This is a genomic window from Nocardia veterana NBRC 100344, from assembly GCF_000308855.1.
GTDB lineage: Bacteria > Actinomycetota > Actinomycetes > Mycobacteriales > Mycobacteriaceae > Nocardia > Nocardia veterana.
The window spans coordinates 1-56689 of sequence record NZ_BAGM01000206.1 but is presented as its reverse complement, the minus strand read 5'-3'; the positions used below and the strand labels follow the sequence as shown (position 1 = coordinate 56689).

General features: G+C 66.1%; 60 protein-coding genes. 42 read left to right on the top strand and 18 right to left on the bottom strand.

Features of this window, described 5'->3' with window-relative positions; all coding sequences use genetic code 11:
• The 5 genes from ON37_RS29100 to ON37_RS32615 form a co-directional block, all read right to left on the bottom strand.
• Complete coding sequence (locus tag ON37_RS29100; protein WP_040724027.1) at positions 1-264, bottom strand: hypothetical protein; 264 nt, start codon at positions 262-264, stop codon at positions 1-3.
• Between the two features lie 404 nt (positions 265-668).
• Complete coding sequence (locus tag ON37_RS29095; RefSeq protein ID WP_040724026.1) at positions 669-1376, bottom strand: hypothetical protein; 708 nt, start codon at positions 1374-1376, stop codon at positions 669-671.
• A 60-nt stretch (positions 1377-1436) separates the two neighbouring features.
• Positions 1437-2219 carry a hypothetical protein gene (locus tag ON37_RS29090; protein WP_157171692.1) on the bottom strand — a complete coding sequence of 261 codons (783 nt, stop codon included), beginning with the start codon at positions 2217-2219 and terminating at the stop codon, positions 1437-1439.
• 229 nt (positions 2220-2448) lie between these two features.
• On the bottom strand, positions 2449-3249 hold the full coding sequence (locus ON37_RS29085) for an SAM-dependent methyltransferase (protein ID WP_040724024.1): 801 nt from the start codon (positions 3247-3249) through the stop codon (positions 2449-2451).
• 45 nt (positions 3250-3294) lie between these two features.
• Positions 3295-4512, bottom strand: coding sequence for a recombinase family protein (locus ON37_RS32615; protein WP_085997416.1), 1218 nt, complete (start codon positions 4510-4512; stop codon positions 3295-3297).
• A gap of 364 nt (positions 4513-4876) precedes the next feature.
• On the opposite strand from ON37_RS32615, the gene ON37_RS33370 reads away from it, so the two are divergent.
• The gene (locus tag ON37_RS33370; RefSeq protein WP_168441323.1) at positions 4877-5413 is read left to right on the top strand and encodes a hypothetical protein; all 537 of its coding nucleotides are present in this window, start codon (positions 4877-4879) and stop codon (positions 5411-5413) included.
• Between the two features lie 39 nt (positions 5414-5452).
• Positions 5453-5701 carry a hypothetical protein gene (locus ON37_RS29070; protein ID WP_040724020.1) on the top strand — a complete coding sequence of 83 codons (249 nt, stop codon included), beginning with the start codon at positions 5453-5455 and terminating at the stop codon, positions 5699-5701.
• Positions 5702-5944: 243 nt separating this feature from the next.
• On the opposite strand, the gene ON37_RS33365 is transcribed toward ON37_RS29070, so the two are convergent.
• Both ON37_RS33365 and ON37_RS33360 read right to left on the bottom strand, forming a co-directional pair.
• Positions 5945-6217, bottom strand: coding sequence for a hypothetical protein (locus tag ON37_RS33365; RefSeq protein WP_157171690.1), 273 nt, complete (start codon positions 6215-6217; stop codon positions 5945-5947).
• Positions 6218-6349: 132 nt separating this feature from the next.
• Positions 6350-6628: a hypothetical protein gene (locus ON37_RS33360; protein WP_157171689.1), complete on the bottom strand. Its 279-nt coding sequence runs from the start codon at positions 6626-6628 to the stop codon at positions 6350-6352.
• Positions 6629-6995: 367 nt separating this feature from the next.
• Between ON37_RS33360 and ON37_RS29065 the strand changes: the two genes are divergently transcribed.
• The 3 genes from ON37_RS29065 (at position 6996) to ON37_RS29055 (ending at position 10942) form a co-directional block, all read left to right on the top strand.
• Positions 6996-7640: an MspA family porin gene (locus ON37_RS29065; RefSeq protein WP_040724019.1), complete on the top strand. Its 645-nt coding sequence runs from the start codon at positions 6996-6998 to the stop codon at positions 7638-7640.
• Between the two features lie 796 nt (positions 7641-8436).
• Positions 8437-9795: a type VII secretion-associated serine protease mycosin gene (gene mycP / locus ON37_RS29060; protein WP_245553563.1), complete on the top strand. Its 1359-nt coding sequence runs from the start codon at positions 8437-8439 to the stop codon at positions 9793-9795.
• A gap of 187 nt (positions 9796-9982) precedes the next feature.
• On the top strand, positions 9983-10942 hold the full coding sequence (locus ON37_RS29055; protein WP_169332996.1) for a hypothetical protein: 960 nt from the start codon (positions 9983-9985) through the stop codon (positions 10940-10942).
• A gap of 76 nt (positions 10943-11018) precedes the next feature.
• On the opposite strand, the gene ON37_RS29050 is transcribed toward ON37_RS29055, so the two are convergent.
• A complete protein-coding gene (locus ON37_RS29050) occupies positions 11019-11399 on the bottom strand; it encodes a single-stranded DNA-binding protein (RefSeq protein ID WP_051032274.1) in 381 nt (126 codons plus the stop codon).
• A 389-nt stretch (positions 11400-11788) separates the two neighbouring features.
• Here ON37_RS29050 and imuA' point away from each other — a divergent pair, with 389 nt between their 5' ends.
• The 3 genes from imuA' to ON37_RS29035 all read left to right on the top strand — a co-directional run bounded on the left by imuA' (position 11789) and on the right by ON37_RS29035 (position 14171).
• On the top strand, positions 11789-12562 hold the full coding sequence (gene imuA', locus ON37_RS29045; RefSeq protein WP_157171688.1) for a DnaE2-dependent mutagenesis accessory factor ImuA': 774 nt from the start codon (positions 11789-11791) through the stop codon (positions 12560-12562).
• Positions 12559-12894 carry a hypothetical protein gene (locus ON37_RS29040; protein ID WP_157171687.1) on the top strand — a complete coding sequence of 112 codons (336 nt, stop codon included), beginning with the start codon at positions 12559-12561 and terminating at the stop codon, positions 12892-12894. The genes imuA' and ON37_RS29040 overlap by 4 nt, the downstream gene beginning before the upstream one ends.
• Positions 12895-12977: 83 nt before the next feature.
• On the top strand, positions 12978-14171 hold the full coding sequence (locus ON37_RS29035; RefSeq protein WP_083893375.1) for a DUF1173 family protein: 1194 nt from the start codon (positions 12978-12980) through the stop codon (positions 14169-14171).
• Between the two features lie 48 nt (positions 14172-14219).
• On the opposite strand, the gene ON37_RS29030 is transcribed toward ON37_RS29035, so the two are convergent.
• On the bottom strand, positions 14220-15458 hold the full coding sequence (locus ON37_RS29030) for a helix-turn-helix transcriptional regulator (protein ID WP_083893374.1): 1239 nt from the start codon (positions 15456-15458) through the stop codon (positions 14220-14222).
• Between the two features lie 365 nt (positions 15459-15823).
• Between ON37_RS29030 and ON37_RS29025 the strand changes: the two genes are divergently transcribed.
• The 5 genes from ON37_RS29025 to ON37_RS29000 all read left to right on the top strand — a co-directional run bounded on the left by ON37_RS29025 (position 15824) and on the right by ON37_RS29000 (position 18819).
• A complete protein-coding gene (locus tag ON37_RS29025; protein ID WP_040724009.1) occupies positions 15824-16012 on the top strand; it encodes a hypothetical protein in 189 nt (62 codons plus the stop codon).
• Positions 16013-16219: 207 nt separating this feature from the next.
• Positions 16220-17173: an NAD-dependent epimerase/dehydratase family protein gene (locus ON37_RS29015; protein WP_040724007.1), complete on the top strand. Its 954-nt coding sequence runs from the start codon at positions 16220-16222 to the stop codon at positions 17171-17173.
• A complete protein-coding gene (locus ON37_RS29010) occupies positions 17170-17457 on the top strand; it encodes a ubiquitin family protein (protein ID WP_040724005.1) in 288 nt (95 codons plus the stop codon). The genes ON37_RS29015 and ON37_RS29010 overlap by 4 nt, the downstream gene beginning before the upstream one ends.
• Before the next feature lie 2 nt (positions 17458-17459).
• Positions 17460-18407: a formylglycine-generating enzyme family protein gene (locus ON37_RS29005; RefSeq protein ID WP_083893373.1), complete on the top strand. Its 948-nt coding sequence runs from the start codon at positions 17460-17462 to the stop codon at positions 18405-18407.
• The gene (locus tag ON37_RS29000; protein ID WP_040724004.1) at positions 18391-18819 is read left to right on the top strand and encodes an NUDIX hydrolase; all 429 of its coding nucleotides are present in this window, start codon (positions 18391-18393) and stop codon (positions 18817-18819) included. The genes ON37_RS29005 and ON37_RS29000 overlap by 17 nt, the downstream gene beginning before the upstream one ends.
• A gap of 364 nt (positions 18820-19183) precedes the next feature.
• Here the strand turns inward: ON37_RS29000 and ON37_RS31380 are convergent, their stop codons facing one another.
• From ON37_RS31380 to ON37_RS33355, 3 genes are all read right to left on the bottom strand, one after another.
• Complete coding sequence (locus ON37_RS31380; RefSeq protein ID WP_051032271.1) at positions 19184-21097, bottom strand: hypothetical protein; 1914 nt, start codon at positions 21095-21097, stop codon at positions 19184-19186.
• 35 nt (positions 21098-21132) lie between these two features.
• Complete coding sequence (locus tag ON37_RS28990) at positions 21133-21612, bottom strand: LysM peptidoglycan-binding domain-containing protein (RefSeq protein ID WP_040724003.1); 480 nt, start codon at positions 21610-21612, stop codon at positions 21133-21135.
• 432 nt (positions 21613-22044) lie between these two features.
• Complete coding sequence (locus tag ON37_RS33355) at positions 22045-22722, bottom strand: ParA family protein (protein ID WP_157171686.1); 678 nt, start codon at positions 22720-22722, stop codon at positions 22045-22047.
• Between the two features lie 436 nt (positions 22723-23158).
• Here ON37_RS33355 and ON37_RS28980 point away from each other — a divergent pair, with 436 nt between their 5' ends.
• From ON37_RS28980 to ON37_RS33350, 3 genes are all read left to right on the top strand, one after another.
• The gene (locus tag ON37_RS28980; protein ID WP_040724001.1) at positions 23159-23695 is read left to right on the top strand and encodes a hypothetical protein; all 537 of its coding nucleotides are present in this window, start codon (positions 23159-23161) and stop codon (positions 23693-23695) included.
• Between the two features lie 182 nt (positions 23696-23877).
• The gene (locus ON37_RS28975) at positions 23878-24582 is read left to right on the top strand and encodes a hypothetical protein (RefSeq protein WP_157171685.1); all 705 of its coding nucleotides are present in this window, start codon (positions 23878-23880) and stop codon (positions 24580-24582) included.
• 474 nt (positions 24583-25056) lie between these two features.
• Complete coding sequence (locus ON37_RS33350; RefSeq protein WP_157171684.1) at positions 25057-25203, top strand: hypothetical protein; 147 nt, start codon at positions 25057-25059, stop codon at positions 25201-25203.
• Positions 25204-25345: 142 nt separating this feature from the next.
• Here the strand turns inward: ON37_RS33350 and ON37_RS33345 are convergent, their stop codons facing one another.
• Positions 25346-26800: a replication protein gene (locus tag ON37_RS33345; protein ID WP_157171683.1), complete on the bottom strand. Its 1455-nt coding sequence runs from the start codon at positions 26798-26800 to the stop codon at positions 25346-25348.
• Positions 26801-27018: 218 nt separating this feature from the next.
• Complete coding sequence (locus ON37_RS28965) at positions 27019-27195, bottom strand: hypothetical protein (protein WP_157126615.1); 177 nt, start codon at positions 27193-27195, stop codon at positions 27019-27021.
• A gap of 345 nt (positions 27196-27540) precedes the next feature.
• Here ON37_RS28965 and ON37_RS28960 point away from each other — a divergent pair, with 345 nt between their 5' ends.
• From ON37_RS28960 to ON37_RS28950, 3 genes are all read left to right on the top strand, one after another.
• Positions 27541-28833, top strand: coding sequence for a sensor domain-containing diguanylate cyclase (locus ON37_RS28960; protein WP_040723996.1), 1293 nt, complete (start codon positions 27541-27543; stop codon positions 28831-28833).
• A gap of 152 nt (positions 28834-28985) precedes the next feature.
• A complete protein-coding gene (locus tag ON37_RS28955; RefSeq protein ID WP_157171682.1) occupies positions 28986-29537 on the top strand; it encodes a hypothetical protein in 552 nt (183 codons plus the stop codon).
• A 167-nt stretch (positions 29538-29704) separates the two neighbouring features.
• Positions 29705-30400 (top strand): class I SAM-dependent methyltransferase, encoded by a 696-nt coding sequence (locus ON37_RS28950; protein ID WP_051032269.1) that lies wholly within the window; start codon positions 29705-29707, stop codon positions 30398-30400.
• 35 nt (positions 30401-30435) lie between these two features.
• On the opposite strand, the gene ON37_RS28945 is transcribed toward ON37_RS28950, so the two are convergent.
• Positions 30436-31386: a hypothetical protein gene (locus ON37_RS28945; RefSeq protein ID WP_157171681.1), complete on the bottom strand. Its 951-nt coding sequence runs from the start codon at positions 31384-31386 to the stop codon at positions 30436-30438.
• A gap of 295 nt (positions 31387-31681) precedes the next feature.
• Positions 31682-32134 (bottom strand): helix-turn-helix domain-containing protein, encoded by a 453-nt coding sequence (locus tag ON37_RS28940; RefSeq protein WP_040724063.1) that lies wholly within the window; start codon positions 32132-32134, stop codon positions 31682-31684.
• Positions 32135-32580: 446 nt separating this feature from the next.
• Between ON37_RS28940 and ON37_RS31370 the strand changes: the two genes are divergently transcribed.
• From ON37_RS31370 to ON37_RS28835, 22 genes are all read left to right on the top strand, one after another.
• Complete coding sequence (locus ON37_RS31370; protein WP_051032268.1) at positions 32581-33855, top strand: hypothetical protein; 1275 nt, start codon at positions 32581-32583, stop codon at positions 33853-33855.
• On the top strand, positions 33852-35435 hold the full coding sequence (locus tag ON37_RS28930; protein WP_051032267.1) for a cutinase family protein: 1584 nt from the start codon (positions 33852-33854) through the stop codon (positions 35433-35435). Before ON37_RS31370 ends, ON37_RS28930 begins: the two co-directional genes overlap by 4 nt.
• Before the next feature lie 92 nt (positions 35436-35527).
• Positions 35528-36367, top strand: a complete 840-nt coding sequence (locus ON37_RS34895) for a DUF8176 domain-containing protein (protein ID WP_479687406.1) — start codon at positions 35528-35530, stop codon at positions 36365-36367.
• 248 nt (positions 36368-36615) lie between these two features.
• Positions 36616-37083, top strand: coding sequence for a hypothetical protein (locus ON37_RS28920; protein ID WP_245553562.1), 468 nt, complete (start codon positions 36616-36618; stop codon positions 37081-37083).
• Positions 37080-37370 (top strand): hypothetical protein, encoded by a 291-nt coding sequence (locus ON37_RS28915; protein ID WP_040723992.1) that lies wholly within the window; start codon positions 37080-37082, stop codon positions 37368-37370. Before ON37_RS28920 ends, ON37_RS28915 begins: the two co-directional genes overlap by 4 nt.
• 10 nt (positions 37371-37380) lie before the next feature.
• Positions 37381-37641: a hypothetical protein gene (locus tag ON37_RS28910; RefSeq protein WP_040723988.1), complete on the top strand. Its 261-nt coding sequence runs from the start codon at positions 37381-37383 to the stop codon at positions 37639-37641.
• A 43-nt stretch (positions 37642-37684) separates the two neighbouring features.
• On the top strand, positions 37685-38308 hold the full coding sequence (locus ON37_RS28905; protein WP_051032265.1) for a DUF8175 domain-containg protein: 624 nt from the start codon (positions 37685-37687) through the stop codon (positions 38306-38308).
• The gene (locus ON37_RS28900; protein WP_051032264.1) at positions 38305-39165 is read left to right on the top strand and encodes a DUF8175 domain-containg protein; all 861 of its coding nucleotides are present in this window, start codon (positions 38305-38307) and stop codon (positions 39163-39165) included. The genes ON37_RS28905 and ON37_RS28900 overlap by 4 nt, the downstream gene beginning before the upstream one ends.
• Positions 39159-40694 (top strand): hypothetical protein, encoded by a 1536-nt coding sequence (locus ON37_RS28895; RefSeq protein ID WP_157171679.1) that lies wholly within the window; start codon positions 39159-39161, stop codon positions 40692-40694. Before ON37_RS28900 ends, ON37_RS28895 begins: the two co-directional genes overlap by 7 nt.
• Entirely contained in the window at positions 40691-42181 is a 1491-nt protein-coding gene (locus ON37_RS28890; RefSeq protein ID WP_040723986.1) for an SCO6880 family protein, read from the top strand. Before ON37_RS28895 ends, ON37_RS28890 begins: the two co-directional genes overlap by 4 nt.
• Positions 42178-43926, top strand: coding sequence for a putative type IV secretion/conjugal transfer ATPase (locus tag ON37_RS28885; RefSeq protein ID WP_245553560.1), 1749 nt, complete (start codon positions 42178-42180; stop codon positions 43924-43926). Before ON37_RS28890 ends, ON37_RS28885 begins: the two co-directional genes overlap by 4 nt.
• Complete coding sequence (locus ON37_RS31365; protein ID WP_051032263.1) at positions 43923-44267, top strand: hypothetical protein; 345 nt, start codon at positions 43923-43925, stop codon at positions 44265-44267. The genes ON37_RS28885 and ON37_RS31365 overlap by 4 nt, the downstream gene beginning before the upstream one ends.
• Positions 44264-45382, top strand: coding sequence for a C40 family peptidase (locus tag ON37_RS28875; protein WP_245553559.1), 1119 nt, complete (start codon positions 44264-44266; stop codon positions 45380-45382). The genes ON37_RS31365 and ON37_RS28875 overlap by 4 nt, the downstream gene beginning before the upstream one ends.
• Positions 45379-45945, top strand: coding sequence for a hypothetical protein (locus ON37_RS28870; RefSeq protein ID WP_040723985.1), 567 nt, complete (start codon positions 45379-45381; stop codon positions 45943-45945). The genes ON37_RS28875 and ON37_RS28870 overlap by 4 nt, the downstream gene beginning before the upstream one ends.
• Positions 45946-45977: 32 nt before the next feature.
• Entirely contained in the window at positions 45978-46457 is a 480-nt protein-coding gene (locus ON37_RS28865) for a hypothetical protein (protein ID WP_157171678.1), read from the top strand.
• Positions 46458-46504: 47 nt separating this feature from the next.
• Entirely contained in the window at positions 46505-47686 is a 1182-nt protein-coding gene (locus ON37_RS28860) for a DNA translocase FtsK (protein WP_085997417.1), read from the top strand.
• A 68-nt stretch (positions 47687-47754) separates the two neighbouring features.
• Complete coding sequence (locus tag ON37_RS28855) at positions 47755-49470, top strand: type IV secretory system conjugative DNA transfer family protein (protein ID WP_051032262.1); 1716 nt, start codon at positions 47755-47757, stop codon at positions 49468-49470.
• Positions 49467-49871 (top strand): DUF4913 domain-containing protein, encoded by a 405-nt coding sequence (locus ON37_RS31360; RefSeq protein WP_051032261.1) that lies wholly within the window; start codon positions 49467-49469, stop codon positions 49869-49871. The genes ON37_RS28855 and ON37_RS31360 overlap by 4 nt, the downstream gene beginning before the upstream one ends.
• Before the next feature lie 113 nt (positions 49872-49984).
• Entirely contained in the window at positions 49985-50524 is a 540-nt protein-coding gene (locus tag ON37_RS28845) for a hypothetical protein (RefSeq protein ID WP_157171677.1), read from the top strand.
• 35 nt (positions 50525-50559) lie between these two features.
• Complete coding sequence (locus tag ON37_RS33335; protein WP_157171676.1) at positions 50560-50850, top strand: hypothetical protein; 291 nt, start codon at positions 50560-50562, stop codon at positions 50848-50850.
• Entirely contained in the window at positions 50831-51169 is a 339-nt protein-coding gene (locus tag ON37_RS28840) for a hypothetical protein (protein WP_040723981.1), read from the top strand. The genes ON37_RS33335 and ON37_RS28840 overlap by 20 nt, the downstream gene beginning before the upstream one ends.
• A 332-nt stretch (positions 51170-51501) precedes the next feature.
• The gene (locus tag ON37_RS28835; RefSeq protein WP_157171675.1) at positions 51502-52749 is read left to right on the top strand and encodes a hypothetical protein; all 1248 of its coding nucleotides are present in this window, start codon (positions 51502-51504) and stop codon (positions 52747-52749) included.
• 17 nt (positions 52750-52766) lie between these two features.
• Here the strand turns inward: ON37_RS28835 and ON37_RS28830 are convergent, their stop codons facing one another.
• On the bottom strand, positions 52767-53726 hold the full coding sequence (locus ON37_RS28830) for an ATP-dependent DNA ligase (protein WP_245553558.1): 960 nt from the start codon (positions 53724-53726) through the stop codon (positions 52767-52769).
• A gap of 217 nt (positions 53727-53943) precedes the next feature.
• Here ON37_RS28830 and ON37_RS28825 point away from each other — a divergent pair, with 217 nt between their 5' ends.
• Positions 53944-54420: a hypothetical protein gene (locus tag ON37_RS28825; RefSeq protein WP_040723978.1), complete on the top strand. Its 477-nt coding sequence runs from the start codon at positions 53944-53946 to the stop codon at positions 54418-54420.
• Between the two features lie 46 nt (positions 54421-54466).
• Here the strand turns inward: ON37_RS28825 and ON37_RS28820 are convergent.
• On the bottom strand, positions 54467-56689 hold a 2223-nt coding region (locus ON37_RS28820; protein WP_040723977.1), incomplete at its 5' end, for a hypothetical protein.

Below are 56689 nucleotides of genomic sequence, written 5' to 3'. Positions count from 1 at the left end.
TCAGCCGAGCAGGGTCTTGGCGATGCCGCATTCGTGGCAGATTCCGTGGTCGCAGTACTCGCATTCGAGGACGGTCTGGGCGTAGCAGCCTTCGCCGCTGTTGCAGATCGGGCAATCCTGGGGAACGGATGGCCAGTCGATGCCGGGGATGACGGCGCGCTCGAGCGTGAGCGGCTGGCCGTAGACGGTGACCGTGGTGGGTTCCCAGCGGCCGTCACCGAAGCGGGCGAGGCTGGCCGGTGCGGGGGCGGGGTTGGTGGTCATGGTGGAGTGTCCTTTCCGTGTTCTGGAATCTGGGCTTGCCCAGATCGCGGCGGGCGGCCGGTGTGCTGGGGTGGGCGGATGTCCATCACGCAGTGACGCGGTAGCGCCCTTGAACATCGGCTGTTCGCTGCGGTATGCCGTCGGCAGATTCCGGGATGCGAGAAGGGCACAGCACGATGCGCCGACTCCGCTCCCGCACCGGCCAGATTCGGGCCTGAAGGTGCTCGGGCGCCGGGAGCCCGCCGGGGCCGTCCACGGCCAGCCGCTCACGCTCGAACGGGAGGGGACCGGCATCGACTGGCCATCCGTTCCCCAGGATTGCCCGGCGGCGGCAGCGGCGAAGCGGCTACGCGCGGCCCGTTCTCGAATGTGTTTGCGGGACTGCGGAATTGCCTGGTGCGCGGCTACTGTCGGCCCATATCGGTGCGGGCGCGGTGGTGCTGGAGGTGGTAGGTCGCCGAGTGTTTGGCGGCGGCCGCGACGACGGCTCGCGGAGCACGGCGAGCCCATCGGTCGATGGCCATCCGTGCCAGTGTGCCCATCGGCAACCGGCGAGGCACAGTGGGCGTGAGCTGCTGGTCAGCGAGCGTGCCGAGCATGAGCTGAGACCGCTCCTCGGCCTGGTACCGGCCTGGAAACCGGCGCCTGGCCGCGGCGCGGGCATCGTCGATGGCGGTGCTGTGGGCGGCGCGGGCATCGATGAGCAGACTCTCGGCCGGACCGGCGTAGAGCTCGGGCAGATAGAAGGTCACGTGCGTGTCGCCGGGGAAGCGGTCGGCGCGGCCGTCACGCTGCGCTGTACGGATCCGGGCCGCGTACTGGGCCACCTCCGTAGGTGTGGGTGGGGCGGCATCGAGTAGATCGATGACCGCGGCTGCGAGGCAGTCCGAACTCGAGGCGGGTGGCCGTCCGTCGTCTGTGAGGTAGGTGCGCCGGCGGGGGCGGTGGAGTTCGCCACGCCACGCGTTGACCGTCTTGGCTTGGCTGGCTGTCAACTTGCCCGTGGAATACTGGCGTGCTCCGCTGATTTCGGCCGTCCTGGCGGCGCCCTGGCCTCCGGGGGTTTCGGCGGCTTTATCGCCGCTCGCGTCCGGATCGGCAGTCGTATCCACGTGGATACGTTACCCAGCGAGGCAGGGGTGTTCGAACGAGATTTGTTGCGCTGCGCCGTTCTACGCCGTTCCCACCACTCGATCGGCACGGATCTCGAAGTCACCGCCGGTGTCTTCCGGCACCACGGTGTAGCCGTCGGGGCCGCCGTGCTCGTCCCACCAGTCGACGCGCAGGACGTAGACGATCCGGTCGTCGTCGAGCTGTACTCGTGTGCCGGGGGCGTAGCCGCCGGCGGTGTGCACCAGGACGGCGTCGAGGGTGTCGCAGGTTCCGTAGTAGGGCAGCCCTTCGGCCCTCGGCCACTCGTCGAAGGTATAGACCGGGGTCAGTGCGCGGTGATACCAGCCGGTGAGGGCGCGGCGGGCTTGCCACCCCGGCCCGGTCTGCGCGTCCAGGGCTTCGACGTGGGCCTGTAGCTGCTGCTGCCACACGCTCGCCGGACTCTGGGCCAGGACGCAGCGCACCGCGCGGTCCAGCGGAGCGAACGCGGCGTCGATGGCATCGAAGTCGGCGGCCGCCACGGCATCGTCGGGCACGGTCGGCGCCAGCTCGGGCCGGGCGGTGAGCACCATGTCGTAGAGCAGGCTCAGCAGCTGGTCGCGGCCGCGCGGGGTGTCGTTGAAGACCAGACGGCCGCGAACAACGCGCCTGCGGAAGCGATTCCACAGGTATATGCCGCGGGTGCCGGGATCGGCAGCCCGGCGGGCGTGCCATTGCGGTGAGCCAGCGAGGACCTGCGGGGCGGCAGTCGAGCGGGCCTCGTGCAGGGCGGTGGTGTATTTCCGGCCGTCCCGGGCGGCGGCGCGGGCCTTCTTGGCGGCGGTGGACTGATGTTTGGGCATGACGTGCTCTTCCTCCGGCCGGTCCCACACCCCGCCGGCGATGTGCACGGCGCGTGGACAGTCCTGAATTTCGCGGGCCCCGAAAGACCTTGGCCGTCGTCGACTCCGCGGTGTGGGCGCGGGTCTGGGCGGGCGGCGTACGCGACTTGCCGACCGCACCACTGTAGCCGCAGGGACCGACAGCTATGTCCCGTGCGAAAAGGTCTGCGCGGGTGGGCGCAGCCCGGAGTTAGCGTTTGCGGCCGACTCCGGCGTAGAAACTCACGCGCTCGTCGGCACCGGCGGTTGCTTTGAGGGTGTCGGTCGGCCAGCGGTGTGGGGGCACGAGTCCAGGCGCGACCAGTTCGAACCCTGTCGCGGTGAAGAATTCGGTGATCTCGTCGCGCGAGCGGACTTGCGGGTCCAGGCCACTTTCACGGTAGATCCGCACCGCTTCGGCAACGGTATCGGGCGCGAAGTCGCCGGTGGCCTGGCTGATCACCAACCAGGATCCGGGCGCCAGGGCCGCAGCGATCGTCTGCAGCGCCTCCAGTGGTCGCCGGGAATCGGGCAGGAAGTGCAGCAGCGCGACCAAGCTGAGTGCGACCGGTTGAGCGAGGTCGAGCGTGGCGCTCAGCTCAGGGGATTGGAGGATGGCCTCGGCGTCGCAGGCGTCGGCGGCCACGAACGCGGTCCGGCCTTCGGGTGTGCCCTGCATGAGAGCGCGGGCGTGGGTGAGGACCAGGGGGTCGTTGTCGACATAAACCACCCGTGCCGCAGGGTCGACGGCCTGAGCGGTCTGGTGCAGATTGGGCTCGGTCGGGATGCCAGTACCGATATCGAGAAACTGGCTTATCCCTTGGCGGGCAAGGTATTCCACGGCGCGGTTCATGAAGTCGCGGTTGGCTCGTGCCATCTCCGGCGCGGTCGGAAACACCTTGAGTACGCGCGCGGCCGCCGCACGGTCGGCCTCGTAGTTGTCGTGGCCGCCCAGATAGAAGTCGTACATGCGAGCACTGTGCGCCTGGTCGGTCCGCAACTCGTCCACCATGACTCCCGACTGCCTTTCACCACCGGTTACACGCTCGATCGAACACTAGTCCTGCCCAATGACTTTCGCTGCGCGCGCGGGTGCTGATGTCATTCCGTGGCGCTCAGCGTGTTCGGAGCAGACCAGTCCGGCGGCGGTGTCGCGCCAGCCTCGGCGTGCGAGCCACCAGTAGACCAGTTCGGGCAGCTGGGCGCCGGGCGCGGCGGCGTCGATAGCGAGCTGCCCGCCGAGAATGGGGCCGTTGTCGCAGTGCGGATCGGCGCAGGTAATCGGGAACCGTTGCGAGGGTTGGCATTCGGTGCAGTGGTGGGCGACGATCATGCCGCCGGGGTTGTCGTCGGAGGGGTCCGGTTCGAGCCAGCTGATCTGCAGATCCTGGTGCTGGGCGAGGCGGCCGCCGCGGTGGCCGGGATCGTGGCCGCAGGACGGGCATGGCGCGGGTTCGTCCCACCGGTTCTCGCGCCGGCGGCCGCGCTGGAGGGCGGCCAGGGCCCGCGCGGCGCGGTTGTCCTCGGTGGGAACGAGCGGGCTGGTCTCGCCGGTGGGCGGGGTCGTGGTTTCGGGACTCGCCAGCGCTGCGGGTGCGATCGCGGCGGCGGCCGCAACGGTCTGCAGTGCGGGGGGATTCGTGTCGGTTCGGGTTTCGGTGGTCGCCGGTGCTGATACGGGGGTGGTGCGTCGGGCGCGGGGGCGTTTTCCGACGGTGCTCTTGTCCAGGTGGCCGTAGAGGGTGGTGCGGCCGACGCCGAAGATCTTGGCGATCTGGTCGAGCGACTTCTCGCCCTCGTCATAGAGCTGCTGGGCGTGGGCGATCTGTTCGGGTGTGAGTTTGGCGGGGCGTCCGCCCTTGCGGCCTCGGGCACGGGCGGCGGCGAGTCCGGCGCGGGTTCCGGTGCTGATGGTGCGGCGGTGCAGGCCGTCGAGCCGGGCCAGCAGGTCGAGCTGGGCGCGGCCCGCGACGGTGGTGGTGTCGATGCCGTCGTCGAGCACGCGCAGATCGGCCCCGGCGGCGGCCAGTCCGGCGCCGAGAGCGACCAGCGGCTGCACGCCGGGCGCGAGCCGGTCCAGCGCGGTGACGGTAACGGTCGTCCCCGCGCCGGCGGAAGCGCGCACACGGTCGAGCGCCGGACGGGGAGCGGTCCGATCTAGGGCGGTCACGGTGTCGACGTGAATATCGGCGGTGTCGACCCCTGCGGCGCGCAGAGCCGCGATCTGCGGGCCCGGATCCTCGTCCGGCGCCACGGACACATACCCGATCAGCATGTGTCGAGTATATGCAACTGACCGTTTTCTGAACATAGATTTCCGACATTGCCCAGGTTTTCGACAGTCGGCGTCTGACCTCCGATAAGTGGGCATTATCGGCTGCTGTAGCGGCGGGCCACGGCGGAGCGGCTGTTGCGTGTCGGACTGTCGAAATTCGCACCGTTTACCGACGTTAGCGCAAATGTATTTACGTCCTTGCATGCCGCGAGGGAGGTAAGTACATTTACCCCTTGTGAACGATGGAGCAAGCGAGCCGGATGGTTGGCTGATCGATGCAATCGCCGGATTACGGTCGTCGGCCCGGAGCGCGCTGCGCCGCCACGCTCATGGTGCGCGGGGACCAGGGCCGTTTCTCGCCGAATTGGGCGCGCTCGAAGCGAAACTGCGGCCAGCCGTCGACGGCATGATGGCCGATTGTGCGGCGCTGGCACTGGCGCATGGTGCCACCTTCGAAGATCTCGGTACGGCGGTAGGGATCACCCGGCAAGCTGCGAGCCATCGGTGGGGCCATCTCCGCGGCGAACGGATTGTGGTGGTGATATCTCGGCGCGACCGTAGTCATCCTGCGCCGGAACATGATTCGCGGGCGCGAGTCGGCGAGGTCGGCGGATCCGGCCAGTACGACGCGGATCGCGGATGGTGGCCGATCGGCGCCGATGTGCGCGCGGCGGCCGCACATGCCGTCATCGCCGTCGACGGCGAGGTCCGCCGGGTCTACGCGATCGACACCGGCGGCTGGGACAGCGACGGACGAAAGTGGCGATTCCGCGCCGTAGACGACCGTCCGCTGCCAGCCCAGGAGATCGACAGACTCCACACCGCAGGTGACTTGCCGTATCGCCTCGGCGACCCTTGCCCGACGAAAGCGGGCGGCGCGTACCGGCCTGAGCGCTTCTGACTACTGAGCGATAATGGTAAGAGGGAGAGGAAGTTACGAATGGACAATCTCGATGCGGCGGCCGCCGTCGCGCTGCTCGTGTCCGCGGGCATCTGGTCCTGGCTCAGTATCCGTGCCGATGAGCTCGCCCGATCCATCGCCGTTGGACTCTTTGGAACTCTCGTCACTGGAGGGATCGCCGCGCTGATGTGGAGCTCAGGTCATACTGCCTACCTGCTGACCGCCAGCGTGATCACGGCAGTCCAGCTGGCCAACCTCGCGATCCTCGGTGTCGCCGCGAGACGTTAGGCCGGACGACTTGCCACGGTGACCGCCAAATGGCCTGCGGCGTAGGAGCACTCGTCGAGCGTGACTTGGGATGACGGGTCTCAGCCGAGTAGCTCCCCGGTCGGAATGCCTGACAGTAGACGAAGGGCGCGCATCTTCTGATGCGCGCCCTTCGTGCCCTTCCACCGGCTCGAGCAAGATCCGGGAGCTGATGATCGGGCCAGATGTCCGTTCAGTTGTTGCCGATGCTGCCCTGAGGATCGCTCAGTAGCCGTCCCCGCCGTTCGGCAGCTGCCCGCTGGAGTCGACATTGTTGGGGTCGTACGGGGTTGTGACGCCAGGCTGGATCGCGGGGGCCGGGACCGAATGTCCTTCCAGGTACGGCGGCCGCTCACCGTAGCCGTCCCAGGCTCCGGATTCCGGGTCCACGCCGGTGTGGACCCCACCTGTAGTGACTGCTGCGTTGGCCGCGCCAGCGCCGAGCGCGGCGATCGCGAGACCGAAAGTAGCTGCTGCTACGGCCTTTTTCAGTGTCATTGGTGCTGCTCCTTCGTGTCCGCGGCGGCGCCGGGTGCGCGCGCCGGCGGCGCGTGGATACGCGCCCTGCTGCCGAGGCCCCGGGCAAGGACAAGATGCAGGGGTGTTGACTGTCCCGCCCGGGAGTCGAAATCAGTTGTTGGGGAAGGGGATACTGCCCTGCGGGTCTACAGTCGGGTTCGTCACGCCGGGCTGGACCGGAGTCGACTGCCACTGACCGCTGTTTCGATCCCACGTCCAGTTGCCCGAGTTGTCCGGTGGCGCCGGAACCGAGCAGCCCGCCATCGGATCGTCACCACATCCGGCATGCAATCCGCTACCGGCGCCGATCGCGGCGTTGGCCGCGCCGGCGCCGAGGGCGGCAATCGCCAGGCCGAAAGTAGCTGCTGCTACGGCCTTTTTCAGTGTCATCGGTGCTCCTTCGTGTCGCGGCGGCGCCGTATGCGCGCGCCGTATCTCCAGCGGCCACCAGTGGTGGTTGCTGTGGATTACGTGGAGTGGAAACCCGAGCATTTCCCCCCGGCGGTCTCTGTAATTATCGGACGTTAGCAGACGGCGTAGCGCTGAACAATGATTGTGAACTAGCCAATAGGCTGGAACCCAGCTCGTTCGTGGTGCGTCCCAAGTTATCGATCCCTTGGAAAGTGGCATTTGGACGGCCCGGTTAGACTGCGGTTCATACCGGCATGCAAGTCGTTTCTGTGCTTATTTGTCGGGGGATTTAGCAGTTGCGGTTCCATGCTGCCGAGTGGTGTGGACAGACTTTCGAAGGGGATCCATGAAGCACGTGAAAACGGTGATGACTGGCGCTGCGCTGGCAGCGGCGGCGTGTGTCGGCCTGCCGAGCGTGGCACAGGCGGAGGTCATCACGTTGGCGCCGCACGAGCGGACCATCACCACCGAGGACGGCTGGAACGTCAAGATCCGGCTCGAGGATGAGTCGTGGAACAAGGTTCCGACCACCAACATGACGGGGACCAGTCGCGAAGGGTACGGCTCGCTGCGCGCCGTGGTGGAGATCTCGGGCAAGGGGGACACGCCGTTGAAGGGCGCGCAGGTCTCGGTCGGGTACGTGATGGGCTGCTTTGCCACGCTGAACAGCGTGAATCCCGGCATCCAGCTGAATGTGGGTCCGAACATCGGTTTCAATGTCGGGCCGTTGGATCCGGGCCTCCGCGCCGGCGTGGGGGCGTTCGTGCAGCCGTCGGTGAACGCGTCGATCTCGCCCGGTCAGATCCAGACCGTGCCGGTGAGCTCGAAGAACGCCGAGAAGACTAAGACGGTCGTGCAGGTGCGTGAAGCCCACATGAGCATGGACGGCTGCTTGGGGCCGCTGCAGGTGCGGGCGTACGCGAGTGTCGGGATCGATACCAAAGAGGTCAAGGACGGCACGGTTGTCTATGGCGACACGTTCCCCATCTGAGCTGCGGAGATAGCACCATGAGCAGACGTCACCCCAGCAAGTATCTGCGTCGCGCGGGCCTTGTCGCGGCCACCGCGGCTGTCGTCGTCTCCGGGGGGCTGAGCATCGCGTCCGGTGCGGCGGCCCCGGAGCGCGACCCCGGCCCCGAGATCGGGAATCTCCCGACAGTGGCGCCGGACAGAAACGGCAGCTCGGACTCCGGCAAGACCGACCCCGGGCATAGCGGGCCCGGTCCCACCGTGCAGCCAACCGGCGGCGGTAAACCGACCCCTCCGCCACCAGGCGACGGCGGCCGCACACAGCCCTGGGTACCGCATGTGCTGGTGCCCACCATCAGCTCCGCTGTGCCGACTACGACAACTCCTCGGCCACGGCAGAGGAGTGTTCTTCCGGGAATTGCAACCGATCCCGGCGGGTCGCAAGTTCCGGATGCACCGTGGTCCCCGTAGCGGGAATCAAAGGGTCGAATTAGAACAGTTTTCGAGTCCGCCGAGAGTCACGATTCTCGGCGGACTCGTCGTTTATTCGACATTTCTTGCTGGCGAAATAACGGATTGTTGTTACAGCACAAAATTCGCCCGCGACATGGCATTATGTTCTACCTGCGAAAATAAGCTCCAACGACCACGCATTGCGGTTGCGAATAGTTTGCTAACGGGTCCTTGTTGCTGAGGGAGTCTCGCCACTGTGGTGATGGGATACTGACGCGGTGCGTGGAAGCAAGGCGGGGGTGGGCCCCGCACATTCAATGCAGCGAGCCACATGGCGAGTTGCGGGGGTTTCGGCGGTGGTCGGAATGGCTGCGCTGTCAGCTCTGATCGGCGCACCGGCGGCGGGTGCGTCCGGTCCACCGGCGATCGATCCGGGGCAGCTGCCCGCGGCGGCCGCTCCGGCGCCGCCGTTCCCAGTCGAGCCTGCCAATGCGTGCATCAACACGTTCACGGTGCCGTCGCCCGCTCATCCGCCTGCGCAGGCGTTCCTCGATGTTGAGGCCGCGTGGCGATGGAGTCGGGGCGCCGGCCAGACGGTCGCGGTGATCGATACCGGCGTCGCCCGGCACCCGCGGCTACCTCAGCTGGTCGGCGGAGGTGACTACGTCGCGACATCCGATGGCACCGAGGATTGCGATTCGCATGGCACGGTCGTGGCCGGATTGATCGGCGCGCAACCCTCGTCGGCGGACGGCTTCGCCGGGATGGCGCCGGACGCGCGGATCATCTCGATCCGCCAGAGCTCGGAGATCTACCGCCCCAAGGGAACTCAGCCCAATCCCAACGACCCGAAGAACGGCGGCGGTGTCGGCACCACCACCACGTTGGCTCAGGCGGTGCGCACAGCAGCTGACAGCGGAGCCACCGTCATCAACATTTCCGAGGTGGCGTGCGGGCCGGGTGGCACCGTAGCCGATTTGGCGCTCGGTGCTGCGGTCCAGTACGCGGTGCAGGTGAAGGACGTGGTGATCGTGGCGGCCGCTGGCAACAACGACAACCCGGCCTGTAAAGCCGGAAACGCGGATATCGACCCTCTGCATCCAGCCGCAGATCCGTGGGACGGCCTGCGTACGGCCGTGACCCCCGCTTGGTATGACTCCTACGTTCTGGCTGTCGGTGCTACGGATCTGAACGGACAGCCGTCGAAGTTCACGGTCCCCGGACCGTGGGTGGGAGTGGCCGCGCCGGGTGAGGAGATCGTGTCTCTGGATCCGCACTCGGCGGGGTTGATCAACGCCACTCAGCCGCCCAACGGCCAGCGAAACGCGTTGGCAGGTACGTCATTCGCGGCTCCGTACGTCGCTGGGCTGGCCGCGCTCGTACGGTCCCGGTACCCACAGCTGAGCGCGACAGAGGTCATCAAGCGGATCGAGGCGACGGCCCACAGACCGCCCGAGGGGTGGAATGAATGGGTGGGGTTCGGCAGTATCGATCCGATGGCCGCGCTGACCCATGAGGTGCCACCAGACCTGGCATTGGAGAAGAAGCCGACCGCACTCGCGCCCGCGGCGCGGGCGCTGCCGGTGCCGCAATCAGCGCCGGAGCCTGATCACACCTCTCGCAACGTCGCACTGATCGGATCTGGCATCGTGGGTGTCCTTTTGGTCTTGGGGGTTCTGGCCTCCTTCCCATTGCGGCATGCGCTGCGACGGGATGACGAGTGATGGGCGACATCGGGCCGATTCGCCGCCGCATCGAAGTGGTCCCGGCCACCCGGCCGGTGCTTCCCGTGCCTGCCGAGCCGGATCGCTCGCCGGCTGATCCTGAGCCGATCCGGCGTGAGCCGGAACCCGCGCGATGACCGAGCCAGTCGTAGGGCTCTACGCGCTGCGGACCTTCCGGGTGGAATCGGTGTCCGGGCGGCTGCTCCCGGTCACTACCTACACCGCGGCGCGTGGGAACAGCGCGTGGGACGGGGGCGTGTGCGTGGCCGAATGCGTCGAGCCGACCTCCAATCCGCATCGGCCACCTTCTGAGCAATGCGGCTGCGGCATATACGGTTTCGGGGACCTGCAGACCTTGCACAGTGAATACCGCCGCCAAGCGCACGCGATTGTCGCGGTGATCGCGCTTGAGGGCACGGTCCTCGAGGGTGAGCGCGGATACCGGGCGGAAGCGGCGCGGATCGTGGCGTTGTGGGCCGACAGCACGATTCTCGGCACCGAGCTGGTCGCCCGCATCCGCGGCAACCTGCCTGACGTCGCGTACTTCGACGACGTCGAGGAGTTGATCGCCGCGCATCCTGGCCTACGCCATACCCCTGCCCCTCGGTCCGCCGGCGACATGAGCGGTGCCCCCCGAGCGGGACGCAGTCGCGGACTGCTCGTCGGCCGGTGGCCGGTGCAGCGGGCCCAGGCGGTGGCCGTCGGCCGATGGTGGATCCGAGTCGGAATGTGGGTCTCGGTGTTGGGCTGGCACGGGTTCGTCGGCGCCGATGCGCTGCTGGGGCTGGGGCGGCTCGCTGATGCCCTGATCGAGGTTGGGCGATCGGCGACGGCGGCCGCGCTCACCCTTGGAGCTCCAGACGAGATGTGGTGGGGCCTGCTGCCGCTAGCTGTGGTCGCCGGGCTCTACATCATCGCGCCGACACGAATGCTTGCGCGGCGCTTCACGTATCCGGCGGCGGTAGCTGCTCGGGTCACCTCGGCGTCGTCGATCGTTGCGGCGTTGCTCGGTCATCCCTCGCTCGCTGGTTCGCCGGTGGTGTGGCTGACTGCGGTCACCGTCTCGGTTCTCATTGTGATCGTCCGATCAGAGCCGAAACGGAACGTTCTGGGTAGCACGCAGATTCGGCGCAGCACGCTCGGCTGAGCCGTTCGCGTCCGGCGAGAGACGTTGTTTCCGGCCGTGGGCCGGGCCCGGCGCGATGGCGCCGGGCCCTGATGGGTCAGGCCGCGGACGTTCGCGGGGCGCGGGTGATCGCGACGGTCTGGGTGGTGAGGTCGACGCGGATGCTGTCGGCCCGCAGCTCAAGCGTCGCACGGGCGGTGCCCTCCCGATCGGTCCATGCGTCGGCCGTCAGGCGGCCGCCAGAGACGGTGACCAGGGCGCCTCGGGCCAGGGAGTCGACGGCGTGTTCGGCGAGGGTGCTCCATGCGGTGACGCGGATCGCGGTGGTGTGGGCGTCGACCCATTCCTGCCGGTCTTCGTCGTATCGGCGTGCATTGGCCATCACCGTGAACGAGGTGACGGGGACTCCGTTGTTGGTGACGCGGAGTTCGGGGGTTTCGGCGAGGTGGCCGGTGATTTCGACAGCGACGCTGGTCATGGTGTGCTCCTGTGGATTGGTGAGCCGTTGGCCCTGATTGGTCCCGTCTCCGGGTTGGTCACGACTTCGCAGGCCTCGACGGGCGGTGCGGTGCCAGGCTCGGCGCGCCGCGCCGACACGCCTCGGCCTGGCGGTGACCGGTCGTCGGGGTCATCGTGGGGTTGGGGCCTACACGGAGTTCGGGGTGAGCAGGGGCGCCGGGCGAAATCCATAGGCGCACAACAAGAGAAACTGCGCTGAGATCCTGGCCCCTGTCCGGTCGGTTGCTCGGCCTCACCCACGCGGCCGCTGGGCTCCTGCTTCACGGTGATAGCCGACAGTGCGCTGTGTGACGGAGAGTTAGGGGCGGGGTGCACCCTACCAGCGGGAACCGTGCCATAGTAGAACGCATGTTCGAGTCGAATCCGGGGCGCAGTGCGGGTGCCCGGCTCGATCCGGCCCTGGCGGCGATGCCGATGGGACGGCGCCTGGACGAGCTGCGGCGCCGGATGGCCGCTATCCCAGGCAAGGTCGGGGCCGACGCGCCGGCGACGATCGCCGCACACGACCTTCTGCCGATTCCAGGTCCACTCGGCGAGTTACTTCCCTCTGGCGGCCTAATGCTGGGCACAGTCGTGGCGTGCCCGCGTGGAGCGATTACCTCCGCGATCCTGGCGGCCGCTACCAACTCCGGGCACCAAACAGCCATCGTGGGCGAGCAGTTCGACCGGCGGCGGCCGAGCTTGATCGACATATGGGAGATGGGCGGGACGATCGAGCGGGTGGCGCTGGTCGACGCGTCCGGAGCCGATCCGGCCGAGATTGTCTCGGTACTGGTCGACGGCGTGCCGGTGGTAGTGCTGGCGATCCCTGGCCTGCGACTGACACCGAGTCAGGTGGAGACGCTGCGAGCCCGGGTGCGCGGCAAGCGAGGGCTGTTGGTGGTCACGGAGGGGTCGTGGGCCCGTCAGCCGCACATGACGATCGGCTGCCGCCTGCGAGGCGTTGGCGGGATCGGCCGGGGCGTGGGGCGGGTCAGTCGGATCGAAATGGACGTCGATGTCACCTCCGGTCAGTACGTACGGAGCGGGCGATTGGTGTTGGCGGCCAGCAAGGACGGGCGTAGCCGGTGGATTCCCGCGCCTACGCCGGCGGGTCTCTTGCGTCTAGCGCACACCGGGTGATCGAAGTGGAGAAGGATCGGGAGCCGCAGATGATGCGGTGGTTGCCAGCTCCGCGGCCGGTGCTGGTGGATCCGCGGGCCGTCTTCGTGTTGCCTCGTCGGTGGCCCGCTCCTGGCGAGACAGCGTTGGGGGTGCTGTCGGGCGCAGTGGATCCGATGCTGAGCGAAAGATGGGTTCCGGCTCTCCTGCACCGATGGTTGCGGACCAATTTGGGCGGCCTCTGGATGGGTGAGGTGGAGATCGTCCTGCAGAGCCGCAACCGGATGCTGCGGGTGCCGATTCGGCAGTGGATAAACCAATCTGCCATCCGGCTACCTGACGACTCTGACTAAGGCACTCGAGATTGTGCGTTCGGGTCGCTATCGTGGAGTCGAATGGCCTGCACGCGTGGGGTTTTCGGGTTCGGGGAGGCGCAATGAGTTTTCAGACGTGGGTGCGGCTGGCTGGCCGCCGGCTGCCCTATGCAGAGCTGCGGGCTGAGCCTGATCGTTTCTCCGGACTCTTGTCACGGGCCTGGGCCGACAAGGACGCCGAGTGCCTGTGCCGGACTCCTGCGTTGCCGTTGGTGACGCGCTGCCGGTCCGGCCACTATTCGCTCGCTGTGTGGCCCCACGGCGGCCCTCGACATAATCCGATGTGCGCGTTCTTCAAGGTGGACGGCGAGCTGAGCGGCCAGAAGCCGTACACCGGAGCAGCGATCCGCGAAGGCGATGACGGCGGCGTGGCGATCAGTTTTGCGGGCCCGCTCGCTGCGAGCACGCGGTCGGATGCGCTGTCGCGTGAGCCGGTCGACCGCTCGGTTTACCCGGGAATCGGGCGCTCCCGGATCGGCCTGCTGGGCATTTTGCACTGGCTGTGGGAGGAATCCAGGCTCACTACCTGGCATCCGACCGTGCGCGACCGATCGTGGGCCGACGTGGTCCAGGCGCTGCGCAGTCAGGCCGACACATGCACGATCAATTCCCAGCCAGGCTCCGACGTCCTGTACGTCGTACCACCCTGGAGCCGTGGCAGCCTTCCGGCCTTCGATCGTTTTCTCAGCAACCTCGATGGACGCTCCGCGCTGCGGCGAGGCTTCGTCGTCGGCGAGCTCGCGCATCGCCACGAAGCAGAGTTCGGGTACCGGTATGAGCTCGTGGACCAGCGGGCGCGGCAGGTGATGGTCCGAAAAACTCTGCACGAGAGGCTGAACCGCTCCTATCGGCATGCGGTGTCGCGAGCGGCAACCGAGGCCGGCGGCCGTCGAGTTCTGCTGGCCTACGTCGAGCGTTCCCGCACGGGTTACGCGGTGGCGGTCGACGCGGCGATCATGTTGACCAGTCAGCAGTGGATCCCGGCCGATTCGTCGTATGAGGTGCTCGCCGCCGATGCCCTGGTCCGTGCAGGCCGGGCCTTCTTCAAACCATGCCGCTACGACGGCGATGCGGTCTTCCCGGACTATGTCTTCCTCGACCAGCCGCAATCGTTCATGGAGGTCTGGGGTCGGGAAGACGATGCTGAGTACCGCCGCAGGAAGCTGGAGAAGTTGCGGCACTACCGCGAATCGGGTGCGCGCCTTTTGGAGTGGAGTGCGCCGGGCCCGATGCCGTCGCTGGCGCTGGCTGGGTGACCCAGCTCGGCGATCGACTCGCCGTACGGGCGGCTCACCACCTGGGCGTCAGGCTGCGTGGACGTACGCGCGCAGCGTTTGGCGTTCCTCTTCTGCCTCTCGCGAACCTGGAAAGTGTTGTGCCAAAAGCCCATCCAACTGGTTTAGGCGCTTCCTGACCCAACTGAAATGGTGCTCGATCGGCTGTTCGAGCACCGGCGAAACAGCGGCCAGACTGGCGTCCAAATCGCCGACCCGAGCATTGGCCATCGCCAAATAGATGGTGGTCAGCATCTCGTCGCCCGGCGACCGCTGGACCCGCCAAGCCTGCAGAGCCTCCTCTGAAGCCTTAATGGAGCGATTCAAAGTCTTCAGGTCATCGGCCCACATCAGCGAAAAACCGTGGTAGTACACCTGTTTGGCCGGGGTGAAAGTGAATAGGCCCGCGATCTCGTCGCTGTTGGCGCCTTGTGCCCGAGCGCGGTCTGCCTGCTTCAGCAATTCGAGCGCCCGCTCGCTTTGACCGAGATTCGCTACCGAAGCGGCGAGGCCGCACAGGAGCCGCGGTTCGGTGGTACCAGTCGACTTACCGACATAGGTCAGACCGTCCTCAGCTGCGGCGGCCGCCAGCTCGAAGTCCTTCGTGAAACGGTGGGCGAGTGCCTGTGTGCCACGTGACCACGCGCGCAGCTGATCGTGGCCGGCGCGCTCGCCGAGCTGAAACGCTGCTTGGGCGTGGACCTTGGCATGATCAGCCTGACCGAGGTCGAGAGTCAGATAGGCCAGGACGCCACAAACACGGCCCAGCGCTACGTAGAGATCGCGAATCGCGTTCGGGCTGTATGCGCCCACCTGTAGCCGCCGCGTGAGCTCAGCACGCAAGCCGAGGGCGCGCTCCAGCGTTAGGTCGTAGGACTCAAGCCTTGCCTTGGTCGCGATATCTACGATTCGCTGTTCAATTTCATCGAGTGAAGCACCGTCCGGAGCTAACAGCAGTTGTTCCGACCCGCGCCGGGCATCTTCAAGCAGTCGCATGGTGTCCGCCGCTTCTGCGCGTTCAGCCTGGTCAGCGTCCCAAGCGGCGACCAGTTCACCGCCCGCATCCAACGCCAGATCCGCTTCTTCGACCCAGCCACGATTGCCGGGCCACCGGCGGCCTTTCTCGACGCTCGTGATGTAGGAACGATCGCAGAACAGGACCGCCGCCAGCTCGCGTTGGCTCATCGGCTGGGCGAGGCGGAATCGGCGAAGTGCTTGCCCGATTCGGTTCGCGTTCATATTCGGCAATCGTGCAGTCGACGGGGTCATCTCTCATCATCCCAGGTGGTGACAGATCACGGATTCGCGTTTTGTCACCACCGTAGTCCTACGGACACGAGCAGGTCAGTGGTGAGCTGAATTCACCGCGCGGCCAGGGAAATTCCCGCTTCGCCGAACGGGTCGAAAACCACGATCAGGAGGCAGAGTGCCAACCATCGACATGGAGCGGGATGTGACGCACGGCGACTGCGATGCGGACCTCAATGGGTTCAGCAGTCTGGCCTCAGCCTCGGCCGTCATGAGGTCACACGCTTCCCACGGGCCGTTTTGCATGCCGTATCTGGCAGCGCATGCCTACGTATCCGCTGGGGTTGAGGACTGATACCGGTCGCGAGGGCGATGGGAGACGAACGGTGCAGATGCATCTGGTTGTCGAGTTCCCGGCACTGCCGCCATTGCATTTTCGCGCCGACGCGGGGGCCGCCCGTGCATTCCGTGCGGAAATGGCGCGCTGGCACCGACATGTGTCGGTCCGCCTGGACGACGCCGTGCTTCCGACCATGAGGCCTTTGCCCTGTCATCGATTGTTCGAGAAGACGTGATGCCCACTGTGACCACAACCGACGAGGACGAGTTGCCTCAACGCGTCGCGCGACCGGTTCCCGCCCCTTTCAGACCGATCTGGACCGAAAGGGACGCCGAGCTTATGCGCAGGGTCGCTCACGGCCTAACCAAACTCCAGCTGTGCGGCCAGGTACACAACCCCGAAATTCTTTGTCCTATATGCCAATTGGAACAGGAGTAAGTTCATGCACACCGTGATTACGGGTGGCGCCGGCCTGATCGGCAGTCACCTCGCGGCCCGGCTGCTCGACGACGGCCACCGCGTAACCGTGATCGACAATCTGAGCACCGGCCACAGAGCAAACCTCGATGAGGTCGAGCAGCATCCAGCATTCACGTTTCGTGACGCCGACATCACCGATCGCCGGGCCTTTGCCCGGCTGGACGAAGTGAGCGGGATCGTGCATCTCGCCTGCCCAGCCGCACCTGCGATGTATCAGCAGCGGCCGATAGAAACCCTGTGGGCCGGATCCGCTGGAACACTCAATGCGCTGGAAGCTGCGGCCGCTCATGGTGCGCGGATAGTGCTCGCCTCATCCAGCGACGTGTACGGCGACACCCCGATACATCCTCAACTTGAGACCTGTCTGGGCGCTGTCGACCCACTAGGCCCGCGCTCGGCGTACCAAGTGGCGAAGGTCTTCACCGAGGCTGCTGCATTCGCATATCACCGCGGCGAGGGCGCCTTGGTGGGCGTGATTCGACCGTTCAACGTCTACGGGCCACACATGTGGCACAGCGACAGCCGGGCAGTCCCGGCCTTCTGTGCGGCCGCGTTGGCGGGGCGAACCTTGACCCTGCACGGCGGCGCTCAAACCCGCAGCCTGCTGTACGTCTCCGACGCCGTGGACGCGATATCCGCCATGCTCGACTCGCAGGAGTTCGGCCCGATCAATATCGGTGCTACAGAGGAGGTCAGCGTCAAAGAGCTGGCGATGATGATCATCGCTGCAGCTGGCTCAGGGCAGCTCGATATCGCCGAGGCTCGTGAGCAGGAGGCGCCGGCTCGATGCCCGGACCTGAGCCGGGCTCGCGAGCTACTGGATTGGGCCCCCCGTGTCTCGCTGGCCGAAGGGATCGCACTCACGATCGGATGGATGCGGGAGCACCGCAACGGGCATGAGGTGGCCAAAGCATGAGCCAGGTCCGGTTCATCCTGCCTGCGAACTGGGCGACCCTCACCGGCAGGGACATGTCGAATATCTGGTGCCCCGAGGTGGCCACCCTCGGTGAAGCGCTACGGTGGCTGACCGTCGAATATCCGGCCGTCGCCGAACGGGTACTCACCGCCGATGGGACAATCCCGCGGTTCGCAACGGTGGCTCTCGACGATGAGCGTGTCGTGTCCGCCGACGGAATCGATATCCCGCTGACCAAGCCGCATCACGAGGTCTGTGTACTGTCGGCCTTCATGGGCGGGTGAGCATGTCCCACAAGACCGATGGCATGGTCTGGATTCCGCCGGGGCGCGCCGAAATCGGCTCACCGGAGACGCACTTAGCGTTTCTCGAGGAACTGCAGCACTACTCTCGGAAGTGGTTCGAGGATGAGGCTCCCCAGCACAAAGTGATGATGGACGGATACTGGATCGATCAGCATCCGGTCACCAATGCGCAGTTCGCCGAGTTCGCCGACGAGACTGGATGGGTCACCACTGCGGAGCGACTCGGCGCTGGCCTCGTCTATGGGCCGGACTATTGGGAACCGATCCCCGGCATATCGTGGCGCCGTCCGCATCCGGATCTGAGTGCAGTCGACGATCGTCCCAACCATCCGGTCGTGCACGTCTCCCACGACGACGCCACGGCTTACGCCACGTGGGCGGGTAAACGTCTGCCGACCGAGGACGAGTGGGAGTACGCGGCTCACGGCCCGAGCTGGCGAGCTTGGCCGTGGGGGTCGATGTGGTCACGCTCGGCGGCCAACAGCGCTGAGTACTGGGCTGGCTTCGCGATGCGCGACCTCGACGACTGGAAGCGCTGGTACGCCGGTCATTGGCGTTACAACGGGCCTGCGCCGGCCACTACGCCTGTGGGATCATTCGCCGAATTCGTATCTCCGTTTGGTGTGCACGACATGGCAGGAAATGTCACCGAATGGACGTCGAGTAAGTACCGTCTCTACGGATTCGGAACCTACGACGATGGGTTCGGCGCGGCCGCTCGCCTCGGTTTCCGCGTCGCCCGCGGCGGGTCTTGGAAGATGATGCGGTTGCAGACCCGCACAAGCGAACGTATCTGTGGCACACCGGAGTACGAAGCTTTCGACCTCGGATTCCGGTGCGCCGCCACCTTGGCCGCGCCCCACCCACTCTCCACGACCGGGCGTTCATCCATCACCATTGAGGAGAAGTTGCATGGCGATCACCGCTGAAGGTTCGAACATCATCATCCGCAACTCCGCCGACCAGATACTGCTGTTCTTGCGCGACGACAAGCCGGACATTCCTTGTCCTGGCATGTGGGCCCTCCTCGGCGGGTACCGGGAACCGGGGGAAACTCCGCTCGAAAATGTAATCCGTGAGATCTCCGAGGAAATCGGGGTGGAGTTGGATCCCGCGACCGTCGAACACCACTGCACTCGCGAGAGGCATTGGGGACTTCTCGAGCACACCTTCAAGACTCAGATGGATCTCGATCTTGATTCCGTCACACTGACGGAAGGTCAGCGCCTCGGGTGGTTTACGGAGGCCGATGTCGCTGCCATCGTTCTCGGGTTCGAAGAGAACGAAATGCTGGCCGCATACTTCCAACAGACCCGAGGACAGCAACAACCTGTCGCATAGTGCAAGCAGTTGGCGGGAGCGGGGAGCCGGGATGCGCCGCCGCCCCGCCAACACCGCGTGGATGATCTGGTCGGCAGCGGTCTACAGGCCTTTGGCTTCTCAAGCTGCCTGCGAAGCAGTTCACAGCCCCTGAAATTGCATGTCCCCCTGCAGATATGCCAGTGCCGCCGGAACTAAGGGGGAGAAAGTTCTCGGCGGCACTGGTCTGTATCGGCGACCCCACTGGACCGCCCCCTGAGTAGCCACCTGGGGGGGAATGGGGTGGCTACCCCGCAGCTGATCATACGTGGCGAGCCACCGGAACCGGCCGTCCGCCACGCCGACAACCTAGCGGTTCCCGGGATCGTCGGCGCGACACGGGCACTCAGCGCACTACCCGGACGGGCACCCGGACCGCCTCGGCGGCCGCCGCGATGGTCTTGATGGTCTTGTGGTGGACTCCCCCGCTGGTGGGAGTTGCGGTGGCCTTGTTGATTTCGTTGTGCGAGCACCCCTCATCGAGCATTCGCAGGACGGTCGCGATCAGTTCGGGAGACTTCCGCGTGACTAGTCCTCGTTCCACGATGCGCTCTGCGAGGGTCGTGAACTGGTCGGCCCCTTCGTCGGTGCGAGGGACGGGCAGCGCTCGCACTACTGCCCCGGAACCGGCACTTGCGTTCGCACCGAGATCCGCCTGATTCGCACTGGTGATGCGAGGTGCGAACGACGCCCGCACTTGATCGTCGTGGCGCCGGGCCGCGTCAGCGTCGCTATCGGCGAACTCGGCGTGGTGCGGGTCTGTGCTCGCATTTGGGACCGTCGCGGTCCGCGCCTCCTGCGCATTTGGTGCGGGATCAGATGCGGTCGCTGTGGGGGCCAGGATCATGGTGGGGACTGCGTCGTCGCTGGGACCGATGGCCTCCGCGCCGGCGGCCGCATCAGCTGGTGCGGCGCGCATTTCGCCGCGCTCTCCGGAGGACGGGTCCGGGAGGCTCCCGGCAGTCCGTGTCATGGTCCGGTGGGCTTCTAGTACGGCCAGGACCTGGGATCCGAACAGGCCGACGCGCTGGCCGATGGCCGCCGGAGTCCAGTTGTCCGATGCGAGTGCCAGGATCGCGGCGATCTGGTCAACCGGCAGGGTGGTCAGTTCGCGCGTCACCATCGCCTCTGCTGCTGCGAGGTCTGTCGGACCGAACTCCATCGCCGCATGGTCGGGGTCGGGCACGATGTGCGCGGGGGCCGCACTTCCGCTGTGTGCGTGCAGCCGGTCTGGGGCAGTGTCTGCATCGGTGTTCGCACTGGCGCATGCGATGCCCGCTGCTGCGACGGTGCGACCGTCCTCGGCGGCCGGTGCGGGCCTGCCCTCGCACGGTGCGGGAGTGGTTTCCGCATTGGCGTCCGCATCCGCCGGTGCGGCGCTCGCAGTGCGAGTTCGAGTGTTTTCCAGTGCGAGGGTCGCATTTCCGTCGCGGTGTTCGTGGTCTGGTGCGAGCTCGTGCGAGTCGGTGTGCCCAAGTGCGGGTGCGTGAGCAAGTGCCTCGTCGATCAGCACGCTGTAGCGGTTGGCGACCCAGGCGTGAAGCCAGATGATGGATCCGACCATGATGGGCGCGACAGCGAATTCTGCGGCCTTTCCCGGATCGCCGGCAAACAGACGGGGTCCGGCGTTGAGCCCGACTGTGGCGCTCAGGAGAGCGAGCTCGAAGATCAGCACTCGCCCTCGTTCGATTTCGCGACCTTGGCGCGCGGCGGTGGTGGCGACGACCATGATGACGATGATCGGGATCGAGATCATCGCCTCGAAGCCATAGCTGAGCCAGTAGAGCGGGTTGGTCATGTCCCCGTCTGGGACGAGGTTGTGCTGGACATTCACTCCGGCCCACAGCATCCCGAGCACCACGACGGAAATCAGCGCTCGCGACGACCATTCGGAGCGTCGGAAAAGGGTGGCGAGGTTGGCGTCCGCCGAGACCACCCGCTGCCGCGCGGCCAGAGCCTTGCGATGCCACCGTTGATCGGCGTGATCGGCGCGAGCTATCGCATCCGCGGCGCGCCGGTTCCGCTTCTGAGTGCTCAACTCCGCGCTGACTGCCCGGCGCTGCTGCCGCCTCCGCTTCTGGCGGATCCACTCAGCCAACTGCCGTTCCGCGGCGAGTTCTTTGGGGGACAATGCTTCTCGCAGCGCTGGATCAGTCTGCAGTGGGAGCATGCCTCGTGCGGCGTCCACTTGCTGCTGGAGTTGCTCCACAGACACCGGGGCGGCGGCGGAGCGGAAGATGTTCGGTTTCGTTCGCAGCATGATATGTCCTGTTCGAGGCAGGTGCCGGGGGGCGGTCAGTCGTCCGATATCGCGGCGCGCACTGCCGCCGGAATGTCGTTGTAGCTGGTGCCGTTCTTGCGTGCGATGCTTCGCAGGGTGTCCTCGAGGTGCTCGCCGTCCACGCCCGCTGCCCTGGCATCTGCCACGGCGAGTACGGCCTCGTCGACGTACGCGCGAAGCTTGGCGAACCGGGAAACCAGCGGGAGGAACGTCTGCTCGACGGTGCGGAGGGCGAGCCTCGCGCGCGGTGCGGGGACAGCCGCGCCGGCCTCTGCGGGGGCGGCGATCGTCGCGCGGACGGTTTCGGGAATGTCGTCGTACCTGACGTCGGTCTTGCGTGCGATCCCCCGCAAGGTGTCTTCGAGTTGCTCGGCGGTTACTCCTACCGCCTTGGCGTCCTGGATCGCGAGTCCTGACTCGTCCACGTACTGCCGCAGTTTGGCAATGCGCGAGATCAGCGGGAGGAACGTTTGCTCGGCCGTACGCAGCGCCAATCGTGCACGGGCGGGACTCGGCGCCGGGGCTGGCTGGCTCGGTGCACTTTTCGTCCGCAACTTCTGCGAAGACGGTTGGGCAGCTGCAGATTTCGGCTCGGAGTCCGCTGTCGGGCGAGCATCTACAGACGGCTCCGGATCTTCGACCGAAACGTCCGGCGTCGGCGAGGCCGCGCTGGTGTTGGTCGCTGCTGTAAGCGCGGTTTCTGCAACGCTCGCCTCGTGAACTTCTGGAGCCGCCGCAGAGGTCGAGGGCGCATCTTCAGCTACCGCTACCGACGACTGCTGAGCGCTCTGCTGAGGCAGTTTCTCGCGGTTCACCCGAGCTCGGCCACGCTGGGACGGCGCAGCCACTGCTGCTGCGACCTTGTTGGGGTCGATTGCCATGCTTGGTGTCTCCCTTGGATACGAAAGTCGTTGTACTGATTACCTTTACGAAGCTTCGAGTTCTTCGACCACCTTTTCGTAGCCGAAGCATCGCAGAGGGACAGTGTGTGCGGCTCGGGCGATATTCCCGTCCTGGCGGATCATTGACTCCATCACCGGGATATTGACGGTAGTCAGCGCCTCACGAACGTCTCTCGTGAGAGCTAAAGACGGGTTAACTCGAACGAGCAGGACACGGGCATCGATCTGTCGATCCTGTTCCTCCTCGATCTCCCCTACCAGTTCGAACGCTGCCGTGACCTGTTCCATGGTCAAGTAGCTGGGCTCGGTGGGAAGAATGACGATATCCGACAGGCGTACAACCTTTTTGAAGCTCTCAGGATCAGCCGGTCCCCCATCAATGATTCGTCTGGAAGCTGAGCTTCCGTGAATCAGGGACCACAGGTCATCGTCTGTGTCCGCAGGCTCAACGTTGTAGTTATCGGGCCATGGTCGGTGCGCGGCATTGCTGAGGCCCTGGCCTTCATGAGCCTTATCGGCCCAGCTGACTGCGGAGTGGAAGTAGTCGAAGGAGATGACGTCAACTGTCTCCCCTCGTGCAATGTAGGCGTGTCCGGTGAGGATCGCCGCCGTGGTCTTTGTTGTGCCTCCACCTTTGACGTGAGCGCTGCCGATCGTCTTACCGGTAGCAGGAGGTCGCCATGCAGAGTACGGGTCGGTCATGGTCAGAGACGGTACCGGATTGTTACCAAATCTGCTGCGCTACAACCGAAACACCCTAGTGGGTCGGCGTGTCGTTCATGCGCCCGCATGCGCTGGAGCGCACACGCGCGGTACGCGCGTACCGCGCGCGAATACCACGCAAGTCGATCATTTGTCTATAAGGCTCGGAAGGTTTGCCATTTATGTCACGTGACACAATGACTCTCCTTCCCGAGGGTCGGAACCTACGCGAATCGACTACTGACGGAGGCGCTGGACGGTCGGAATCATGGTTTCCCCGCGACCGCGGGGACGGGCTGTAGCGGAGTCGGGAGACGGGCCGGGACACAATGGGTAGCCATCGCGATCCCGTGAGTGCTGCGGAACTTACTCCCGTCGGCGGCGCGATGACGGACCTTCGGCGGCGCGGAGCAGTGCGCGCCGTAGTCTCGGAGGCGTGGCGGGTGTTGTGGATTTGGTGAACGAGACGGCTGAGCGACTCGAGGCCATGCCGTCGGACGTCACTGCAGCCACGGCTCTGGCATACGCCCATACAGGGTTCGGCGCACTGACCCTGGCGGCCGCGGTTCTCAGCGGGCAGGCGTCGAGCGCGCGCGCAAGCGAATTGGCCGCGATCAATCTTGCTGTTGTGGCCGCGCATGAGGACATCGCCGCCGTGGTGGACGAACAACTGCTCGACGACGTGATCGATACGCGGGTGATCGAGCTACTCGAGGATGCCGAAAATCTTCCGCGTATCCGTGCGTCCGCTCGGTATCTGCGCGAGGCAGCAATGCGGACCGTGACGGCAACTCGTGTGGTTCTGACAGATCTAGCGGCCGCACAGGAGATTCCAGCCCCATTACGGGAAGCGATCGCAGAGGCGGGGAGCATCGTAGACGACATCCACATCCTTCTGGATGGGCCTGCGCATCTCCGTTCCGCTCTCGCCGAGGATTACTACGAACGAGTGATCGTTCAGTCCGGCGAATAGAGCAGTCTGCTCGCGCCGAACTGCGTCCTAGGCAGGGGAGTGAGACGCCAGCGGCCGGGGCACGAGTTGGTCCGTGCTTCGCGGGATTTTCGGCGTTTCTGTCGGGGGCTGCACGCATACTGCATTGCGGCGTGGCCGAATCCATGGCCGCTCAACAGGTTTCGTAGTAGGGGGTTCCGCTCATGACTGCTGAGATGTCAACGTTCCCGTTCCGGGTGAACCAACGAATCAAGGAGGAGCTCGGCACCGACGAATTGCACCGAGTTGCCGCGAACCTGTGGGCTGCCGACTGCCAGAGCTGCGGGCTGCCACTCGGGGACGACGCTCCCTCGCTCGTGGTCAATGACGTTGCCGTGATCGCGGCCGCGGCACTGCATCATCCGGGGTGTCAGGCGCCGGCCTGGAATGAGCAAGGCCTACCGATAGTTGCGCAGAGCTTTCTGTCCTACCGGACGCTGGCTGCCGTGCTGCCGACCGAGGTCAACGGCAAACCGGATCCTCTGCCGATGGCGTTGGTCAATCCGTCGCTCGAGCAAGTGATGCTGGAGCGCAGCGGGCAGGGGTGGGCAGTGGCCACGATGAGCCAATACCGGGATCGGTGCGGTCTTTCCGGCATATCGCGCCAGCGCCCCGTCCGAGGCGCGTACGCGCAGATGCGGGCCGACGGAATCATGAGGGTCACCGTCGAACCGGCAATGCAGGCTTGGGAATTCGACACCATCAACGCCCCGGGCGGAATGCACGATCTGATCCTGCGGCTCGGCGGTGTCGCGCTCGGGGTCACCACGGCCTACATCCCCGGCGAACATTTCGTGATGGTCGACGATTTCGCCGCCGCACTTCAGTCCGAACAGATCGCCCTTGGTTGGGTGAGCCTGCGCAAATAGCGCCATGTGCTTCTACGCGTTCACATCGGCAGACCCTTTTCCGACACTCCGCAGACCACGATGGTGACAAGCGCCGACCGCGTCGTTGCGGTCGGCCACGCGCCGATCGGGGCGCGGTGATGAACAGCAGCTGTCGGAATTCATCCCGGAAGCAGACCGACGCGGCATCATGGACTCATCGGGACGTAGGTGGAAGACTCCGCCGCGCGCCTGCGTGTTGTTCCCGGTGGCAAGGTGCGTTCCCGACGGTCTGCGCGCCTCGGAATCAGCGAGCGGCAACAGTGACGGAGGACCGTTGCCGTTTCGGCGGCAACGGGTATCACAGCGGACGGAATCCGCCGGAGCACGCTGTGTCCCATCTACCCAGGTGATGCAACGACCGTCGTCGATCAGCCACGCCTGGGCAGCCTTCGACGTGAGAGCGGTTTTACCCGCTGTGGGGCGGGCGTGGCTCATTCCCTCAAGGAGGAGCACATGGGCAAGGAGCCAATGGATCGCGAGTCGGCGGATCGGATCGCGGCCGCAGCCGAACGCGACCCCGACAGCCCAACCGCGCAATCGGGATTCGACGAGCGTGCCGCAGCGGCCGCCGACCGCAACACTGCAGACGACGAAGACTGAGTCGAGCGAGCAGACCCGGCCCGCCGGCCGGGTCTGCGTTCGCTCGGCTCGTCACCCACAAGCGCCTGCCCCACCCGCGCCCCTCCTCCAAGACGCACCTCGCGGCGTCACCGTCAACCGCGGCCTAGCCCACCGTCGCTGGTCATCGGCCGTAAGCCAATCGACGCCAATGGGCCCGGTGATCGAATTGCTCCCCAGCCTTTCTACGATTCTCGCTCGCTTCACCGATCGCAGAGGCCTGAGCCAGTGCGGACCGGCGGCCCTCGCCACCGAGCGCTTCCTCCGCCCGAGCGTGAACGGCCTGTTTGACCTCCGTGACAGCTCCCTCAACAGCCGCATCGATCGTCGCTTGCGCCTGGGCGGCCCGCTGCAGCTCGATTTCGCGGACGAGATGGCGAGGGAACGGCAGATCAACCCTGGCCAGCATCCCCCGGACATATGCCAACGGGTGACGTACTTCGACGGCGCGCAGCTCGTCGTTGAGATCGTCTGCCGTCCAGCCATGTTCGGCAGCAGGCGCCAGCACCACTGCCCACGCATCGGCCCGGTTACGGTGCGCCCACAGCGGAGTTCGTGCGTCAGCGAGCCATTTGAGGGCCAAAATGAGGGCTTTCTGAGGTGCCGCCTCAGCTTTTCGACGAGCTCCTTGCTTCTCATTGCGGCGCGAAGCGCCTCGTTTTCCACAACCTGTCGTCAAGTAAGAACCACTAGAAGTCACTTTTCCGCCGGAAAAGTGACCCCTAGCGGGATGGGTAGCCATCTTGGCTTGACCAGGGTAAACACCATCACGACGGACCACCGAGTTATCCACAGCTTCACGAGCCGGGTGCAGCGCCCACACCGACGCCCATCCGCGGGCCTTGTCTCCCACACGCCAGCTCGCCATCCGCTCGGCATAGGTCCGCTGCCGTCCACGGAGCACCTCGGTCGCGACCCCCATCAACAGCATCGCCAGACGTACGCGGGTGACCTGGGTGACCGACACGCCGGATCGCTCGGCGATAGAGGCATTCGTGAGCCTGCACTCGCGACCGGTGCCACTGTTCGCGGCGGCCGCCATTACGGCTGCGACCTTCAGAAACGTCTTCTTCGTGACACCGCCGCCTGAGTTCTTGGCCCCTGCACGTTTCTTGACCAAAATCGGCCGGATTGAGCGGTACCGCCGATCGAACGTGCTGCCGATACTTTCGAGCCATGCCTCACGAGTGATCCAGCACTGCACGCCTGCGTACGGGGAATCATTGTCGTCCCGACGCGGATCGAGCTGTACCCGGCACAGTCGGCGGCAGGCGGCTTGCTTGCCACCCCAGATCGCAAGCAGGCGGGGGGAAATCGCGGTGCATTGATGGCCACAGACGTGACCTCGGACCAGGCTCGTTGGGCACTTGGCTCGGCCGCGACGCCGACGGGCGGGGCTGGATCCGCGATAGGGGCCGATGATCGCGGCCTCGATGGTTTTGCTCCATTCATCATCCACAGGCCGCAAGGCGCGGTGGGGGAGCACGTCGGAAAACGAATTGCCGCGAGGAGAGACACGCTGCCGATCGGTTGTTTCGGTCTGCGGGCGTGCGATATCCTGGGACCAGTGGTTCGTCATCAAGAGGAGTCCAATCCTGGTTCTTGGTGAGGGGCCCGGTGGGGGCGAGGTGACGCTCGCCTCCCCACAATCTTTCGAGGGCTCCCGGTTGTCCGGCCGGGGGCCCTCGGTCCGTTTGGGGGTCCAAACGGGCCCGGGGTCGTATTCAGTTGCTGGGTCGTTCAGTCGGTCCTTGTTTTCGGTTCCTCCGGAGTCGATGCCCTACAGCGGCAAGCGGTTCAGCTCGCTCGACGAGAAGCCTGCGGCACCTCAAGCAACGTAGGGTCGGCCAGCTCGATCTCGCTCTCGTCGGGAAGTTGCGATCGCAATGCGTCCTCGACGACCTCCCAGACATGGACGTTCTTCAACGCGGCGACTTTTCGTGCACGCGCCGCCACCGACTTGTCGATCGTCACGAACAAGTCGTCAATCTCGCTCTCATCGCGTCTCACACGGCGCGGGCCGATGCGTTCTCTCCGGCGGGGCATAGGCATATGACTATCACCCTTGGGTCGGTATTGCACCCGCGCCACGCCGGAAAATGTTTACGCCGTGGGAGATACGTCACGGCCTCGCCGGATCCCGCTCTCCCCGGGCCGGTCTATTTCGCCGAAGCCGACGACGGTTGAGCGGTCCGGCGATTACCTCCCGAATCGGGCATGCAGTACTTTTAAACAGCAGCGTCTTGAACAGCAGACCAGCCGGAGGAGGACCGCCGGGCACCCGAAGTAGCAGCTAGCGAATCGGATGGGGGAGTTGTAGTGGACGACGACCTGAGCACGGCACTCGCCCAGCAATGGGAGCGCGCGCTGGCGACGATCACCGCCGATCCTTCCTACGCCACGGTAGAAGTCACCTTTCTGCGTGACCTTCTGCGAGAACTTCATGTCGGTCTCACAGCAGACATCTTCGATGCCGCCGCCGGATCCCGAGTGGGAGCGGCGCTGGCCGGGGCCCAGCTCACCGATCCCGCAGTTCCGGTTCTTTCCGCCCCGATAGTGCACCGGCTCACGGAAAGAAGCGATCAGCCCGACGCCGGCTCGCGTATGGCCGCCCTGCTCGCTGCGTTCGGCCACGGCCACCACTTCCTCGCCGAGGCGATCCGGGCCGACGATGTCGAGGAGGACCGGCGCCGGTTCCAGCTCGTCTTCGACCACGCTTCCATCGCCATCGCGATCGGCGACACCAATGGTGTTCTGCTGGAAGCCAACCCGCATCTGGCCGACATGATCGGGGTACCGGTCGAGTCGCTGCGCGGAATCAGCGTCTACGACTTCGCCCACCCCGACGATCAGGCCGCGATCCGCCAGATGGTCTACGACGACCTCGTACCGGCTCGGGCGGGCACCGCGAAGATCGAACGGCGCCTGCAACGCGCGGACGGCAGCACCGGATGGGCCACCTTCGCGATCACCTATGTCCGCAGCGCCTTCGGGCCGGACTATCTGCTCGCTATCGGTGAAGACGTCACCGAACGCCACCAACTGCAAGAGCAGCTCCACTTTCAGGCGCGCCACGACGCGCTCACCGAGCTGCCCAACCGCCGCCACCTCCTCGACACCCTCAAATCGGTGATCTCTCGAGCCGGCGAGAACGACCTGATGGGGCTGTGCTTCACCGACCTGGACCACTTCAAAGAGGTCAACGACCGATACGGTCACGGTGTCGGCGACCAAGTGCTGGCCACCGTCGCCCGTCGCCTGCACGACAGCCTGCAAGACGACGGATGCCTGGTCGCGCGCATCGGCGGCGACGAATTCGTCACCCTCATCCCGCCCCCGGCCGACACGTACCGGGTCGCGGCCGTCGCAGACCGCCTGCGCGGTGCGCTCTCGCATCCCCTCATCGTCGGCGGGCACCGGCTCCACATCTCCGCCAGCATCGGAGCCGTGGTCACGCCGGTCGCCGGCAAGGAGGCGGAGTGGCTGCTCGACGCGGCCGACACCTCCCTGTACGACGCGAAATCCGGCGCCCGCGGCAACTGGATCCTGCACACCATCCGTGGTCTTGACGCGGATGGTGAGGATGGCTCCGCCAGGTACGGAAGCGTCTAACAGCCTCATGAACAGGCAGTTTCTCGCGGATCCGCGGCCGTTGTGCGACGATCATGACGAAGCAATTGGGGAACGGCCCGTCTGTGGTGCTCTGTCACCGGCGTCGATGCGCCAGCACGGTGATCAGGGGCAGTTGAACGGATTGGAAGGCTATGACATCGGAGATCGAAGCGGAGTTCCGGCCAGACCTGTCACCTGATCATTTGCGGCGTTTTGTGCGGCAGATCCAGGCAGGAATGCCGCGATCCCTGTGGCAGCTGATCGAACCGTGGTCACGCACCCCACGACTGTGGGTCGGGGACGCTGAGGGCGGCAAAGCATACGGCCTGGACCTGCCAGCGCACAGCGATGAGGCGGTCTGTGAACTGCACGCACCGATTCGGTGGCACGAGGTTGTGCGGGGATCGCACGACATTCACCTACTTCATCCCTCGCCGACCGCCGAGCAATTGGGGGAAATGTGGGACAGGCTCGTGACACTCGGTCTGCAACCGGCCATGCGCGCTCATCTCGGGCCTTGGCGGGACCGGTGGGTGCGCGACGGCTTCGCCCCGGCACCCGGTGCATGGGCCGTGGATGTGATCGGCATATCCGCGATCGGTGCCATCGACAAGGCCACCGCCGATGAGCTGGCTAACCTGATCGACGGCCGAACCGAATACGTGACTAGCTTCGCCGACTGGGCATACTGGTCGACGACCTGATAACGACATTTCAGGCGCGGCACAAGTTTGCGGTTCCGTTGCCTTTTCGCGCGGGCTGCGGATATGCTGCCTCGTGCACCGGCCGGTGAGTGACTCCCGAGCCCGAGTCGCAGTTCCACCTTGCGGTAGAGGCGCTCTCGCTGCGCCGAGCACCCGGAGTCACGTCTATGCGTTCCCCTGACATCACTCAAGACGAGTACGACGGCGCCCGATATACCCCTGCGCTGTTGGCGGCCTACGATCTGGGCGTCCTCGGGTTCAACAATCGCTTCGTCTGGCGTTGTCCCACAAAGCATTTAGTTGATCTCTACAATCGGAATGCATCAGCTGACCATCTGGATATCGGCCCAGGCACCGGATGGCATCTCCTGCACACCACCTGGCCAACCAGGCTCCCCCGGATCGCTCTGCTCGATCTGAGTGAGCACTCTCTGCAGTTCTCGGCGCGCCGGCTGCGTGACCGTGGAATCACACCCGACATCTACATCGGATCCGTCCTCCAGAGTCTGCCGACAGATCGCCAATACACTTCGGTTGCTGCGAATCTGCTGATGCACTGTGTGCCGGGGCACGGCTGGGGCAGCAAGGGGATCGCCTTCGAACACATCGCCGCCGCAACCGCAGACGACGGTGTGTTCTTCGGGTCGACGGTGCTGACGAGCGGTGTGTCGCACACACTCCTGAGCCGTGGTGTCGCCGAGGCGTTCAATCGCATTCGCGCATTTCACAACCAGGCCGACGACCTGCCCGGCCTGCGCCAGGCGTTGGAAGCGGCGTTCGAGGACGTCTCCATCGACACAGTCGGATCCATGGCATTGTGGTCGGCTCGCCGCCCACGGCGTGAACGACACGGCGCCGCGTGAAAGAGGCAATTCCGCTGTCGCCCAACATCTGCGCCTCAGGCGGCCGCATTGTCGTCGACGTGGGGGACGAGCAGGATCGCGACCGGCAGAACGGGCGACTGATGGGCGCCGGGCATCAAGAATGCGGCCACACGGAACGGCGCCCCGTCGATGTCGATGATCTCTTCGGCCATCGTGTCGGCGGCTGCATCGACGATGCGGTCGAAATCGATCTGCTCGAGGATCTCGGCCAGTCTCGCATCGCTCATCTTGTCGGCCAAGGCGCCGGTGGTGGCGACGACAACCTTCTTGCGGGGATCCACCATGACCAGAGTGGCCGACGTGTAGCGAACCATGTTGCGCGAGCGGGTATCCAGCTGGGCCCGCTCGCGCAGCTGCACCGTCAGGCCATAGACGCTGCGACGTTCGTCCGGCTCGGTGTCGACATTGGCGGCCGACCAGAAGTGTTTCCACGGTCCGTGGTCTCCGCGCCTGATGGACCAGTACGCATGTGCGAGAACGCCTTTCTTTCCGGTGAGCGCGTCGTAGTAGAGGCTCAGGAAGTGCGGGGCGTCGTCGAAATTGACCAGTGTGAGCAGATCTCGAATCGGCCGCTCCTCGCCGGGGCGGCGACCGTCACCGAGACTCGCAAGGTCGTCGCCTCCGCTGCGTGTGGTCACGCTTTCCAGATCCAACACCCACGAGTTGTAGGTAGGACGCTCCGGAGCCGGTCCGGGCGCGAGGTAGATGATCAGGCCCACCGGAATATCGTCCGGCGCGGTGATCCAGTGCTGATGGCACTCGATCCGGCCCTCGGTCGCCGACTTGTCCTCGATCCGCCCGGATGACAAGGCTTCGTTGACGATTGAGGTGAACAGCTGCTCACCTTCACGGTCGAATCCGAGCTTGGATGCTGAGCGCCGCAGGGAACGGGCGACTCTCTCCCCGCCGGCGGAATGCACCATGATCTCGTTGTGGAGGCGTGTGCCAATCACGTCGATCCCCACCCAGCACCGCGGCAAATGCATGACAAACGAGCCTACTCAGTCTCATGAATTCGTGTCGATCCAGGTCAGCGCCCTCGGCGGCACGAAAAAGGTGATTGCCGCAACACAATCGGTCGTGTTACGCTGCCCACGCACCAGCCGGTGAGCGACTCCCGCGACTGGAAGCAGCACCTGACAGAGGTCTGTTTTCGGTTGCGATCAGCAGGGGGTCACCGGAATGGATGTACTTCGCGGATATCATCTTCCACCAGCTCACCAGATCAATTCGCGGCGTGGTGTTGCGCGCGGTGAGCGTTCAGGCGCTGGTGCCGGGCGGTCGATTCCGCGCCCGTTCCCAGGCTGCCTGAGCTTCTTCGGCGGAGATGGACAGCGCATTCGCAAGTCGCTCAGCGTAATCCGGCGACAAAGCGACGTTCGCGCTCTCGACACGGGCGATGGTGGAGATACTCAGTCCGGTCGCGGCGGCCACCTCGTCCTGAGTCATGCCGCGCAGCACGCGCCAATCCCCGAGAAACCGTTCAGCGACCGGAATGTCGATCAGCCGATCCATGCTCACGCCGAGGGCGACGGCCACGCGTTCCAGCAGCTTGACCGAGGGCGACTTCAGGCCACGTTCCCACTGATCGATCGTCGACTCGCCGACCCCGGCAACTCGTGCCAACTCCGCACGCCGAGAGAGCGTGGGGTGGTTCTCGCGCAGCTGGCGAAGTCGAGCGCCATCGAATCCGCGGGTGACCTTCCTGGTCATCGCGGCTCGATCCATTTGCGCTGGTCGGTCATCGGAACAAACCATGCCACACCCCTCACCAGTTTCCGCCATCGTATGAAAATAGAGTGCGGGAATAGGGTATACTCGCACGTAGCACGGCACGCGAGATCGAAAAACAACGAAGGCGAGGCATATCACCGCCGGTGCGGACGACGAGCATTTCCGCTGCTCAAAGTCGCTGGCTAGAGCTTCGAAACGAAGAACCTTTCCCCCCGGTGGCACGGGGGGAAAGGCCCGGTAACTGGTTCCGGATCCACGGGTGGCACCGCTCCGGAACCAAATGCAGAAACAGGAGAGTCTGCATGTCCACAGTAAAACGCGTCGTGGTCAGTCCGCGAGGTACAACCGCAGAACGGGGCCCGGTGACTGAGACAGCTGCTGGCCGGCACCGGTCGCGCAGCGGGGGCACCACAGCACGGGCAGGGATGGCGTTGCAAGCAGTCGCAGCCGCCATGGTGGCCGCTGCGGGTGTCGCCCACGCGGCACCGGAAGCGCAGCCCGGCGTCACACCACCGCCTACCGATCAGCAGGCCGGGGTGACCCCGACCCCCAAGAGCAACGAGCAGGCCGGGGTGACCCCGCCGCCCGCGCCGCCGCAACGGCCGCAGGAACATTCGCCGCTGGGGCAGGTCGTTCCAACACCGGACCTGCCGAGCGACCCGAGCGAATATCGAACCCCGCCATCGCGCAGCCAAGGCACCGGACAGCAGGGCTCGACCACCCCGGGCAAACCCGCACCTGGCCTGCAGCAAGACATTCCGAACCTCCACGCGCCCGAACCGGTGACTCCGCCGAAGATCATCGTGCCCCCGCCGCCGGACCGCATCGGACTCGGTGATGCCACCTGGGCGAACCCGGGCCTGCCTGCCGACGTCGTCTACGACATCAACGGCCATATCGCCCTCACGCAGCGCAATACAAACGCGTTCCTGCAGTCGCTGGGCGTCAATGCCTCCCGCTCCGACATCATGTCCACCGCGATGGTTCTGGGTGGGGTCACCGGATTCACCGCCGGTGCGGTCGCAGCTGGAGTCCCGGCCGCGATCGGCGGCGGCGTGGTCGGCGGGCTGGTCGGTGGCACCATCGGTGGCGTCGCCGGTGCGGCCGCCGGAACGCTGATCCCGGTGCCCGGCATCGGGACCGTGACCTCAGGTGTAGCCGGGACCGCAATCGGCGCGGCCGCGGGCGCCGCGATCGGCGCAGCCGCCGCCGGTGTGCCTGCCGCACTCGCGGGCGGCGCCGTGGGTGCAACAATCGGCGCCGTCGCCGGTGCGGTAGCCACCGCAGGAGATGGCAGTGACTACACGCCGCCGCCCCCTGGGGAAGGTCGGCCCGCGCCGTCGCTGCACGATCAGGCGCGAGTAGCTGCCGACACCGCGATCCACGCGGGAGAGCAGGCGGTCGGCTGGGCACAGTCGCAGCCCGGCGGCACGCAGGCTCTTGAGGGCGCCGTCGCTGTCGGTGCAGCGGCTGGTGCGGCGGTGCAGTCGCAGCCGTGGGCGCCGCAGCTCGCTGAGCAGGCCACCCGTGCCGCAGATTCGGTGGTCTCCGCGGCGAAGGCCGATCCCGCGACCGCCGACACGGTGGCGGCCGCCGCGCAGGTTGCGGCCGAGCAGGCACCATTCACCCCGGAGCAGTTCGGCCCCCTGACCGACGCGGCCAACGGCGCATTATCGGCAGTGCAGGGGGCTCTGCGATGAAGCCCCTGATTCGCACAGCCGCAACCGCTGCCACCGTGACCGGCCTCGGCGTCGCGATCGCCACCGGATCGGGTGTCGCATCGGCCGATCCCAGCTCGAACAGTGATTGCCCTGTGTTGTTCGCCCTGGGGGTGCAGGGCACGGGGGAGACGACTCCCGGCGCGGCCCCCAACGACAACACCGGCATGTTGTCCGATGTTTTCGGCCCCTTCATGGCTGACTCCGGCGCGGCCGGGGTCGAGGTGAAGCACGAGAATACGCCCTACGACGCATCCTTCGGCGGCTTCACGCTGACCGGCGGCACCGCCTCCTATCAGCAGTCGGTCACCAACGCGACATCCAAACTGTCGCAACGCATTTCCGACATCGCGAAACAGTGCCCCAACACCAAGTTCGCGCTGGCCGGATACAGCCAGGGCGCGCACGCGGTGTCGATGCTGGCGCAGCAGACGGGCCAGGGCCACGGTCCGGTCCCCGCCCAGCGCATCGCCGCTGTCGCGTTGTTCGGTGACCCGACCCGCAATCCGGGTGCGGCCCCGTTCCCTGGAGCTGACGGCCGCACCTCGCCGGAGACCGTGCCGAACGTGCAGGGCAAGGAGATCGCGACTCTGGCGCATCTCACCCCGGCGGCGCTATCGGGTGGCGGGATCGGGCCCGAGCGCGATATCGCCACCAACTTCGGCACACTGACCGGGCGGGTCGCATCGTTCTGCGCTGGCGGCGATTTGGCCTGCGACGCGCCCGACCATGCCGCTCTGTTGCGCGCGGTAGCGAACGTGGCCGGACAGGCCGATTTCGGTGGTGACCCGCTGCGGGCGCTCGGCTCCATCACGCAGTCGCTGGCGCTGACCGGCATCAAAACCGTGACCAACGTGGTCAACAAGGACGTCTCCGGCAACTCCCTTGCGTCGCTGTCGCTGAACCCGCGCAAGTCGATCTCCGAGCGGATCGCCGAAGCCTCGGATCCGCGGACGCCGCTGGATCCGGGCCAAGTCCTGCAGGCGGCGTTCAAGGTCGCAACCATCGGCATCAACAGCGCGGTCACGGTTGCACGGGCGATTCTGACCCCGACGAATATCGCCGAGATCGCGGCGGCAGGGCTGGCCGATCCCATTGCCGGCCTAGCGGTTTTCGGCACCAAACTGCTGGGCGCTCTGCCGCAACTGATTCCGCCGTCGACGGGATCGCGGTTGATTCAGCAGACCTTCAACGCCGTCGCGCAGAACCTCACCGACAACCAGGACATGCTGCAGGCGACCACATGGGTCAAGTACTCCGATGTGATCCAGCGGCACGGCTCCTATCAGCACGATCCGGTCACCGATACCGGGCAATCAGCCACGCGATATGTGGCCGATTGGTTCACCGCGACGGCAAAGGATTTGGCCGCGTCCGGCGCGGCGGAGGTGCCCGCACCTCGCAAGGGCGTCCCGGCCTCACCGACACCTGCCGCCCCGGCGACCGGATTCCGTTTCCCGCTCACCGATTCGGGTTCCACGCGCTCCACGTCCGGCGCCGCATCCGGCAACAGCCTCGGTGACCTCGGCCTGCCCGGTACCGGGTCGGACAGGTCGAACTAGGAGGAGGGGGCCGGGGTCTCTACCTCTCCTCCCGGCCCTCTCCTTCTCTCTTTTTTCTCTTCATCTCGCACACGCTCCCTAGGAGGTGAGCAATGTTGTTCCAGCACAATGGGTCCAGGGATCAGGCCCCGAAAGAACCCGAGTGGTCGCAGTGGCTGCAGCCGGAATTGAGCCCGGATACGGCGCCTGTCGTCGCCTCGCCGGGCTCAGCGGCCCATGAAACTCAGCAGCCACAGGCCGGTTGGCCCCAGCCTCCCGCATCCGTGAGCTGGTCGGATTGGCTTCCCGGCGAGGCCGGTCCTGCCACGCCCGGACCGGCCCCTGCGGCGGGTGATCAGCCGATCATCGCTGAGCACGTCGTTCCGCCGTCGACACCCGAGGTGCGCCGTCGCCGGCGTGGCCCTGTTGCTGTGGCGGTGGCAGGCGGCGTCCTTGCGGCTGGTGCGGTCGCAGCGGGCGGCTTCGCTGTGATGGGACACGACTCGGCACCGGCACCGGCCAGCTCGGCGGTACCGAGCCGCGCCGCCGCCATTGCCGCCGACCCGGTGCTCGGCGGTGGTCCCGGCTGCGACGCGGTCCGGACCCCGAACACGGTGCGAGGCAATGGGACAGGGAACAAAGGCACTGCGGAGAACGTGATCCTCGCGTTCCAGAACGCCTACTACCACGACAGATCCGGAGCTGCGGCGCGGGCCTTCGTCACTCCCGACGCCTCGGTGTCGCCCGCGGAGGTGATCGACGCCGGAATCGCCACCGTGCCGCAGGGCACCCACTATTGCGTCCAAATCTCGCCCAGCAGCGACGAGCACTGGTCGGTCGTGATCGTGGAAAACCGCCCCGACCAGTCCGTGCACACCTACCGCCAGCTCGTCACTGTGGCTCGGCAGGCAAATGGCGACTACCTCATCACCGGCATCGGGGGAGCACAATGACCGGCCTGCTCAACCACGGTCGCATGGGCGCCGAGACGGCACCGCCCGATTCCCCACGACCGTCGGAAAACGGTGCGATGTCGCATATTCCGTTGCGGCCGCTGCCTCCACGGGGACGCCGCTTGTCGGTAGCCCACGCGGTGGCTCCACCGATGAACCAGCGCGCACCGATCTGGGATCGTCCGGTGCCGCATGAGGAATCACGGCCTCCGCTGGTGTGGCTCATGGGAGCGCACGGAGGAGCTGGAGTGTCGACCCTGTCGCGAATGCTGGCGCCTGCGGCCGACTGCGGCCGCCAGTGGCCCGCGGTCCTCGGCGGCGAATCGCCGTTCATCGTGCTGGTCGCCCGCGAAACTATCGAAGGTCTCTCCCGAGCCCACCACCTGCTTCGCCAGTGGCACAGCGGATTAGCAGGAGATCGCTCGGTGCTGCTGGGCCTCGTCACCTGCGCCTATCAATCCGGCCGCCAGCCTAAGCAGATTCGGCAGTACCTCGATGTCATGTGGGACCTGGTCCCCGAAGACGGCCGCTGGCGCATCGAGTGGCAGCCCACATGGCCACTGACCGAGATGAAAGAACTTCCCGTCTGGACTCCCGGGAGCATCGCCCCCGCCAAAGGCCCCGACCCGCTCGCAGCTGTGCGGAACGTCGGCGAATCACTGATCACCACCGTCACCGCTGCTATGCGGCCCACCTCCGAAGGAGACCTCAAATGATCCACGATGTCGCACTCCAGGCAACCCACGTGCTCGCTCAGGTCGACACGATCACCCCCGACGCCCCTCCCGGAAGCAAGGGCGTCGTGAAGATCCTGCAATACGCGCTCTGGGGAGTTCTCCTCGCCGGAATTCTGGCCATCATCATCGCCGGCGGCGTCCTGGGCTGGGAAAAGTTCAACGGAGGCGTCAACACCGCGCCGAAAATGGTCGTCGGCGCGCTGATCGGCGGCATCGTCGCCGTGTCGGCGAGCGGTCTGATCAACGGCGTCCTCGCCGCACTGTAGGCGCCGCCTCATGACCACCACCATCGCCAAGCCGCTGCCGCCCGAGGTGTATCAGCCGCTGCTCACGATCGCGAGCTTCGCGTTGTGGACGGCGCTGATGCTCTGCCTCGGCTGGTTCCTCATCGCCGCCGGTCGGTTTCACGCCGCCTGGCGCAACGGCGGCGGATTCGTCGAAGCGATGGACTCGCTCGGGCGACCGCTGCTCGGCTCCATCATCTGCTCCTCGTCGCTCGGCATCGCTACAGCCGTAATCAACTCGATCCAGCAGTAGACGACGCCCGCTTTCGAATCTTCGCTCTCACAAGGAGATTGACATGCCTCGCACAGCACGCGCGATCGGCGCTCTGCTCGCGGCGGCCGCCCTGCTGTCCGGATGTGGCGGCAGCGACCATGGCGCCCGCCCAGCCGGTGCGCCGACGGCGGACCCGAATCGCCCACCATCCGGACTGCACTGGGAGAAATGGCAAGAAGCGTTGCTGCCCTACGGCGACGACGGCCCGAAACATGTCGAAAGCGATGCCGCGACAGGGTTTTCCGACACTCCGCAGGGTGCAGCTCTGGCCGCCATGCAGCACGCGTACCGGTCCACGAACGCACCAGACAGCACCTGGTACACCGTCGCTGCGAGGGTCCTCGTAGCCAATCCAGGAAAAGACGCCTGGGTCACCACACGGGCTCTGTACTCGGTCAAGGCGGTCGACCCCTCCGCGGTTCAACGCTACATCGGCTATCAGATCACCTCCTGGACCAAAGACCGCGCCGCGATCACCCTCTACACCAGCTACCCCGACGGCAGCCTGCTCGCCACGGACACGGTCGTGACCTGGATCGGCGGCGACTGGCGTCTACAGCTGCCTGACCCGGCCGACAAGACACCCACCAAGCACGCGGTCCTGCAAGCCCCGGCCGCCATGGTGAAGGTGGAGGCCCGGTCGTGACGTCCGAACCTGAAAACACCGACGGCCGTGGCACTCTGCGGCGACCAGCGACGTTCGCAGCGGCCCTGGTCGTCATCGTCTTGATCGTCGTAACCGGAGTGATCGTTTTGATCGGCCGCCACAGCGGATCGAATCCGGATGCCGCGAAAACGAGCTCGCCGACCACGACCGCGCCCACGACAGCTCCGGCGAGCTCGGCCACTGGCTTCACCACACCCGACGTGGACGTGTTCGGCCGCCGTGTCGACGTGCCCGCCAACCCCGCCGGCCAGCCCCTGGAACAGACTGCCCCACAGCGACGTCCGGATGACCCGCAGTGGCTCACTGCTGCCCCTGCCGGCACCCGCGGGCCCGATGCCAAGGGCGGCTGGCAGCGTGTGCACGGCGCAGTCGTGCCGTTTTCGACTTCCGACGGCCCGACCCACATCCAGGATGGTGTGCCTGTCGGCTACGCACACACCCCGCAAGGCGCGGCGCTGGCGGCCGCCTTCGTGATGTGGCAGACCCGCGCCCGCCTCGGCGATCGCCCGCTGCGCGAGCACATGGTGGTCATGAGCGCGGCCGACTTCGCCCAATTCGACCGGCTGAAAGCCCAAGGCAAAGCACCGGACACCCAACCGGAACAGGTGACTCGCTACATGGTGGCGCCGGACGCCTTCCGGATCACCTCGTGGTCCGACGACATGTGCCAAGTCGCCCTCGCGGTGCGCCAAGGCTCCGACACCGGTGCCCCTCGGTGGACCAGTCTCACCCTGGCCATGGTGTGGGACCAAAACGAGTGGAAGCTGCGACTTCCGGCCGACAAGATGATCCCTCAGCAGACGGTGACCTCCATCGGGGGGTGGACCGCATGGTGAGCACCGGTGCCGCTGTCCTGCGCGCGGTCGCCCATCGGGGCCGCCTGCTGCTGATAGCCATGACCGTCGTGGCCGCCGTGTTCGGCCCGGCCGCCGTCGCATCCGCGCAGCCCGCCGATTCCGGCGGCGGCACATACGGATTCAACGACACGTGCGAAGAGATCCACGACGACCTCGACAACGTCGGAATTCCCGGGACACCGTTCAACCTGGGCAACGCTGTCGGCGGCGCATGCAAGGCGGGCAACGCCGCCACACACCCTGGCGATGCCGCACAGGCCGTCAAGGACAAGGCGTGGGACTCCACCTTCGGCAAGGTGGTCGATTCCCTGCTCAACGGATTGGGCCAGGCGGTCAGCCTCGGCCTCACCTTCTGGGCCAAGGTCCCCAACTCCGCGGTCGACGATCTGGACGGCCTGATCGCCAAGGTGCGTGACTACACCTCCGATATCCAGATCATCATCCTCGCTTTCAGCCTCATGTGGTGCGGGGTGAGATTAGCGGCCGCGCGGCGCAACGCAGCGGCATCTGAGGCTGTCGACGCCTACAGGGTGCTGCTGCGCACGGTCATCATCTCCGGCGGCTGGAGCACCGTGCTGGTCCTCGGTACTCATGCCTCGGATGCATTCGCGTCGTGGGTGATCGACGACGCCACCGGCGGCAACGCCAAAGGCATCGCAGAAGCGATGATCGAAACTCAAGCGCTGTCGGCATTTTCGCCAGGCCTGGTGCTGATCTTCGCGATCGTCGGGCTGTTGTCGGCGCTGTTGCAGATCGTGCTGGCAATCGTGCGGCAGGGGCTGCTGTGCGTGGTCGCGGGCATCCTCCCGCTCGCGGCATCAGCCAGCGGGGGCCGGACCGGGCAACAATTTTTCGAAAAGCTGCTGATGTGGAGCGTTGCGTTCGTGCTGTACAAGCCGATCGCCGCGATCGCATACATGGTCGCGTTCACCGTCGCCGGCACCAATCAGATCGACCCGAACACCAAGCCCGACACCGACACCGCCGTGCGGATGCTGGTCGGTATCGCGCTGCTGTGCAGCGTGGCGTTCGTGCTGCCTGCGCTGATGCGGCTGCTCTCACCGGTCAGCTCTCTCAGTGGCGGCGGGTCCAGCGCGATGGTTCTCGGCGGGCTGATGGCTGGTGGCGCGAACGTCGGAGGAGCGTTCAGCCGCATGGCCACCGGCGCAGCCGATTCCCGTGGTGGGGGTGTCGTTCGGGCCGGTAACGGCGGCGGTGGCGGCAACCCGCCGACGGGTGCCGCTGGAGGAGGCGGCCGGGGCCCGAGCGGACCGTCCGGCCCAAGCGGACCCTCCGGCGGCGGCCGGACTGGCGGAGGCGGCGGAGCAGCGGCCGCGGGGAAGGCAGGCGGCCCGGTGGGCGCTGCCGCCGCTGCCGGAGCACAGGTGGCCGGTGCCGGTCTGCGCGGGGCGAACTCGGTGATCAACGACGCCGCCGCTCAAGGAACACCCTCCACCACACCGGCACGTCCCACAGGCACTAGTGGCAGTAAGGCGGTTCCGCGATGACAACGCACGCTCCAGCTCAGCGGATCGAACGTACCTACGGGCTGTGGACACGCCCCCGGAGCGAAGGCCTGTGGGGCTTCGGGTGGGCAGTGACCATGGCGGCCTTCGGAGCGGTCGTCATCGCCATGGTGATCGGTCTGGTCGCTGGCTTTCTGGTCGGCCTGATCGTGGCCTTCGTCGAGCTTGTCGTTTTGGCACCAATGGCCATCCGCGTGGACGGCCGCACGGGATACGAGCGAGGAATTCTCATGATGCAGTGGTTCCGCACCGTCCTTCGTCGTGAACACATCAACGCGGGCGGCGTCTTCTCCCGGCGCGGCAGCTGCTCGCTGCCGGGCCTGATGGCCACGTCGCAGCTCTACAAGTCCCGCGACTCGGCTGGCTACGAGTTCGGCATGGTGCACATTCCCGAGCACAACCTGTACACCGTTGCCCTGCGCTGCTTCCCGCAGGGTGCTCGCGCCGTGGACCAGGAAATGATCGATTCCTGGGTCGGCAGCTGGGGGCAGATGTTGGCAAGCCTCGGCGGCGCTGCCGACGTCGAAGCGATCACGGTGGTCGTCGACACCGTCCCGGAAACGGGAAACCGCCTCGCCACCGAGATCGAAGCGATCACTTCGCCGACCGCGCCGCCCATGGCGCGGGAGGTGATGTTCGAACTCGCAGACGCGTTGCCTCACAACAGCGTTCGCCAGGAAACCTGGTGCAGCATCACGTTTCGCGCGATGACGGCCGAACGACGCAAGGATCCCGCCGAGCAAGCCGTCGAAATTGCCCACCGCCTGCCCGCGATCGTTGCTGCGCTCGGCGATGCGGGGGTTGGTGCCCGGCCGATGGATGACCAGGAGATCATCGCGATCGTCCGCCGCGCGTGGGATCCTGCCGCCGAAGCAGATCTCGAGGCCGCGCACGAAGGCGACCAGCCCCACGGCATCGAGTGGTCCGATGCTGGACCGGTGTCGCATGTCGAGCACACCGATCGTCTGTGGCACGACGGCGTGAACTCGGTGACCTGGGAAATGAAAGGCGCACCGGAGGGTGTCGTGCGCGAACGCGTCCTCGAGCCGCTACTCAAACCAAATAGCGACCTCCCGCGCAAACGCGTCGCGATCATCTACCGGCCACATTCGGCCGATGCCGCTACCAAGATCGTCGACGACGATCACCGTGACTCCTTGATCGCCAATGACACCGCGCGCGGAATCGGCTCCGCGCAAGCAACTTTGCGGGTGCAGGCTACCGCACAGGCGCGTGAAGAACAGGCCCGTGGCCACGGTGTTACACGGTTCGGTGTCCTGATCACCATCACAGAGCCGGAAAAGGCGGAACTCCCGCGCATCGACGCTCTGACCAAAGCGTTGTCGACCCAATCACGGCTGAAAATCCGTCGCAGCTACCGGTATCAGGCTGCCGCGTTCTCGGCGAGCCTCGGAATGGGTGTGCTGCTGCCGGAGATGGCGACGATCTCGCGGACGGTGGCCGAATGAGCCGCCGCGTCGTGTCGAATGAGCCGATTGCCTCGAGCCTCGACAAACCGGGCCTGGGGCAGAAGGTGCTGGCCCCGGACGCACGCGCCAAGCTGGAACGTCGAGTCGCGAACAGCAACCCGCTCCTCGCCGCTCCTGCCCGGCTCCGTCTGCACGTCGACGACAACCGGCGGCTGGCGCAGCGGATCCGCGCCGAAGAGTCCACCGGCAGGCCGGCCTCGGTGGTGCGGGTGACCAAAAGCGGGATCGTCGGCCCCGGCGGCGGACGGTCACGCTCGGTCGGACGGCCTGCCGAGTATCGAGGCACCACCGCGCAGGTCGCGGGCCTGTGGCCGTGGTGCGTGGGTGCGAGCGCGCCGCTGATCGGCACCCCGCTCGGTCCTCACCTCGATACCGGTGAACCGGTCTGCTTCGCTCCCATGAACTACTTCACTCGCGGCATCATCACGGCACCGAGCCTGTTCGTGCTGGGCCTCAACGGCTTTGGGAAATCGTCCCTTGTTCGGCGGCTCGTACTGGGCGCCGTCGCCCAGGGAATCACACCGCTGATTCTGGCCGACGTGAAGCCGGACTACCGCGACACCGTCGCGGCCGTCGGCGGGCAAATCGTCGACCTCGGGTACGGCCACGGCAAACTCAACCCCCTCGACGGGGGAGTGATGGCGCTGGCGCTGCGGCGATTGGATCAGTTGCAGATGCCGGAGGCCGCCGAAAGCCTGCGAACCGAACTGCGGGCACGCCAAACCACCCTCATCGCCGGCCTGGTGGAACTGTCGCGCGGCCGCAAGGTCGCCGACTTCGAAGAGACACTCATCTCCACAACCTTGCGCCTGCTGTTCACGCCGAAACGTTCTGGCGGCCACGGCTTCACCCTCGAATCGCCACCAATCATGCAAGACCTGGCCGACGTCATCTCGGCAGGAGGCGCCGAGCTGCACGAAGACGCTGGCGCGTACACCGAGGATGAATACCAGAGCGCCACCATTCACCTGCGGCGGTCGCTTCGGGCACTGACCCAGGGCAATTTCGGGCAGGTGTTCAACGGGCATACGACAACCCCGCTGGATCTGGACTCGGTCGCCATCTGCGTCGACGTCTCCCACATCCCGAAAAACGACAAGAAACTGAAAGCGGCGGTCATGCTGGCCAGCTGGTCGGCAGGGTTCGGTGCGGTGGAGTCGCTGAACCTCCTGGCGGAGGTCGGCGTCGAAAAACAGCGTTATTTCCAGGTCGTGATGGACGAACTGTGGCAGGTTCTCGGTCTCGGCGACTTCATGATCGAGCGTGTCGATGAACTCACCCGGTTGCAGCGTGGGCTCGCCACCGAGCTGATCATGATCAGCCACACGATCAAAGACCTGCAGGCACTCGATTCCGCGGCGGCGTCGCGGGCCCTCGGTTTTCTCGAACGCGCACGCGCCAAGGTGTTCGGCGCCCTGCCTCCGGAAGAGATCCGCCGCCTCGATTCGATCGTTCCGTTCACCGAGGCCGAGGCGGCGATGGTGACGAGTTGGTCGGCTCCCCAAGCGCTTACAGGCGAGTCGGCCCGCCGCAGCGGCCCGCGGCCGCTGCCGCCCGGGCTCGGCAAGTTTCTGCTGAAGATCGGTGAGGACCGCAGCCCCGGCATTCCCTTCCGGGTGCGCCTTGCCGAGGCAGAGCAGCGCCACGGGATCCACGAGACCAGCCGCATGTTCGAGAGCTTCGGCCGCCGCGACGGCGACGACGAACAGGAGGCAGCATCGTGACCACCTCCATGCGTGGCGGCTTCCGTCAATACGGCGAGGTCGACGCTGAACTGCGAGCGCTGGCGGTCGCGGCTACCCAGGGGCTCATAGCCCAGGGCAGGACTCGGACCGCGGCGGCCCGCGCACTCGCGCCAACCTTCGGCGTCCACTGGAACACGATCTGCAACTGGCTCCGAGCGGCGGAAGAACAAGAGATGCCGACCACGGTGGCTGCACTGCAAGCTCGGGTGCGGGAGCTGACCGACGAGCTTGCCCAGGCGCGAGCCGTGATCCGGAAGCTGACGGCCGCCGGCGGCCAGGCGAGCCTGCAGGAGTGCCCCGACATCGGGCGGGCCGGGTGAACAAGATCGTAGTCGCGCTGGTCGGGCTCGCCGTGGCCATGTCGTCGGTGTTGTTCGTCGTGCTGTTCGCTCTCGACGACGACACCGCGTGCGCGCCGGGCGGGCCGGTGCTGGGACAAGGTCTGCCCAGCGTCGATGGCGTGACCATGGCGGGGCTGAATCAGAACCAGCTGCAGATCGCGAAGCTCACCGTTCAGGTCGGTGAGCAGCGCGGCATTTCCGAGACCGGAATCATGGCGGCGTTGATGGCCGCAGCCCAGGAATCGACGTTTCAGAACTACGCCAATTCCAATGTGCCCGAGAGTCTTTCGTTCCCGCACGACGCTGTCGGCTCCGACTATGACTCGGTCGGCCCGTGGCAGATGAGAGCCTCGATCCACGGCAAGGACGGTATCGCCGCGTTGATGGACCCCACCTATCAGGCGAACTGGTTCTACGACACCCTCAACGGCATCGACGGCTGGCAGACGCAGGACCCTGCCCAGCTGGCCGCAATCGTGGAAAACCCGCGTGGTGATCTGCGAGGACTCTACGCAGCGCACTCCGACATGGCCGCACAGCTCTATGCCGCATTCAAGGGATCCGGCGGCGGCCCGGCACCCGCCGCGCCGTCGGGGCCTGCGACGTGCGCGCCGGGAACCGGAACTCAGACCCCACCAGGTGACTTCAACGCGCGCGTACTCGCGGCGGCCCAGAAATGGCTCGGCACCGACTACGTGTGGGGCGGTGGTGACCAGAACGGCCCGACCGCAGGTGGATTCGATTGCTCCGGCCTGGTGCTCTACGCGGTGGCGCAGGCCTCCAACGGAACGATTGTGCTGCCGCACTACACCCAATCTCAGCAGGACGATCCAAGAGCGCAGGTCATCACCCGCGATCAGATGGCGCCGGGCGACGTCGTGTTCTTCACCTCCCCCGGCGAGTCCGACTCGCACCATGTCGGCATCTACGCCGGAGACGGCAAGCTCCTGCACGCCCCAGAAACCGGGGACGTCGTCAAATACTCGCCGATCAGCGCATTCGACGGCGAGCGGTGGGACATCCGCCGCTACGGCTCCGGAACACCGGCCAGCACCGACCCCAACACCGCCATAAACGCAGGAGCCACACCATGATCCAGCACATCCACCGGCCGCGCGCGACCGCTTACGTCGCCGCGATTACGACCGCCGTGGTGGTCGCGGCGAGCGGATGCGGCAGCAACAACGAGCCGACACCGCCTCCCGCCGGCTCCACGTCTGCGGCGCCGTCGCCCGCGCCGGCAGGAGTGGACGACCGAGACCCGGATCAAGTCATGCTCTGGACCGCCAACCAGCTCTACAGCTGGCGGCCCGCCCAAGATGCCAGCGCCGCAGCGGGTTTCGATCGTGCCCGCCCGCTGCTGGATCCGACCTATATCCAACAGGTCGGGGCGAGTGCGGCAGGCCTCGCCCGCGTCACCGGCGCGAGCTGGGCGCGGTGGGCGGCCGACAACGCCACCATCACGGCCTCTTCTCGCATCACGGGCGACGACCACCCGGCCGACACCGGCGGCAAACACCAGCGAGTCGTCGAGATCACGCAGCGCATCAGCGCGCCCGGCATCACCGAACCCGATCGGACAGTGATCGCCTACATGGTGGCTGCTCGCCAACCAGGAACCGACCAATGGCGCGTGTCGATGATCTCGCCTCGCTGACCGAACCATCCGTATCGCTGGGAGGACGAAACATGATGCAGATCAGTGAGTTAGCAGACGAGATCGTGACCGACTGGGTTGTCCGGGAGCTTCCGGCCGCCGCGCTCCGGGGTGTAGCGCGGCACGAACTCGCCGGAGAAATCCAGGCCCAGCCGTCCATCACCGCGGAAACCCTCGAGGCCGACAACGGGCTGCGACGGTACCAACACGAGTTGCAGCGCGCGGTGTTCGCGCTGCCGGCCAAGCGGTCCGCCGCAGTGCCGAGCGACGAGGAGACCGACGCGTTCATATACGCGGAGGTCGGCGCCGAGATATTCGATCTCGTGCACGAGCTGGCCGCAGACCTGGCATTCACCAGCGGCGACGCAACGGGCGCGTGGGCGCTGCAGCTGCTGCGCAAGGCCTACCGCGTCAATCCCCGCGCTGCCGCCGAGGCCATCCGCTGCCGCTACCACGAATTGTTCGAAACGGCAGTCATCGAGGGCGTCGGCCGCCTCGATATGTGCAGCTAGCCGCCGCCTTCCTGGCCGCCCTCACCCACGCGAAACGGAGACACACGATGCATCCTCAGCAAGAAGACGAACAGATCCTGGCCGAACACATGGTGATCATGCAGGTCGCAGCTCAAACACTGCTCGCTGCCCGCCGGGCGCTCGCCGCCCAGATCCGCCAACGCGAATCGCGCGCTCAGCAGCTCGCACGGGCACACTGGCAGGCGCGACAGGCCGTCGCGACCGCCCAGGACCAAGCCCAACACAATCGGCAGTTGGCGCAGACACACACCCGAGAGGCGCTCATTGCGCGATGGGCAGCGGCGGAAGCGACTCGTGCCGAAGCGGAGGCGGTGGCTGAGGCCTGGTCGGAGCGGATGCGGGAGGCCGGGATCGATCCGGCAGAGGTCAAGACCCTCGCCGACGACATCGAGTCCGGCCGGACCACGCCCGACCAGGCGACAAATCAGACCCGCGACATCGTCAGCGAGCAGCTGGCCGAGCAGTACGTGGAAGAGCAGTTCATGATGACCACTGCTGCCGAAATCGCCGCGAAAGCACAAGAGCCGCAATTTCATCCAGATTGGGGCGATGAGAAGTTCGTCCGAGCAGCGAACCTAATGGTCAATTCTCAGTTCGGATCGACGTCCATGCTGCAGCGCAGGCTGCATATCGGCTATCGCGAGGCCGAGCAATTGATGGACCGACTCGAACGGCGAGGGATTGTCGGCCCGAGCAACGGAAGCCTCGTTCGCGACGTCCTCGTGGGCGATGTCGCAGGCCTCGGCCGGATCATCGACGCGCAGACCGAAAATAGCATGTACGTCCGGAACTCGGCTCCCACAAAGGGCTCAGGCCCCGAATCCGCCGGCGCCGTCGCAGACCCCGACGAAGGCAAGACGCTGACCGATCGGCTGCGCGGAACGGTGGCGGATTCGGCGCTGGATTCCCCCGACGCGGAGTGGACGTCGGCCGATGCACGGTTCACCACACTAGTCGAGCAAGGAATGGACGCGCGCGAGCTGGTCGAGGCCGTAGCCGATTGCCAAACCGGCCGGGAGGCGGTCCTCCACATGGACGACGTGGTCGAGCGTCACAAAGAACAGGCCGAGTCCGCCGAGATCCGGCGACTGATTGCTGTCAGCGAGGTCAATCGTGGGACCAGCACTCCGGGCCCGCAGCCGGGCCCGGAGATACAGCCCGCAACCGCGGGCATGCGCCGCGACACGAGTGTGGCGGTGGAACTGTGACGAGCAGAACGCAGGCACCAAGTCATCGGGTCTCGGGTTGGACCGCCCTGGGAGTACTGGCGGCCATCATGCTGGTGCTGTTGCTGGTCGCCTACGGCGCCTGGTGGCTGGCAGCGCAACTCACCGGCGACACCATCCCGGGCAATCCGTTCGTGGCGTTCGGATTTCGCCGCTACCGTGCCTTGTGGACGCCACTGGCGACGGTCTTCACCGTGATCGCTGAGAGCGCGCTCGTCGGTGTAGCGGTCTGGGCGCTGGTGCGCCGGTTTCGGCGGTCCGAGATCGACAAACGCGCAACGACTATTGCTGATTACCGTGAGCTGTCGGAAGTGACCGGACGCAGCGCTCTGGAGAAGGCGAAGCGGTTACGACCCGGGGTCGATATGACCGAGCCGGGCGCGATCGGGCTCACGCTCGGTACCACGATTCCCGGGGATGCGCCGATCACCCAATCCTATGAGGACACCACCGTCGTGGTCGCGGGCCCGCGCACCGGCAAGACCGCCGGGGCTGCGATTCCGTCGGTACTCGATGCGCCGGGGCCGGTCATCGCGACATCGAACAAGTCCGACCTGCGTGACCATACCCGCGGCGCGCGTGAACTCATCCCCGGAAGCAGCGTGTGGGAATCGGATCTGCAAGGGGTCACCGGCGAAGCGCACCAGAACTTCTGGTGGAACCCATTGGGCAACATCACCAGCCTCAAAGACGCCCGCCGGCTCGCGTCACGGTTCATTGCCGCCGAGAAGATCGACGGTGCTCGCGTCGACGGATATTTCGATGGTGGCGCGGCGGAATTGCTCGCGATCTACTTCCTCGCCGCTGCCATCGCCGAGGGCGACCTCATGCACGCTTACGCGTGGTTGTCCGACGAAGCGAACGATTTTGCCAGGAAGCTCCTCGCGGACAGTGGTCACACCATCGCGGCGACGAAACTCCGCACCGCACAAGGGCTTTACCCGAAACAGCGCGACGGCCTTTACGATGTGGCGCGCCGCAATCTCAACGTGCTGACCGATCCCGACTACGCGCGCACCGTGCTGCCGCAGCGCCGCCGCCGAATCCCCGGCGATGACACCGATCTGGCGGAATGGTCACCGACACACTCTCTGCCGGAGTTCGATCCACAGGCATTCGTCGTATCCCGAGACACGCTGTACGCGATGTCCATGGAAGGAGCGGACGCCGCGACCGCGCTGGTCACCACGCTGGTCGGCCGGATCTTCGACGAGGCCTTGAAGGTAGCGCGTGTCAGCCCAGGCAGGCGACTGGCCGTGCCGTTACTACCCGCGCTCGATGAAGCCGCCAACGTATGCCCGCTGCCGGAACTGCCCAAGTGGTACAGCCACTTCGGATCTCAGGGCATCGTCTGTCAAACGTATGTCCAATCTCCCGCCCAAGCCATCCAGGTCTGGGGAGAGGAAGGGTGGCAGCAGATGCTCGCGGCCGCCAACGTCCACTACTACGGCGGCGGTGTCAAAGACACCGACTACCTCGGGCAAATATCGGAAACCATCGGGCTTATCGACGTGTCTCGCTGGTCGACGTCCCACAATCCGCATGGCGTTGCCCACTCCCAGAGCTGGAGCAGTGAAGCAGCCATGCCCGTCTCCATGCTGGCCAAGCTCCCCAAAGACCGCGCCATTGTCATGACCACCGGCAACCCACCGGTCCTGGTACGGAAAACGTTCTGGTCCGACCGCCATGACGCCGGGTCGGTGACCGCATCCCTGGCCAAATACGGCCCCGACAGCCATATCGCACTCGCGAAGGAGATCCTGTGACCACCGCCAAGAGCACCGACGACGAGCAGCCCGATATCTACCTCGACGCTGGCGAATGGGTCGACGACTGGCTCGCGCCGGCCCTCGAAGGGAAGTTCGAGGGGGGCGGCAAAGGCCAAGTCGTGTGCCCGGAGTGGTTCCGGCACCGCATGGTCGCCCTCCGCATGCACGCCCTGTGGCGTGAATGGGAGAAGTCCAACCGCGAAGACACCATGTCGAGCTGGTGGGTCTATCACTTCGACGCTCACGCGCGCGCCCTCTTCGACGCGGAACGCGGCCCGATGCACAACTGCACTCCGGAGAAGCATCGGACCCCCGGCCGGGTCAACCCCAACCGGGCACCCGCCGGTTGGTTCGACCAGAACGAATCCGGCCCGGATTACCGCGTCCTCACCAACTAACTGTCGGAAAACGAACTTCCCTGAAATTCCGACAGTGCTGTCCTGTCAGAATTTCCTGACAGAGGGATAGAATGTAAGGAATTCCTGACACATGCTGGCGAGGGGTGCGGGACATGGGGAGACAGACCGACGACGGACGTCACGAGGGCACCGTGGCGCACATCTTCGCGGACGGCATGACCGGCGGGGGATGGGGCGGTGGTCGGCCGATCGCGACCACAGCCGCTGACGGCACGCGCTTGGACGAGTGGCAGTATCGGCGCGGCGCTGAGGTCGTTGCGTGGCAGGTGATCTGTACCGACAACTCGACGCGCCGCTATCCCGAGTGCTGGCGCGGCCCGGTATGGACCCGGGTAGCGACCGAAGCCGAGCACGACCCCACACACCACCGGATCTACTGCGACGATGACCGCGCCATGCTGCCGGAGGACGTGGAAGACCTGCTGATGGAGGACTGGGACCGGCACATCGCCCCGTTCCAGGGCTGCTACGCCATCGAGGTCGCGGCCGAGGCGGTCGCCGAGGCGCAGAAGGAACTCACCGCAGCCGTGCGGGCCGCGCGCGAGCAGGGCGCATCATGGGAGGCGATCGGCCGGGCCGCCGGAATGACGCGCCAGTCCGCGCACGAACGGTGGGCGAAGGTTCTGGGCTGATTCAATGTCGCCGCCTCCAAGTAGGCTGTGCCCCCATGCCTTTCGAGATCCCCGACTGGGCGGCGGCCCGGTTGCGCGATGTGACGGTCGCTGAGGTCTTTCAGGTGCTCAGAGCGCGCCGACGGTGGGCGCGCCCATCGACGGGAAACGAATTGACCGTCACACTTATTGCTGGCAGGACCGATGCCGGACGGCCGATCATGGTCGCGGTCCACCAGGATGCGCCGTTTCACGCGATCGTCATCGCCGCCGGACCGCTGACGGGCGATAATCTGGAGGCATACACCCGATGGGAGGCCGAGACCGATGAGCCGTTCGAAGGATGACACGGCCGCGCTGCATGATGCGCTGGTCCAGGCCTACGGGCCCGATTTCGATATCGACAGCTTCACCCCCGACCTCTCGGCCGCACCGGTCGAGGTCGAACAGCTCACGGACCCGAGCGAATTGATGATGACGCGGACGGTGACGCTGCAGCTGCCATGGCCGGTGATGCAGCGCCTTGAGGCGCGTGCCGCTCAGGCCGGCGAGAGTATCGACGCACTGGTCTCCGAATGGGTTGCCGTCGAAGCGGCAGCCGATGACACCGTGCCCCGCGACGCGATCCTTCATGTGCTCGCGCAGCGGTTCCGCCGCACCGCCTAGTCAGGGCGTATCGCACGCGACATTCGGCACCGCGACACAACATCCTGTGGTGTATCGAGATGTCGCCTACCAGATATAGACTTACCCCGACGGCCCGCCTGGCGCAGTGCCGCCGAACGGAACACCTGCAAATGAACGCCGAGGCCCTGGCCGGAAGCGGAACTCCCAGCAGGGCCTCGGGTATGTCTTGGTAGGACTCCCCGATGCTACGTCACCCCGTGCTCCGCGGCATGCGGAACCGGGGTGATCCTCAGCGGAGTTGCTCTCCCCGGTTGTCAGCCGTCTCGTCGGCGTCCCGGAAACGGCCCTCAGCGGCCGGAATGGAGTCGAGCGTGAATCCCGACGACAACCAGGGCGAGGAACCCCTCGCCGCTTCCGTAATCGTTCTGCCGACCTCGCCGGTCGCCGCGTACGCGGATTTGCCGCGCTCGCAGGTGGCTCGTGCGCTGCAAACACTGCCGCCGGGCATTCAACAGCTCCTCGGCATCGACCACTTCCTACTGGGCGCTCTGGACATCGTGCTGTGCTCAGCGCATACGCTCCTCGACCGCGACGATCCGCGACCTGTGCTCGACCGGTTCAGCTGGTTCGATGAGGCGATGGCCGAACTCGGGCTCGAGCCGGGCCCGCAGGCCGGGCACGCGCTGGCCGAATGGCTCACCGACTTCGCCACCGAAGACCGTCTGCAGCAAGTCACCAAGGTCAACAGCAGCACGTGGCGTAGGTTTCTGCGCCGGCTGATCGGCGCCGCAGCGTTCGACCGGCTCACGGTCGCGGTCCGCGAGGACATGAGGGTGATTTCGGATCTGGTGGACTGGGGCACGGCCCGGCTGCAGCCGTTCGCAGTGGCGTTCGACGACTGCATGTCGGTGATCGGATCCGAGCGGATCTGCGACATGTTCGGGCTCGAGGAGACAGTGACCGCGTTGGAGCTGGTCCGGCGTCTGCACACCGCATCGAAGAAACTGCGCACCGAGAAGCTCGGTGAGGGTCTGGACTCGACGGCGCTGGAACCCATTACGGACGCCGGACAGCTAATCGACGAGCTGCGGGCGATGGCATCCGGGCCGACACGTCAGGCGCTAGGCGAACTCAGCAGCGATCTCAGCCGCAAGCTGGAGGGCGCGCGATTCGCTCTTGATCAGTCGATCGACGGGGTGTCGCAGGCCGCCAATTCGCTGGTCGAGCTGATCGATCGGATGCTGCGCACCGCGTTCCCCCACGGCGAGGTCTTGGAGTGGCTCGAAGCGACCGGGCGGAGCGGAGCTGAGTACGTGCATTTTCGATCCAGCACGCCCTGGCCAACCAAGCGCGCGGAAGCGTTGTGCTTCATCTACGGTGGCGCGGTTCCCGAAGGTGGCGCCAACCCGATTCTCGATGCCTTCGCAGATGTCGTGGTGAAGATCCGCAAGCAACTGGAGGCGATCAAGCACGCCGACAAGGCCACCGCTGATGAGGCCGACCAGGTTCGAGCGCTGATTCACAGCATCGAAGGATTCATCACCATCATCATCCGTCTCGGGTGGGGCGCGATGGCGGCCGACCGTGTCGCCGAGATCCGGCGCCGCTTCACCGCCTGACGTCCGTTCAGCCCACTTCAGTCGGGCAGGCCTACCTCGTGCGGATCTTGGTCAGCGCGTAGGCCTGCCCAGCTGGGGTGGCGCAGACTGGTGATGAATTCGCGGTAGTAGACGGTGGCGACGAGAGTGGGGGCTACCCAGGACGGGGAGGTATGCGCGCCGATCCGCGGCATGGTCCCGAAAGGACTCGATTCCTGGGCGATCTCGTCGAGCCGGGCCTGCAGAACGCGGCGCTGCGCCATGCTGAATCCGGTACCCACGTTTCCGACGTGGATGAAAACGCCATCGGCAGTATGCCCACCGAGAATCAGCGAGCCGAACAGGCCCGACGGTCGCCTACTGGATGAGAAGTAGCCTGCGACAACAACGTCCGTGGTTCTTCGCAGTGCCGATTTGATCCAGAGTCGGGAGCGTCGGCCCGGCAGATAGACCGAGTCGAGCCTTTTCACCACGATTCCCTCGAGCCCGTGCTTTTCCGCCACGTCGAGCATCTGGGCGGGGGCGATGTCGGTCCAGTAGGGCGGTACACGGACCAGAGCGCTACTCAGCTCCAGACCATCCAACAGTTCCCGGCGCTGGACGTAGGGCAGGTCCGTGACGTCATTGGCCTGGATCGAGAGAGCGTCGAAGGCGAACAGCTGTGTGGGCACCGACGCGATGAGTCCGGCCGGGGGCCGGACTGTGTGCATCCGGTGCTGAAGACGGCTGAACGATGGAATGCCGCTCGGCAACTGCGGGGCAATGACCTCGCCGTCGATGATGAACCGGCGGCCGCGCGCGGTTTCATTAAGCGCCGCAGCAAGTTCCGGAAATGAACGCGTCACTTCTCGACCGTTACGCGAGTGCAGTCGCACCTGCTCACCGAGACTGACGGCGATAATGCGCATCCCGTCCCACTTCATCTCGGTGGCCCATAGGCCGGAGGAGGTAGGCGGCCGCCCGGCGGTCGCCAGCATCGGCGCTGGCACGCGTCCCACAGATCGCAGCGTACTGGCAGCAATCTTCGGGTTCGAGCGCTACTTCGTCAGTGGGCAGATTCGGGCGGGATCGGCCCTCGCTGCGGAGACCACCGATCGGGGGGAGTGATTCCTTGAGGTCCGGCGTTCAACGGCGGCGTGACAACGGATCGCCACAGCGCTCATTCAGCGTCAAGTTTTCTTGCCGACCTCTGGTAGTGTCAAGTAAACTTGTCGTATGGGGATTCGGCATTTCGAGACCGACAGCCGGGGCTATCTTCCTGCGGGAACAGACATCTCAGCCGTCCTCGCCGACGGCGACGTACGTGCACTGATGGCGGTGTGGGATACCTACAGCTCTATCAAGCTGTATCGGTCCAGCCTCGCCAAGATCGGGCAGGGAGAGTCCAGTGTGGCCGATCCGGAGGGTACCCGAGCCATGCTGGAGTCCAGTCTCGCCAAGGTCGCCGAGGTGACCCCGGCGCAGGCGCTGGAGGCCAACCGCCGTCTGGTCGACTTGCTCACCGGTTTCCGGTGGTTCGTGATGCGGGAAGCTCGCGAGGCCGGGGACAGCTGGACGAGGATCGGTGAGGCGCTGGGCATGTCGAAGCAGGGCGCGCTCGATTGGTACAAGCGCAAGATCGCATTTCAGGAGGAATTCGTTCCCGATTTCCACGACACCGATCGGGCCCGCGCAGTCCTGGGCGAGGACTAGCGGGGCGCGAGGCCGAAAGATTCCGGCCTGAGCCATCTGTCTGTGATCAGAGTTCGTGGCCGTGGTCGCGGTGATGCTGACGGTTGAGCTCGGCTTGGGCGGCGGCGCGTTGTTCCTGTGTGAGCTCGGAGCGGGTCGTTTCGGTGGGGGAGTGCGCGGCGCGGATGCGGTGTTCGGCGGCCGCGTCGACCGGTGAGAGGTCGGTTCGGCGTTGCCGTTCGGCAAGCGCGGCTTCCAAGTCACGGGCTGCTTGGGCGGCGCGTTGGGCGGTCCGTTCCCGGATCTCCTCGTCCCGGGCGTCGCCGCGCTCGGCCTCTGCCAGTTCGGCGGCCAGCGCGGTGCGGTCGTCGGCGCGGGCCAGCAGGGCGGCCCATTGCGCTTGGGGGGCGCCGGCGTCGCGGGCCGCCTCGACCGCGGCGCGGGCGGCGGCTTTGGCGGCGGCGGCTTGTTCTTTTGCACGCTCCTCGGTGGCGGCGCATCGCTCGACACGCGCCTGGGCTTCGCGGCGCGCTCCTGGTCGCAGCGCCGAGATCGCGGCCAGGTTCTGGCGGGCGGCGTGGGTTTCCGCGGTGGCGGTGCCGAGTTCGCGTCCTGCGTCCTCGGCGGCGGCTTGCGCGGCTTGAGCGGCCCGGATCGCGTCGGCCTGTTCGAGGAGTCGGGCGTGGGCGGCGCGGACTTGCTCGGTGCGTGTTTGGGCGTTGGCGAACCCTTGCCAGGCGGCCGGGTCGTCGCGGCGGGTCGCGGCGCGGCGCAGGTTCCGGATCAGGTTGTCCAGCGCGGTGTCGCTGCGCATCCGCAGCGGCTCGGCCTGCATCTGCTCGAGGATCTGCTGTTCGCGGGCGGCCGACGGATCCGCAGGTTCGTGCTCGACGTCCGGGGCTGTGTCCTGGTCGATGTCGACAGCGGCTTCGCTGTCCATGGTGTTTTCGGTGTCGATGTCGTGGGTGATCGGCTCGGTAGGCGTCGTTGGGGCGATGTGGGGTTCGTCGTCGCCGCCGATCCCGGTGTCGGCCTCGCTGATGTATCCGCTCTCTCGACGGCGGTTGTCGAGCTCCCACGCTGCCTGGCTGTCGGAGATCTCCGAACTGGTGTGCTGCTCAGTGCTGGCCTGCTGGGCGGTGTCGGCGTGCAGGTAGCGGTCTTCCAGCTCCCGCACTGCTTGGTTGAACGGGATTCCGGTGGTGGCGTGTTGCTCGTTGGCGGCCTGGCGTGTGGCATGGAACAGCAGAGTGTCCAGTCGCCGCATCTCGGCGCGCGCGGCGTTGAGTTCGTCGGTGGCCAGGGTTTCGGCCATGTCGCGCCAGGTGTGGACCTCGTCCTCGGTGGGAACGGGTTCCCCGCCGGCCGCGGTGTCGAGTTCGTGGTGGGCGTTGCGCAGCTGCTCGCGGAGTTCGTCGGCGTGAGCGCGCGCGGCCTCGGCGTCGGCTTTGGTCCGTGCGATATTCACGGTGACCGCGTCGGCGGCGTTCTCGGTGGCGGCGGAGCGGTAGGTCTCGAGCTGCTCGGTCAGCCGGGCCCGCAGCGCGGCCTGGTCGTCGCCCAGGGCGTCGATGTGCTGCTGAACCGACGCGATCAGTTCCTCGTCGGCGCTTTCGGGGTGCGCTTGGAGCGCGCTCTGGTAGGTGTCTTCGGCGGCGATGGCGTCGAATTCGGCTTCTTCCCATTGCTGTTGGGCTTCGCGGACCGCGAGTACCAACGGCCGCAGCGCATCCATCCGCAGCCGCATCTGCGCGATCCTGGGTTCGATTGCGAGCTGATGCGGATGGGTCTGGGTGATCACTTGCTCGAATAGTTCCGCGACTCGGGCGCGGGTCTCGGTCAGTTCGGCGTGAAGACGCAGGACGCGATCGGTCGGCGACAAGTCCGGGTACGGCAGTTCGACCGGCCGCCCTTGCTTGGGCGTGAACTCTTCGGCCCATTCCTCGCCCGGATCCGGTTCCTCGGTAGCGTCATCGATGCTGGTCGCGGCGTCGATATGGGTATCTGGCCCGGCTTCCGATGTGGTGGCGTCGGTTTCGTGTTCGGTGGCGGTGCTGAGGTCGAGATGGTCCAGGCGCCAGACCAGTACGGCGGCGGTGTCGTCGACTCCCTCGAGGTCGCGCATCGCAATGGCGGCGGCGAGGTCGTCGACTGGGTCGCGGCCGTCCAGGTCGATCTCGGCCAGCCGCTCACGCAGCGCCGGCCAGGCCGGGGCCTCGGTGACTCCGGGCGCGAGTTGTTCGGCCGCGTCGGTGAGTTCTGCGACTCGCTCGCCGCCGATCTGATCGGT

Coding starts and splice junctions, on each gene's coding strand:
- ON37_RS29100 (WP_040724027.1), bottom strand. CDS start 264: ATGACCACCAACCCCGCCCCCGCACCGGCCAGCCTCGCCCGCTTCGGT.
- ON37_RS29090 (WP_157171692.1), bottom strand. CDS start 2,219: ATGCCCAAACATCAGTCCACCGCCGCCAAGAAGGCCCGCGCCGCCGCC.
- ON37_RS29085 (WP_040724024.1), bottom strand. CDS start 3,249: ATGGTGGACGAGTTGCGGACCGACCAGGCGCACAGTGCTCGCATGTAC.
- ON37_RS32615 (WP_085997416.1), bottom strand. CDS start 4,512: ATGCTGATCGGGTATGTGTCCGTGGCGCCGGACGAGGATCCGGGCCCG.
- ON37_RS29070 (WP_040724020.1), top strand. CDS start 5,453: ATGGACAATCTCGATGCGGCGGCCGCCGTCGCGCTGCTCGTGTCCGCG.
- ON37_RS33365 (WP_157171690.1), bottom strand. CDS start 6,217: ATGACACTGAAAAAGGCCGTAGCAGCAGCTACTTTCGGTCTCGCGATC.
- ON37_RS33360 (WP_157171689.1), bottom strand. CDS start 6,628: ATGACACTGAAAAAGGCCGTAGCAGCAGCTACTTTCGGCCTGGCGATT.
- ON37_RS29065 (WP_040724019.1), top strand. CDS start 6,996: ATGAAGCACGTGAAAACGGTGATGACTGGCGCTGCGCTGGCAGCGGCG.
- mycP (WP_245553563.1), top strand. CDS start 8,437: ATGGCTGCGCTGTCAGCTCTGATCGGCGCACCGGCGGCGGGTGCGTCC.
- ON37_RS29050 (WP_051032274.1), bottom strand. CDS start 11,399: ATGACCAGCGTCGCTGTCGAAATCACCGGCCACCTCGCCGAAACCCCC.
- imuA' (WP_157171688.1), top strand. CDS start 11,789: ATGTTCGAGTCGAATCCGGGGCGCAGTGCGGGTGCCCGGCTCGATCCG.
- ON37_RS29035 (WP_083893375.1), top strand. CDS start 12,978: ATGAGTTTTCAGACGTGGGTGCGGCTGGCTGGCCGCCGGCTGCCCTAT.
- ON37_RS29030 (WP_083893374.1), bottom strand. CDS start 15,458: ATGACCCCGTCGACTGCACGATTGCCGAATATGAACGCGAACCGAATC.
- ON37_RS29015 (WP_040724007.1), top strand. CDS start 16,220: ATGCACACCGTGATTACGGGTGGCGCCGGCCTGATCGGCAGTCACCTC.
- ON37_RS29010 (WP_040724005.1), top strand. CDS start 17,170: ATGAGCCAGGTCCGGTTCATCCTGCCTGCGAACTGGGCGACCCTCACC.
- ON37_RS29005 (WP_083893373.1), top strand. CDS start 17,460: ATGTCCCACAAGACCGATGGCATGGTCTGGATTCCGCCGGGGCGCGCC.
- ON37_RS29000 (WP_040724004.1), top strand. CDS start 18,391: ATGGCGATCACCGCTGAAGGTTCGAACATCATCATCCGCAACTCCGCC.
- ON37_RS31380 (WP_051032271.1), bottom strand. CDS start 21,097: ATGCTGCGAACGAAACCGAACATCTTCCGCTCCGCCGCCGCCCCGGTG.
- ON37_RS33355 (WP_157171686.1), bottom strand. CDS start 22,722: ATGACCGACCCGTACTCTGCATGGCGACCTCCTGCTACCGGTAAGACG.
- ON37_RS28975 (WP_157171685.1), top strand. CDS start 23,878: ATGACTGCTGAGATGTCAACGTTCCCGTTCCGGGTGAACCAACGAATC.
- ON37_RS33350 (WP_157171684.1), top strand. CDS start 25,057: ATGGGCAAGGAGCCAATGGATCGCGAGTCGGCGGATCGGATCGCGGCC.
- ON37_RS33345 (WP_157171683.1), bottom strand. CDS start 26,800: ATGACGAACCACTGGTCCCAGGATATCGCACGCCCGCAGACCGAAACA.
- ON37_RS28955 (WP_157171682.1), top strand. CDS start 28,986: ATGACATCGGAGATCGAAGCGGAGTTCCGGCCAGACCTGTCACCTGAT.
- ON37_RS28950 (WP_051032269.1), top strand. CDS start 29,705: ATGCGTTCCCCTGACATCACTCAAGACGAGTACGACGGCGCCCGATAT.
- ON37_RS28940 (WP_040724063.1), bottom strand. CDS start 32,134: ATGACCAGGAAGGTCACCCGCGGATTCGATGGCGCTCGACTTCGCCAG.
- ON37_RS31370 (WP_051032268.1), top strand. CDS start 32,581: ATGGCGTTGCAAGCAGTCGCAGCCGCCATGGTGGCCGCTGCGGGTGTC.
- ON37_RS28930 (WP_051032267.1), top strand. CDS start 33,852: ATGAAGCCCCTGATTCGCACAGCCGCAACCGCTGCCACCGTGACCGGC.
- ON37_RS34895 (WP_479687406.1), top strand. CDS start 35,528: ATGTTGTTCCAGCACAATGGGTCCAGGGATCAGGCCCCGAAAGAACCC.
- ON37_RS28915 (WP_040723992.1), top strand. CDS start 37,080: ATGATCCACGATGTCGCACTCCAGGCAACCCACGTGCTCGCTCAGGTC.
- ON37_RS28910 (WP_040723988.1), top strand. CDS start 37,381: ATGACCACCACCATCGCCAAGCCGCTGCCGCCCGAGGTGTATCAGCCG.
- ON37_RS28905 (WP_051032265.1), top strand. CDS start 37,685: ATGCCTCGCACAGCACGCGCGATCGGCGCTCTGCTCGCGGCGGCCGCC.
- ON37_RS28895 (WP_157171679.1), top strand. CDS start 39,159: ATGGTGAGCACCGGTGCCGCTGTCCTGCGCGCGGTCGCCCATCGGGGC.
- ON37_RS28890 (WP_040723986.1), top strand. CDS start 40,691: ATGACAACGCACGCTCCAGCTCAGCGGATCGAACGTACCTACGGGCTG.
- ON37_RS28885 (WP_245553560.1), top strand. CDS start 42,178: ATGAGCCGCCGCGTCGTGTCGAATGAGCCGATTGCCTCGAGCCTCGAC.
- ON37_RS28870 (WP_040723985.1), top strand. CDS start 45,379: ATGATCCAGCACATCCACCGGCCGCGCGCGACCGCTTACGTCGCCGCG.
- ON37_RS28865 (WP_157171678.1), top strand. CDS start 45,978: ATGATGCAGATCAGTGAGTTAGCAGACGAGATCGTGACCGACTGGGTT.
- ON37_RS28860 (WP_085997417.1), top strand. CDS start 46,505: ATGCATCCTCAGCAAGAAGACGAACAGATCCTGGCCGAACACATGGTG.
- ON37_RS28855 (WP_051032262.1), top strand. CDS start 47,755: ATGCTGGTGCTGTTGCTGGTCGCCTACGGCGCCTGGTGGCTGGCAGCG.
- ON37_RS28845 (WP_157171677.1), top strand. CDS start 49,985: ATGGGGAGACAGACCGACGACGGACGTCACGAGGGCACCGTGGCGCAC.
- ON37_RS33335 (WP_157171676.1), top strand. CDS start 50,560: ATGCCTTTCGAGATCCCCGACTGGGCGGCGGCCCGGTTGCGCGATGTG.
- ON37_RS28840 (WP_040723981.1), top strand. CDS start 50,831: ATGAGCCGTTCGAAGGATGACACGGCCGCGCTGCATGATGCGCTGGTC.
- ON37_RS28825 (WP_040723978.1), top strand. CDS start 53,944: ATGGGGATTCGGCATTTCGAGACCGACAGCCGGGGCTATCTTCCTGCG.